This window comes from Staphylococcus sp. FSL K6-0223 (assembly GCF_038008285.1).
In genome coordinates this window covers 1153429-1211099 of the sequence record NZ_JBBOYX010000002.1, presented here as the reverse complement: position 1 = coordinate 1211099, position 57671 = coordinate 1153429, and the positions used below count along the sequence as shown (strand labels likewise).

Annotated in this window: 51 protein-coding genes, 2 rRNA genes, 1 riboswitch and 1 other annotated feature (2 of these 55 only partly in view); of the genes, 42 read left to right on the top strand and 11 right to left on the bottom strand. The window is 35.0% G+C overall.

Translation table 11 applies throughout. The features are described from left to right. A 23S ribosomal RNA gene (locus MHI13_RS16785) occupies positions 1–1060 on the top strand (it extends 1862 nt beyond the left edge of the window). Positions 1061–1129: 69 nt separating this feature from the next. Next, a 5S ribosomal RNA gene (gene rrf / locus MHI13_RS16780) occupies positions 1130–1244 on the top strand. 831 nt (positions 1245–2075) lie between these two features. Here the strand turns inward: rrf and pdxR are convergent. Next, entirely contained in the window at positions 2076–3455 is a 1380-nt protein-coding gene (pdxR, locus tag MHI13_RS16775; protein WP_064210388.1) for a MocR-like pyridoxine biosynthesis transcription factor PdxR, read from the bottom strand. A gap of 95 nt (positions 3456–3550) precedes the next feature. Here pdxR and pdxS point away from each other — a divergent pair, with 95 nt between their 5' ends. Next, positions 3551–4438 carry a pyridoxal 5'-phosphate synthase lyase subunit PdxS gene (pdxS, locus tag MHI13_RS16770; protein WP_002433503.1) on the top strand — a complete coding sequence of 296 codons (888 nt, stop codon included), beginning with the start codon at positions 3551–3553 and terminating at the stop codon, positions 4436–4438. A 3-nt stretch (positions 4439–4441) separates the two neighbouring features. Beyond that, positions 4442–5002, top strand: a complete 561-nt coding sequence (gene pdxT / locus MHI13_RS16765; RefSeq protein ID WP_002433196.1) for a pyridoxal 5'-phosphate synthase glutaminase subunit PdxT — start codon at positions 4442–4444, stop codon at positions 5000–5002. Positions 5003–5135: 133 nt separating this feature from the next. Here the strand turns inward: pdxT and MHI13_RS16760 are convergent, their stop codons facing one another. Beyond that, the gene (locus tag MHI13_RS16760) at positions 5136–6347 is read right to left on the bottom strand and encodes a NupC/NupG family nucleoside CNT transporter (protein ID WP_002433146.1); all 1212 of its coding nucleotides are present in this window, start codon (positions 6345–6347) and stop codon (positions 5136–5138) included. A 154-nt stretch (positions 6348–6501) separates the two neighbouring features. Here MHI13_RS16760 and MHI13_RS16755 point away from each other — a divergent pair, with 154 nt between their 5' ends. The 28 genes from MHI13_RS16755 to tuf all read left to right on the top strand — a co-directional run bounded on the left by MHI13_RS16755 (position 6502) and on the right by tuf (position 37732). Further along, positions 6502–6963 (top strand): CtsR family transcriptional regulator, encoded by a 462-nt coding sequence (locus tag MHI13_RS16755; RefSeq protein WP_002433457.1) that lies wholly within the window; start codon positions 6502–6504, stop codon positions 6961–6963. A gap of 19 nt (positions 6964–6982) precedes the next feature. Next, positions 6983–7546 carry a UvrB/UvrC motif-containing protein gene (locus MHI13_RS16750; RefSeq protein ID WP_002433344.1) on the top strand — a complete coding sequence of 188 codons (564 nt, stop codon included), beginning with the start codon at positions 6983–6985 and terminating at the stop codon, positions 7544–7546. After that, positions 7539–8543: a protein arginine kinase gene (locus MHI13_RS16745; protein ID WP_002433454.1), complete on the top strand. Its 1005-nt coding sequence runs from the start codon at positions 7539–7541 to the stop codon at positions 8541–8543. The genes MHI13_RS16750 and MHI13_RS16745 overlap by 8 nt, the downstream gene beginning before the upstream one ends. 14 nt (positions 8544–8557) lie before the next feature. Next, the gene (locus MHI13_RS16740; RefSeq protein ID WP_002433302.1) at positions 8558–11011 is read left to right on the top strand and encodes an ATP-dependent Clp protease ATP-binding subunit; all 2454 of its coding nucleotides are present in this window, start codon (positions 8558–8560) and stop codon (positions 11009–11011) included. A gap of 342 nt (positions 11012–11353) precedes the next feature. Continuing rightward, positions 11354–12721, top strand: a complete 1368-nt coding sequence (gene radA, locus MHI13_RS16735) for a DNA repair protein RadA (RefSeq protein ID WP_002433170.1) — start codon at positions 11354–11356, stop codon at positions 12719–12721. 157 nt (positions 12722–12878) lie between these two features. Further along, positions 12879–13943, top strand: a complete 1065-nt coding sequence (locus MHI13_RS16730) for a PIN/TRAM domain-containing protein (protein ID WP_422785084.1) — start codon at positions 12879–12881, stop codon at positions 13941–13943. Between the two features lie 409 nt (positions 13944–14352). Further along, on the top strand, positions 14353–15807 hold the full coding sequence (gene gltX, locus MHI13_RS16725) for a glutamate--tRNA ligase (protein ID WP_002433261.1): 1455 nt from the start codon (positions 14353–14355) through the stop codon (positions 15805–15807). 421 nt (positions 15808–16228) lie between these two features. Then, positions 16229–16858: a serine O-acetyltransferase gene (cysE, locus tag MHI13_RS16720; protein WP_171002259.1), complete on the top strand. Its 630-nt coding sequence runs from the start codon at positions 16229–16231 to the stop codon at positions 16856–16858. Beyond that, positions 16842–18242, top strand: a complete 1401-nt coding sequence (cysS, locus tag MHI13_RS16715; RefSeq protein WP_002433303.1) for a cysteine--tRNA ligase — start codon at positions 16842–16844, stop codon at positions 18240–18242. Before cysE ends, cysS begins: the two co-directional genes overlap by 17 nt. A gap of 3 nt (positions 18243–18245) precedes the next feature. Next, on the top strand, positions 18246–18632 hold the full coding sequence (locus tag MHI13_RS16710) for a Mini-ribonuclease 3 (RefSeq protein WP_002433421.1): 387 nt from the start codon (positions 18246–18248) through the stop codon (positions 18630–18632). Between the two features lie 7 nt (positions 18633–18639). Continuing rightward, complete coding sequence (rlmB, locus tag MHI13_RS16705; protein ID WP_002452475.1) at positions 18640–19389, top strand: 23S rRNA (guanosine(2251)-2'-O)-methyltransferase RlmB; 750 nt, start codon at positions 18640–18642, stop codon at positions 19387–19389. Further along, the gene (locus MHI13_RS16700) at positions 19386–19913 is read left to right on the top strand and encodes an NYN domain-containing protein (protein ID WP_002433453.1); all 528 of its coding nucleotides are present in this window, start codon (positions 19386–19388) and stop codon (positions 19911–19913) included. Before rlmB ends, MHI13_RS16700 begins: the two co-directional genes overlap by 4 nt. 74 nt (positions 19914–19987) lie before the next feature. After that, the gene (locus MHI13_RS16695; protein WP_002432990.1) at positions 19988–20560 is read left to right on the top strand and encodes a sigma-70 family RNA polymerase sigma factor; all 573 of its coding nucleotides are present in this window, start codon (positions 19988–19990) and stop codon (positions 20558–20560) included. Positions 20561–20677: 117 nt separating this feature from the next. Then, entirely contained in the window at positions 20678–20821 is a 144-nt protein-coding gene (gene rpmG, locus MHI13_RS16690; RefSeq protein ID WP_002452476.1) for a 50S ribosomal protein L33, read from the top strand. A gap of 56 nt (positions 20822–20877) precedes the next feature. Then, positions 20878–21060 carry a preprotein translocase subunit SecE gene (secE, locus tag MHI13_RS16685; RefSeq protein ID WP_002433350.1) on the top strand — a complete coding sequence of 61 codons (183 nt, stop codon included), beginning with the start codon at positions 20878–20880 and terminating at the stop codon, positions 21058–21060. 10 nt (positions 21061–21070) lie between these two features. After that, positions 21071–21619, top strand: coding sequence for a transcription termination/antitermination protein NusG (gene nusG, locus MHI13_RS16680; RefSeq protein ID WP_002432993.1), 549 nt, complete (start codon positions 21071–21073; stop codon positions 21617–21619). Positions 21620–21812: 193 nt separating this feature from the next. Beyond that, complete coding sequence (rplK, locus tag MHI13_RS16675) at positions 21813–22235, top strand: 50S ribosomal protein L11 (RefSeq protein ID WP_002433084.1); 423 nt, start codon at positions 21813–21815, stop codon at positions 22233–22235. A gap of 221 nt (positions 22236–22456) precedes the next feature. Continuing rightward, positions 22457–23152 (top strand): 50S ribosomal protein L1, encoded by a 696-nt coding sequence (rplA, locus tag MHI13_RS16670; RefSeq protein WP_002452478.1) that lies wholly within the window; start codon positions 22457–22459, stop codon positions 23150–23152. Positions 23153–23246: 94 nt separating this feature from the next. Further along, positions 23247–23393: a sequence feature (ribosomal protein L10 leader region), on the top strand. 39 nt (positions 23394–23432) lie between these two features. After that, entirely contained in the window at positions 23433–23933 is a 501-nt protein-coding gene (gene rplJ / locus MHI13_RS16665; RefSeq protein ID WP_002433246.1) for a 50S ribosomal protein L10, read from the top strand. A gap of 39 nt (positions 23934–23972) precedes the next feature. Beyond that, on the top strand, positions 23973–24341 hold the full coding sequence (gene rplL, locus MHI13_RS16660; protein WP_002433406.1) for a 50S ribosomal protein L7/L12: 369 nt from the start codon (positions 23973–23975) through the stop codon (positions 24339–24341). 206 nt (positions 24342–24547) lie between these two features. Then, on the top strand, positions 24548–25156 hold the full coding sequence (locus MHI13_RS16655; protein ID WP_064210390.1) for a class I SAM-dependent methyltransferase: 609 nt from the start codon (positions 24548–24550) through the stop codon (positions 25154–25156). 215 nt (positions 25157–25371) lie between these two features. After that, entirely contained in the window at positions 25372–28923 is a 3552-nt protein-coding gene (gene rpoB / locus MHI13_RS16650; RefSeq protein ID WP_340761593.1) for a DNA-directed RNA polymerase subunit beta, read from the top strand. A gap of 162 nt (positions 28924–29085) precedes the next feature. Next, positions 29086–32682: a DNA-directed RNA polymerase subunit beta' gene (gene rpoC, locus MHI13_RS16645; RefSeq protein ID WP_161799215.1), complete on the top strand. Its 3597-nt coding sequence runs from the start codon at positions 29086–29088 to the stop codon at positions 32680–32682. Between the two features lie 142 nt (positions 32683–32824). Further along, entirely contained in the window at positions 32825–33085 is a 261-nt protein-coding gene (locus MHI13_RS16640; RefSeq protein ID WP_002433271.1) for a ribosomal L7Ae/L30e/S12e/Gadd45 family protein, read from the top strand. A 90-nt stretch (positions 33086–33175) separates the two neighbouring features. Beyond that, complete coding sequence (rpsL, locus tag MHI13_RS16635) at positions 33176–33589, top strand: 30S ribosomal protein S12 (protein ID WP_002433334.1); 414 nt, start codon at positions 33176–33178, stop codon at positions 33587–33589. A 70-nt stretch (positions 33590–33659) separates the two neighbouring features. Continuing rightward, entirely contained in the window at positions 33660–34130 is a 471-nt protein-coding gene (gene rpsG / locus MHI13_RS16630; protein ID WP_001137495.1) for a 30S ribosomal protein S7, read from the top strand. A gap of 117 nt (positions 34131–34247) precedes the next feature. Continuing rightward, positions 34248–36329, top strand: coding sequence for an elongation factor G (fusA, locus tag MHI13_RS16625; protein WP_064210391.1), 2082 nt, complete (start codon positions 34248–34250; stop codon positions 36327–36329). Positions 36330–36547: 218 nt separating this feature from the next. Beyond that, entirely contained in the window at positions 36548–37732 is a 1185-nt protein-coding gene (tuf, locus tag MHI13_RS16620; RefSeq protein ID WP_340761589.1) for an elongation factor Tu, read from the top strand. Positions 37733–37946: 214 nt separating this feature from the next. On the opposite strand, the gene MHI13_RS16615 is transcribed toward tuf, so the two are convergent. Further along, a complete protein-coding gene (locus MHI13_RS16615) occupies positions 37947–39113 on the bottom strand; it encodes a M20 family metallopeptidase (protein WP_002452482.1) in 1167 nt (388 codons plus the stop codon). Positions 39114–39298: 185 nt separating this feature from the next. Here MHI13_RS16615 and MHI13_RS16610 point away from each other — a divergent pair, with 185 nt between their 5' ends. The 3 genes from MHI13_RS16610 (at position 39299) to MHI13_RS16600 (ending at position 42731) form a co-directional block, all read left to right on the top strand. Continuing rightward, a complete protein-coding gene (locus MHI13_RS16610) occupies positions 39299–40486 on the top strand; it encodes a glycine C-acetyltransferase (protein ID WP_002433177.1) in 1188 nt (395 codons plus the stop codon). Between the two features lie 133 nt (positions 40487–40619). After that, complete coding sequence (locus MHI13_RS16605) at positions 40620–41126, top strand: GNAT family N-acetyltransferase (protein ID WP_002432968.1); 507 nt, start codon at positions 40620–40622, stop codon at positions 41124–41126. Between the two features lie 648 nt (positions 41127–41774). Next, positions 41775–42731: an ornithine cyclodeaminase family protein gene (locus MHI13_RS16600; protein ID WP_002433307.1), complete on the top strand. Its 957-nt coding sequence runs from the start codon at positions 41775–41777 to the stop codon at positions 42729–42731. A gap of 52 nt (positions 42732–42783) precedes the next feature. Here the strand turns inward: MHI13_RS16600 and MHI13_RS16595 are convergent, their stop codons facing one another. Together MHI13_RS16595 and MHI13_RS16590 are read right to left on the bottom strand one after the other, a co-directional pair. Further along, positions 42784–42999 carry a hypothetical protein gene (locus tag MHI13_RS16595; protein WP_002433257.1) on the bottom strand — a complete coding sequence of 72 codons (216 nt, stop codon included), beginning with the start codon at positions 42997–42999 and terminating at the stop codon, positions 42784–42786. 425 nt (positions 43000–43424) lie between these two features. Then, on the bottom strand, positions 43425–45125 hold the full coding sequence (locus MHI13_RS16590) for a 5'-nucleotidase C-terminal domain-containing protein (protein WP_002433392.1): 1701 nt from the start codon (positions 45123–45125) through the stop codon (positions 43425–43427). Between the two features lie 312 nt (positions 45126–45437). Here MHI13_RS16590 and MHI13_RS16585 point away from each other — a divergent pair, with 312 nt between their 5' ends. The 3 genes from MHI13_RS16585 to MHI13_RS16575 all read left to right on the top strand — a co-directional run bounded on the left by MHI13_RS16585 (position 45438) and on the right by MHI13_RS16575 (position 48615). Continuing rightward, entirely contained in the window at positions 45438–46397 is a 960-nt protein-coding gene (locus tag MHI13_RS16585; protein WP_064210393.1) for an NAD-dependent epimerase/dehydratase family protein, read from the top strand. Between the two features lie 282 nt (positions 46398–46679). Beyond that, positions 46680–47756: a branched-chain amino acid aminotransferase gene (locus MHI13_RS16580; protein ID WP_064210394.1), complete on the top strand. Its 1077-nt coding sequence runs from the start codon at positions 46680–46682 to the stop codon at positions 47754–47756. Positions 47757–47913: 157 nt separating this feature from the next. Then, on the top strand, positions 47914–48615 hold the full coding sequence (locus MHI13_RS16575; protein ID WP_002433489.1) for an HAD family hydrolase: 702 nt from the start codon (positions 47914–47916) through the stop codon (positions 48613–48615). A gap of 143 nt (positions 48616–48758) precedes the next feature. Here the strand turns inward: MHI13_RS16575 and MHI13_RS16570 are convergent, their stop codons facing one another. From MHI13_RS16570 to MHI13_RS16560, 3 genes are all read right to left on the bottom strand, one after another. Next, positions 48759–49511, bottom strand: coding sequence for a 3-oxoacyl-ACP reductase (locus MHI13_RS16570; RefSeq protein WP_340761585.1), 753 nt, complete (start codon positions 49509–49511; stop codon positions 48759–48761). Between the two features lie 94 nt (positions 49512–49605). Then, positions 49606–49705, bottom strand: a riboswitch (TPP riboswitch). Positions 49706–49782: 77 nt separating this feature from the next. After that, the gene (locus tag MHI13_RS16565; protein WP_002433233.1) at positions 49783–50448 is read right to left on the bottom strand and encodes a deoxynucleoside kinase; all 666 of its coding nucleotides are present in this window, start codon (positions 50446–50448) and stop codon (positions 49783–49785) included. Then, a complete protein-coding gene (locus MHI13_RS16560) occupies positions 50441–51058 on the bottom strand; it encodes a deoxynucleoside kinase (protein ID WP_002433144.1) in 618 nt (205 codons plus the stop codon). Before MHI13_RS16560 ends, MHI13_RS16565 begins: the two co-directional genes overlap by 8 nt. Positions 51059–51124: 66 nt before the next feature. Here MHI13_RS16560 and tadA point away from each other — a divergent pair, with 66 nt between their 5' ends. The 3 genes from tadA (at position 51125) to MHI13_RS16545 (ending at position 53196) form a co-directional block, all read left to right on the top strand. Then, entirely contained in the window at positions 51125–51631 is a 507-nt protein-coding gene (gene tadA, locus MHI13_RS16555) for a tRNA adenosine(34) deaminase TadA (protein WP_002433480.1), read from the top strand. Positions 51632–51737: 106 nt separating this feature from the next. After that, complete coding sequence (locus tag MHI13_RS16550; protein WP_064210396.1) at positions 51738–52613, top strand: HAD family hydrolase; 876 nt, start codon at positions 51738–51740, stop codon at positions 52611–52613. Between the two features lie 16 nt (positions 52614–52629). Continuing rightward, the gene (locus tag MHI13_RS16545; protein WP_002433329.1) at positions 52630–53196 is read left to right on the top strand and encodes an NADPH-dependent FMN reductase; all 567 of its coding nucleotides are present in this window, start codon (positions 52630–52632) and stop codon (positions 53194–53196) included. A gap of 104 nt (positions 53197–53300) precedes the next feature. On the opposite strand, the gene MHI13_RS16540 is transcribed toward MHI13_RS16545, so the two are convergent. Continuing rightward, positions 53301–54806: a glycosyltransferase family 4 protein gene (locus MHI13_RS16540; protein WP_002433473.1), complete on the bottom strand. Its 1506-nt coding sequence runs from the start codon at positions 54804–54806 to the stop codon at positions 53301–53303. A 262-nt stretch (positions 54807–55068) separates the two neighbouring features. On the opposite strand from MHI13_RS16540, the gene MHI13_RS16535 reads away from it, so the two are divergent. Beyond that, positions 55069–56367 (top strand): MFS transporter, encoded by a 1299-nt coding sequence (locus MHI13_RS16535; RefSeq protein ID WP_340761581.1) that lies wholly within the window; start codon positions 55069–55071, stop codon positions 56365–56367. Between the two features lie 120 nt (positions 56368–56487). Here MHI13_RS16535 and folE2 read toward each other — a convergent pair whose 3' ends face one another. Continuing rightward, a complete protein-coding gene (gene folE2, locus MHI13_RS16530) occupies positions 56488–57366 on the bottom strand; it encodes a GTP cyclohydrolase FolE2 (RefSeq protein WP_002433461.1) in 879 nt (292 codons plus the stop codon). A 13-nt stretch (positions 57367–57379) separates the two neighbouring features. Beyond that, positions 57380–57671, bottom strand: partial view of a bacillithiol biosynthesis deacetylase BshB2 gene (gene bshB2 / locus MHI13_RS16525; protein WP_002433272.1) — the 3' end only. The gene runs 374 nt beyond the window's last position; only the last 292 of its 666 coding nucleotides appear in the window; its start codon lies off the right edge, out of view; it ends in the stop codon at positions 57380–57382.

Genomic DNA, 57671 nt, shown 5'->3' with positions numbered 1-57671 from the left:
CCGGTGCTGGAAGGTTAAGAGGAGTGGTTAGCTTCTGCGAAGCTACGAATCGAAGCCCCAGTAAACGGCGGCCGTAACTATAACGGTCCTAAGGTAGCGAAATTCCTTGTCGGGTAAGTTCCGACCCGCACGAAAGGCGTAACGATTTGGGCACTGTCTCAACGAGAGACTCGGTGAAATCATAGTACCTGTGAAGATGCAGGTTACCCGCGACAGGACGGAAAGACCCCGTGGAGCTTTACTGTAGCCTGATATTGAAATTCGGCACAGCTTGTACAGGATAGGTAGGAGCCTTTGAAACGTGAGCGCTAGCTTACGTGGAGGCGTTGGTGGGATACTACCCTAGCTGTGTTGGCTTTCTAACCCGCACCACTTATCGTGGTGGGAGACAGTGTCAGGCGGGCAGTTTGACTGGGGCGGTCGCCTCCTAAAAGGTAACGGAGGCGCTCAAAGGTTCCCTCAGAATGGTTGGAAATCATTCATAGAGTGTAAAGGCATAAGGGAGCTTGACTGCGAGACCTACAAGTCGAGCAGGGTCGAAAGACGGACTTAGTGATCCGGTGGTTCCGCATGGAAGGGCCATCGCTCAACGGATAAAAGCTACCCCGGGGATAACAGGCTTATCTCCCCCAAGAGTTCACATCGACGGGGAGGTTTGGCACCTCGATGTCGGCTCATCGCATCCTGGGGCTGTAGTCGGTCCCAAGGGTTGGGCTGTTCGCCCATTAAAGCGGTACGCGAGCTGGGTTCAGAACGTCGTGAGACAGTTCGGTCCCTATCCGTCGTGGGCGTAGGAAATTTGAGAGGAGCTGTCCTTAGTACGAGAGGACCGGGATGGACATACCTCTGGTGTACCAGTTGTCGTGCCAACGGCATAGCTGGGTAGCTATGTATGGACGGGATAAGTGCTGAAAGCATCTAAGCATGAAGCCCCCCTCAAGATGAGATTTCCCAACTTCGGTTATAAGATCCCTCGAAGATGACGAGGTTAATAGGTTCGAGGTGGAAGCGTGGCGACACGTGGAGCTGACGAATACTAATCGATCGAAGACTTAATCAATATTAAAATGTTTTGCGACGCAAAATCGTTACTTACTATCTAGTTTTGAATGTATAACACATTCATTTGTCTGGTGACAATGGCAAGGAGGTCACACCTGTTCCCATGCCGAACACAGAAGTTAAGCTCCTTAGCGCCGATGGTAGTCGGACTTACGTTCCGCTAGAGTAGGACGTTGCCAGGCAAAACGAGACCGTAAGGTCTCTTTTTTTATGCGAAAAATAAAAGGTGAGAAATTACCAAGAGCCATAGCTATAGAGGAGAACTATTCTCTGCGAAGAGAAAGCGTTTGAAGCTGATGAATTAAGGAAAGAACGCCACGAGTTTAGTCGAGCTAAACGAGTCAGAGAGAGACGCAAATGAAGAAAGATGCGAGCGCTTGTCTCGAAGTAGAGGAAGCACCTTAGCGCCGAAGGTAGCCGACTTACGTTCTAAAGTAAAATAAGTATTTTTAATACTTAATTTTACTTACTTAATGGCCAAAGCCATTAAGAACCAATTGCCAGGCAAATAAATCGTATGGATGCGATGAGCCGAATCGAGACCGCAAGGTCTCTTTTTTTATGCAAAAAAATAAAGATGAGAAATTACCAAGAGCCATAGCTATAGAGGAGAACTATTCTCTGCGAAAAGAAAGCGTTTGAAGCTGATGAATTAAGGAAAGAACGCCACGAGTTTAGTCGAGCTAAACGAGTCAGAGAGAGACGCAAATGAAGAAAGATGCGAGCGCTTGTTCTCGAAGCAGAGGAAGTACCTTAGCGCCGAAGGTAGCCGACTTACGTTCTAAAGTAAAATAAGTATTTTTAATACTTAATTTTACTTACTTAATGGCCAGCCATTAAGAACCAATTGCCAGGCAAATAAATCGTATGGACGCGATGAGCCGAATCGAGACCGCAAGGTCTCTTTTTTTATGCGAAAAAATAAAGATGAGAAATTAATAAGAGGAAGTTAATTAAAATACGATAGCCAATTAGCTATCGCATAAGTAACACTAACTTTTAAAAAAGAAGTGTTACTTTATAATTAACGAGTTGATGAGAGCTTTAACATAATCTGCAAGTTCACGTTGTTTAATTCCACCGAATCCTAAAATAAATTTAGGATACTCTGATGGAATATCATCATAGTTATATATTTCGAGTTTTAATTTGTTATTCTTAGCCCTGTCTAAGCATTGCTGTGTAGTGAGACCATTCAGAACTGTTAAATTAAAATGCATCCCAGTAAGTGCTCCTTCAATTTGCAATTGGTCTTTATATTTTTTGAGATGGTGCAATATATAATTTAATTTGTCTCTATAAATTTTCCTCATTTTATTTAAATGTCTTTCAAAGCTACCACTTGCCATAAATTGTGCAACCATATGTTGAATGTGCACAGGTACAGTATTACCTTCTTTTAATTTTCTTTGTTTATATTTTGATAATATTTCTTTTGGTAAAACAATATATGCAATTCTACAGCTAGGATAGAGTGATTTTGAAAATGTACTTATATAAACAACTTTTCCTTTAGTATCTAAACTTTGTAGTGCTGGTATAGGTTTACCAAAGTACCTGAACTCTGAATCATAATCATCTTCTATAATGTAATGTTGTTCATCTTGTTGTGCCCATTGAATAAGTTGGGTTCTCTTTTTTAAATTGGTGACATGACCAGTAGGAAATTGATGTGAAGGTGTAATATATAAAATATTATATTTTGATTCTAAGATAGGGCGAACTTGTATACCATTTTTTTCAACAGGAACTTGTAAATAGTTCATATTCTTTTTGTCTAAGACATGTTTGATCGGAGGATAACTCGGTTTCTCGATGATAAACTTTTCTTGATTAAGTAAATTAGTAATCATATCGAGGAGTTGGCTAGTAGAAGAACCAATGACTATTTGATTAGGGTGACATGTTACGCCTCTACTATTAAATAAATAATGTGCAATTTGTTGACGTAATACGAACTCTCCTTGAATTTCGCCTCTTTGTAATAGTGATAAGTGATCTTCTTCAAAGACGTCTTTTGCGTATTTTCTAAATATATGCATAGGAAAATTTTCAGAGTCGATTTCAGCTAAGTTGAAGGCGAATTTGAATTGCGAGTTTTCATTACTTTCATTATGAATCTCTAAATGATCATTATTAGGATAAGTTTCTCTATTGATAACTGGCAATGATTCAATATCTGATACATAGTATCCAGATCTCGGCTTAGAGTATATAAATCCTTCATCTAATAACAGTTGATAAGCGTGTTCAATAGTTGTATGACTCATTGACAAATGTTCGCTTAATTGTCTTTTCGAAGGAAACTTATCATTGGAATGGTATTGACCTTCGATAATTTGATTTTTTAACTTTTCATAAAGAGATAAGTAAAGTGGTTGTGATGATTTCATAAATCTGACCCCTATTATTATGGATAAATTGAACCTTTTTAAATATCAGTTTATCTCTTAAAATGAATTTAATCAATAAGTAAAGGGGTAATAACATGTCAAAAATCGTAGGCTCAGAAAGAGTAAAAAGAGGAATGGCTGAAATGCAAAAAGGTGGCGTTATTATGGACGTCGTAAATGCAGAACAAGCTAAAATTGCTGAAGAAGCTGGTGCTGTTGCAGTAATGGCTTTAGAACGCGTTCCATCAGACATCCGAGCAGCAGGTGGCGTGGCACGTATGGCTAATCCTAAAATTGTAGAGGAAGTAATGAATGCTGTGTCTATACCTGTTATGGCTAAAGCCCGTATAGGACATATTACTGAAGCTAGAGTATTAGAATCAATGGGTGTTGATTACATCGATGAATCTGAAGTATTAACTCCAGCTGATGAAGAGTATCACTTAAGAAAAGATCAATTTACAGTGCCTTTCGTTTGTGGTTGCCGTAATTTAGGTGAAGCTGCACGACGTATTGGAGAAGGTGCTGCAATGTTACGTACGAAAGGTGAACCTGGAACAGGCAATATCGTAGAAGCTGTACGTCACATGAGACGCGTTAATGCTGAAGTTAGTCGTCTAACAGTAATGAATGATGATGAAATTATGACTTTCGCTAAAGATTTGGGAGCACCTTTTGAAGTATTAAAACAAATTAAAGATAATGGACGTTTACCAGTAGTAAACTTTGCAGCAGGTGGCGTAGCAACACCTCAAGATGCTGCTTTAATGATGGAATTAGGTGCTGATGGTGTATTTGTTGGTTCTGGTATTTTTAAATCAGAAGATCCTGAAAAATTTGCTAAAGCAATTGTTCAAGCAACGACTCATTATCAAGATTATGAATTAATTGGAAAATTGGCTAGTGAACTTGGTACAGCGATGAAAGGTTTAGATATCAACCAAATTTCTTTAGAAGAACGTATGCAAGAGCGTGGATGGTAATTTATGAAAATAGGTGTATTAGCATTACAAGGTGCAGTTCGTGAACACATTCGTCACATAGAATTAAGTGGTCATGAAGGTGTCGCAGTAAAAAGAGTTGAACAACTTGAAGATATTGATGGTTTGATTTTGCCAGGTGGTGAATCTACAACACTAAGAAGATTAATGGACTTATATGGCTTTAAGGAAGCGTTACAGCAATCTGATTTACCAATGTTTGGCACATGTGCGGGATTAATCGTACTTGCAAAAGATGTCGAAGGTGAATCTGGCTATTTGAAAAAGTTGGATATTACAGTCGAACGTAATTCATTTGGTCGTCAAGTTGATAGTTTTGAATCAGAACTTAATATAAAAGGTGTTGCTGAAGATATTGAAGGTGTATTTATACGCGCACCACATATTGCTCAAGTTGAGAAAGGTGTAGACATTCTTAGCCGAGTAGGAGATAAGATTGTTGCGGTTAAACAAGGTAAATATCTTGGTGTCTCTTTCCATCCTGAACTCACCGACGATTATCGTGTAACTGAATACTTCATTAACCATATGATAAAGAAGAATTAATTAATCTTTTGATAAACGGTCATCTTAAAGGTGGCCGTTTTTAATTTTTCGGAAAATGAATTTCAAAAGCAAATGTAAACTCATAAAATAAAAAAACGCAAGAGCAACTTTCCTAAGTTACTCTCGCGATTGATTAAATAAAGAATCCTGCAATTGCTGCAGAAATAAATGATACTAATGTTGCACCGAACAATAGTTTTAATCCAAATCGTGCTACAATATCACCTTTTTTATCATTTAGTGATTTAATCGCACCTGAAATAATACCTATTGAACTGAAGTTAGCAAATGATACTAAAAATACTGAAGTGACACCTTTAGCATGCTCAGATAAACCATGTGTTTTACCGAGTGCTTGCATAGCAACGAACTCATTTGATAATAATTTTGTCGCCATAATTGAACCTGACTGCACAGCATCATGCCAAGGAACACCAGTTAGGAATGCGAATGGTGCAAAGACAAAACCGATTAACGTTTGGAAATTCCAATCCAATGTTCCACCTGAAAATAGACTAAAGATTCCGCTTACTACACCATTAAGTAAAGCAATAAGAGCAATATAACCGATTAACATTGCACCGACAATCACTGCTACTTTGAAACCATCTAAAATATATTCACCAAGCATTTCGAAGAATGATTGATTTTTAGTTTCACTTTCATCGACTAATAATTTATCATCTTCTTCATTCACTTTGTACGGATTAATAATAGACGCGATGATGAAACCACCAAATAAGTTAAGTACCACAGCTGTTACAACATATTTAGGTTCTATTAATGTGAAGTATGCTCCAATAATTGAAGCAGATACTGTCGACATTGCAGATGCAGTTAATGTATACAAACGTTGTTTAGGTATGTATGGCAATTGTTGTTTTAATGAGATAAATACCTCTGATTGTCCTAAAATTGCTGCTGCTACAGCATTGTAAGATTCTAAACGTCCCATGCCATTAATTTTAGAAATTAAGAAACCTAAAATGTTAATTATAAGCGGTAAAATTCTTGTATATTGTAAAATACCGATAAGCGCTGAGATAAACACGATAGGTAACAATACGTTAAAGAAGAATGGAGGGTTTTTTGGATCTAATTTAAAACCACCGAATACGAAATTGACACCCTCAGCAGCTTGCTTTAATAAATAACTGAAACCATACGAAATACCACCAATAACTGTGATACCTATATTTGTTTTTAATAAAATAAATGCAAATATCAATTGAATTACTAAGAGTAATCCGACATATTTCCAACGGATATTTTTTCTATCTGAACTAAATAAAAATGCGAGTGCTAAAAAGAATATAATTCCTATAATCCCAATCAAAATATGCATGTTTTTCATTCCTTTAAATTTTTCTATTCTCTATCATACAATAAAATGAACGCGCTAACATCATAAAATTTAAATTTTAAAAATCAAATTGGTTGAAAAAGGTCAAAGGTGGTCATATAATAAAGTCAAAGAAGGTCAAAAAGAGGTGATATCCATGCATAACATGTCTGACATCATAGAACAATACATTAAACATTTATTCGAGGAAACAAATGAAGATGTGGTCGAAATACAACGCGCTAATATTGCACAACGCTTCGATTGTGTTCCTTCTCAATTAAATTATGTTATTAAAACACGCTTCACAAATGAACATGGTTATGAAATAGAAAGTAAACGGGGTGGCGGAGGCTACATCCGAATCACTAAAATTGAAAATAAAGATGCATCAGGTTATATTAATCACTTACTTCAATTGATAGGGCCTTCTATTTCTCAACAACAAGCGTATTATGTCATAGATGGTTTACTAGATAAAGGTCTAATTAACCAAAGAGAAGCTAAAATGATCCAAGCAGTTATAGATAGAGAGACATTAAAAATGGATGTGGTCGCAAGAGATATTATACGCGCTAATATTTTAAAACGATTGCTTCCAGTTATAAACTATTATTAATGAAGTGAGGTGTCTGAACGTGCTTTGTGAAAACTGTCATTTAAATGAAGCAGAAGTAAAATTAACAGTTAAAAGTAAAGACGGTACTCACGAAAAATGGGTATGCTCAATATGTGCTCAAGGTGATAATCCATGGCAACAATCTCATGAGGATACTTCTTACCATGTGCATCAGGATGATATAGAGGAAGCTTTTGTAGTTAAACAGATTTTACAACATCTTGCTACGAAACATGGTATTAATTTTCAAGAAATGGCGTTCAAAGAGGAAAAGCAATGCCCAACATGTCAAATGACTTTAAAAGATATTGCGCACGTTGGTAAATTCGGTTGCGCGAATTGTTACGCAACTTTTAAAGAAGACATTATCGATATTGTTAGACGTGTACAGGGAGGCCAATTTGAACATGTAGGTAAAACGCCTCAATCTTCATATAAGAAACTTGCAATTAAAAAGCAAATCGAAGAAAAAACAAAATATCTAAACAAATTAATTGAAGAACAAAATTTCGAGGAAGCAGCTGTTGTACGTGATGAAATTAAAGCATTAAAAGATGAGAGTGAGGTGTCTCGTAATGAGTGACATTCATACTAATATAAGTGAATGGATGAAGATGACAGAAGAGGCACCTGTAGTTATTTCTTCTCGTATTAGATTAGCAAGAAATCTAGAAAATCACGTCCATCCTTTGATGTTTCCTTCTGAACAAGAGGGTTTTCGAGTTATCAACGAAGTTCAAGATGCGCTTCCAAACTTAAAGTTACAACGTTTAGACACTATGGATCAACAAAGTAAAATGAAATTAGTTGCGAAACATCTTGTCAGTCCAGAACTTATCAAACAGCCAGCATCCGCGGTGCTGTTAAATGAAGATGAATCTTTAAGTGTAATGATTAACGAAGAAGATCATATTCGTATTCAAGCGTTAGGAACAGATTTATCGTTGCGTGAATTATATCAAAGGGCTTCAAATATTGATGATGAGTTGGATAGTGATTTAGATATAAGTTATGACGAACACTTAGGTTATTTAACAACGTGTCCAACTAATATAGGCACTGGAATGCGCGCAAGTGTCATGCTACATTTACCAGGACTTTCTATTATGAAGAGAATGAATCGTATCGCTCAAACGATTAATCGTTTTGGATTTACGATTCGAGGTATTTATGGTGAAGGTTCACAAGTATATGGACATATTTATCAAGTTTCAAACCAACTTACTTTAGGGAAAACTGAATCCGACATCATTGATAACTTAACTGAAGTAGTTAATCAAATTATCAATGAGGAAAAACAAATCAGAGAAAGACTTGATAAACATAATCCTGTAGAGACACTTGATAGAGTTTATCGCTCACTAGGGATTTTACAAAATAGTAGAATCATATCAATGGAAGAAGCATCATTTCGCTTGAGTGAAGTTAAGCTCGGCATTGATTTAAACTATATTTCGCTTGAAGATTTTAAATTTAATGAATTAATGGTAGCTATTCAATCGCCATTTTTAATAGATGAAGATGATGATAAAACAGTAAATGAAAAAAGAGCTGATTTATTAAGGAAACATATAAAATAGGAGGTATTTTATATATGCTATTTGGTAGATTAACAGAACGTGCACAACGCGTACTAGCGCACGCACAAGAAGAAGCAATTCGCTTGAACCATTCAAATATTGGAACGGAACATCTTTTATTAGGTTTAATGAAAGAACCTGAAGGTATCGCTGCCAAAGTGTTAGAAAGCTTTAATATCACTGAAGATAAAGTTATTGAAGAAGTTGAAAAGTTAATTGGCCATGGTCAAGAACAAATGGGCACTTTACATTACACACCTAGAGCTAAAAAAGTTATTGAGCTTTCAATGGATGAAGCGAGAAAACTACATCATAACTTTGTGGGAACAGAACATATTCTTCTAGGCTTAATCCGTGAAAATGAAGGTGTCGCAGCACGTGTCTTTGCCAATTTAGATTTAAATATTACAAAAGCACGCGCGCAAGTAGTAAAAGCTTTAGGTAGTCCAGAAATGAGTAATAAAAATGCTCAAGCAAATAAATCAAATAACACTCCAACATTAGATAGTTTAGCTAGAGACTTAACAGTTATTGCTAAAGATGGCACTTTAGATCCTGTAGTTGGAAGAGATAAAGAAATTACTCGTGTGATTGAAGTGCTCAGCCGTCGTACTAAAAATAACCCAGTACTTATCGGTGAGCCTGGTGTGGGTAAAACTGCTATAGCTGAAGGTTTAGCACAAGCAATCGTTAATAATGAAGTCCCAGAAACTCTAAAAGATAAACGAGTGATGTCACTTGATATGGGAACTGTCGTTGCTGGTACAAAATACCGCGGTGAATTTGAAGAACGCTTGAAAAAAGTAATGGAAGAAATTCATCAAGCAGGTAACGTCATTTTATTTATAGATGAGTTACACACATTAGTTGGTGCTGGAGGTGCGGAAGGTGCAATTGACGCTTCTAATATTCTTAAACCAGCATTAGCTAGAGGAGAGTTACAATGTATTGGTGCTACAACATTAGATGAATATCGTAAAAATATTGAGAAAGACGCTGCGTTAGAACGTCGTTTCCAACCTGTTCAAGTTGATGAACCAACAGTTGAAGATACGATTGAAATCTTAAAAGGATTACGTGATCGTTATGAAGCTCATCATAGAATTAATATATCTGATGAGGCTTTAGAAGCTGCGGCAAAATTAAGTAATCGTTATGTATCAGATCGTTTCTTACCAGACAAAGCGATTGACCTTATTGATGAAGCAAGTTCTAAGGTTAGATTGAAAAGTCATACAACTCCTAACAATCTAAAAGAGATTGAACAAGAAATTGAAAATGTAAAAAATGAAAAAGATGCTGCCGTTCACGCACAAGAATTTGAAAATGCAGCAAACTTAAGAGACAAACAATCTAAGCTTGAAAAACAATATGAAGAAGCTAAGAACGAATGGAAAAACTCTCAAGGTGGTGTAAGTACAGCTTTATCTGAAGAAGATATTGCTGAAGTTATCGCAGGATGGACAGGTATTCCATTAACTAAAATTAATGAAACTGAATCAGATCGCTTACTCAACCTTGAAGATACACTTCATAACCGAGTTATCGGTCAAAATGACGCTGTTAATTCAATTAGTAAAGCTGTAAGACGTGCTCGCGCTGGATTAAAAGATCCTAAACGTCCAATCGGTAGCTTTATCTTCTTAGGTCCTACAGGTGTAGGTAAAACAGAATTAGCTCGTGCATTAGCTGAATCTATGTTTGGTGAAGATGATGCTATGATTCGTGTTGATATGAGTGAATTTATGGAGAAACATGCTGTGAGTCGTTTAGTTGGAGCACCTCCAGGCTACGTAGGTCATGATGATGGTGGTCAATTAACTGAAAAAGTTAGACGCAAACCTTACTCAGTTATTTTATTTGATGAAATTGAAAAAGCCCATCCTGACGTATTTAATATCTTGCTACAAGTATTAGATGATGGTCATCTAACTGATACTAAAGGTCGTACTGTAGATTTCCGTAACACAGTCATTATTATGACATCAAATGTTGGTGCGCAAGAATTACAAGACCAACGATTTGCAGGATTTGGCGGTGCTTCAGAGGGTAATGACTACGAAACAATTCGCAAAACAATGATGAAAGAACTCAAAAATTCATTCCGTCCTGAATTCTTAAACCGTGTGGATGATATCATCGTATTCCATAAACTATCTAAAGAAGAATTGAAAGAAATTGTTACTATGATGGTTAAGAAACTTACTGATCGATTATCTGAACAAAACATCAATATTTCTGTAACTGATAAAGCTAAAGAAAAAATCGCAGAAGAAGGTTACGATCCAGAATACGGTGCTAGACCATTAATTAGAGCCATCCAAAAAACTGTAGAAGATAATCTTAGTGAATTAATTTTAGATGGTAATCAAATTGAAGGTAAAGAAGTCACAATCGATCATGATGGCGATGAATTCAAATATGACATCCATGAAAAGTCAGATGATAAAGAAACCACTGAAGCTTAATTGATTATTGCTAATATATTGAATAACTAAAGTAATGTTTGCTATTTGCATCATTAATAAATGACATCTCTCGCTGTTTGAGGGATGTCATTTTTTTACATATTTTTCAATTTGTTTAAAACTGATGATGGGATATTCATTTTCCGGAAAATAAATGACAATACACTAGCGATTATACAAAATTGCAGAAATTAAAATAGACAAAAATAAAATTATTTATAAAAAATCATAGTTTAATAACCACATAAAAATAGACTATATCATAATCATTTACATTTAATTTGTCATAATCAAAATGTCAGTTTAAAATAGATTTGTTCATAATAATTTGGAGGTGCAGAAGTGGCCAAGAAAAAAGTAATATTTGAGTGTATGGCATGTGGCTATCAATCTCCTAAATGGATGGGGAAATGTCCAAACTGTGGTGCATGGAACCAGATGGAAGAAATTGTAGAGAAAGCTGCAAACCCTAAACATGGAGTGAAATCTAAAGAAGCGGCAGGAAAAGTTCAAAAATTGGATAATGTTAAACATGAATCTACCCCTAGAATTCTAACGGATTCTAAAGAATTTAACAGAGTCCTTGGTGGAGGGATTGTCAGTGGATCACTCGTACTTATAGGTGGCGATCCTGGTATAGGGAAGTCTACGTTGCTTCTTCAAATATGTGCGGCATTATCTCAAAATAAGAATGTCTTATATATTACAGGTGAGGAATCTATCAATCAGACTAAACTACGTGCCGACCGCTTAGAAGAAGATTCTAGTCAACTCAATGTATTAGCAGAGACTGATTTAGAAGTCATTCATCAAACAGTTAAGGATGAACGCCCAGATTTACTTGTAGTAGATTCAATTCAAACTATTTATCATCCTGAAATCAGTTCTGCACCGGGTTCTGTATCTCAAGTAAGAGAAAGTACTCAAAGTCTAATGAATATCGCAAAGCAAATGGATATCGCAACGTTCATCGTCGGTCATGTTACGAAAGAAGGACAAATTGCCGGTCCAAGATTACTTGAACATATGGTGGATACCGTGCTTTACTTTGAAGGTGATGAACATCATGCTTATCGAATTTTACGTGCGGTTAAAAACCGTTTTGGCTCCACGAATGAGATGGGTATTTTCGAAATGAAGCAAAGTGGTTTGAAAGGTGTCTTAAATCCGTCTGAAATGTTCTTAGAAGAACGTTCTACAAACGTGCCAGGTTCAACAATTGTACCGACTATGGAAGGTACAAGACCACTATTAATAGAGGTCCAAGCGTTAGTCACACCGACCACTTTCAACAATCCAAGACGTATGGCTACGGGCATAGATCATAATCGATTAAGTTTGCTTATGGCAGTTTTAGAGAAGAAGGAGAATTATTTACTTCAACAACAAGATGCTTATATCAAAGTTGCTGGTGGTGTGAAATTAACAGAACCAGCCGTTGACTTAAGTATTATTGTTGCGACAGCTTCAAGCTTTAAGGATAAAGCGGTAGACGGTTTAGATTGCTTTGTTGGAGAGGTTGGTCTAACAGGTGAAGTTCGACGTGTGTCACGCATTGAACAACGCGTGCAAGAGGCGGCTAAACTTGGATTCAAACGAGCGATTATACCTCAAACTAATATTGGTGGGTGGACTTTCCCGGAAGGTATTCAAGTCATAGGAGTGTCTTCTGTGCATGAGGCTTTAAAATATGCGCTTCATTCTTCATAATCCTCCCTCATAGTAGGTAGTGAGTTTTAAGATTTAAACGCATATAGTTTTTTAATTTAGTTTTCACAAATTTCATTATAATTATGTTAAATAAGTTATTTACATACAATGAATAGACAGCCATGAGAGGAGGATAAGATTGAATATCATTAGATTAATGGTGTTAATTATTTATATCATTATCGGTGCTGCACTAGGGATTATCATTATCCCAGAAGTAGTATCTGATTTAGGGATTAACACTTACCCAATTATCACTAATCATTACATAGATGGATTAATAGGAATCATATTGTTCTTCATTATATTTGGATTTTTCTTAAAAAAGGTCACATACGCTTTTAAAGAACTAGAACAAATTATAATGCGCCGCAGTGCGGTTGAAATCTTGTTCGCAACAATTGGTTTGATTATTGGATTATTTATTTCTGTGATGGTTTCTTTCATCTTAGAACTAATAGGAAATTCAATGCTCAATCATTTTATCCCAATTATAATAACAATTATTTTATGTTATCTCGGATTCCAATTTGGTTTAAAGAAACGTGATGAGATGTTAATGTTTTTGCCTGAAAATATGGCACGCTCAATGTCCTACAACACACGTAAAGCAATCCCTAAAATCATCGATACAAGCGCAATTATTGATGGGCGTATATTAGATATTATTCGTTGTGGATTTATTGATGGAGATATTCTTATCCCTCAAGGTGTTATAAATGAATTACAAGTCGTAGCTGATGCGAATGATAGTGTTAAAAGAGAAAAGGGTCAGCGTGGATTAGACATTCTTAATCAACTTTATGATTTAGACTATCCTACTCGAGTCATAAATCCAACGAAATCTCATAATGATATTGATACTTTACTAATCAAATTAGCACAACATTACCACGCTCACGTTATTACAACGGATTTTAATTTAAATAAAGTGTGTCATGTCCAAGGCATTATGGCACTTAATGTTAATGATTTATCTGAAGCTATTAAGCCTAACGTACATCAAGGTGACCACCTCAATATCCTTTTAACTAAAATGGGGAAAGAGCCTGGTCAAGGCGTTGGGTATTTAGATGATGGCACAATGGTCGTTGTTGATAACGCTAAGAAATTAGTGGGCCAACATGTTAACTTAGAAGTCATCAGTTTACTACAAACTTCATCTGGTAGAATCGTTTTTGCGAAACATGTCGATGACAATAGTTCTGATTTTGAAAATTAATTCTAAAAAGAGGTTTCATGTGAAACTACATATTTTATAATTAAGTATGTATTTTACATGAAACCTTTTCTCATATAAAAAACTATTAACTATGAAAGACTGTTAAAACAATAGACTTATCAAAGGCGTGTTTAAGTGCTACAATATTATTGAATGTTATGTAAGAATGAATAATCAATGTTTCACGAAAGTTATTCACAAAGTAATGGTTAAACACATCATAAACTTTTGAATAACTTTTTTTAAAATTGAATTAAACTACTGAAAACATGAAAGCTTACATGCTTAATGGTTTGAAACATGACTTGAAAATATTAAATGCGATTGCTTCATAAAATGAGTTATCATAGGGCATTTATTTTCAATCAGTTAATCAACCACATAAATAATAATCGTAGGAGTGAATATAATGAGTGAACGCATCAGAGTAAGATATGCGCCAAGTCCAACAGGCTACTTGCATATTGGTAATGCTAGAACAGCATTATTTAACTATTTATTTGCGAAACATTATGATGGAGATTTTGTAGTTCGTATAGAAGATACGGACAGTAAACGTAACTTAGAAGATGGTGAATCTTCACAATTTGATAACTTAAAATGGTTAGGTTTAGACTGGGATGAATCTATCGATAAAGATAAAGGTTTTGGTCCATATCGTCAGTCTGAACGTGCTGATATTTATAATCCACTTATTCAACAATTACTTGATGAAGATAGAGCATACAAGTGTTACATGACTGAGGAAGAATTAGAAGAAGAACGTGAAGCGCAAATTGCTCGCGGAGAAATGCCTCGTTATGGCGGACAACACGCACATTTATCAGAAGAACAACGCAAACAGTTCGAAGCTGAAGGACGTAAACCATCTATTCGCTTCCGCGTGCCTAAAGATAAAACTTATAGTTTCAAAGATATGGTAAAAGGTGAAATTTCTTTTGATTCAAATAATATGGGTGATTGGGTCATTGTTAAGAAAGATGGCGTTCCAACGTATAACTTTGCAGTTGCTGTAGACGATCATTATATGAAAATTTCAGATGTTATTCGTGGTGATGACCATGTTTCTAACACACCTAAACAATTGATGATATATGAAGCGTTCGGTTGGGAACCACCACGCTTTGGTCATATGTCATTAATCGTTAATGAAGAACGTAAAAAGTTAAGTAAACGTGACGGTCAAATTTTACAATTTATTGAGCAATACCGTGATTTAGGTTACTTACCAGAAGCACTATTTAACTTTATTACTTTATTAGGTTGGTCACCTGAAGGTGAAGAAGAAATCTTTTCTAAAGAAGAATTTATTAAAATCTTCGATGAAAAACGTTTATCTAAATCACCAGCTATGTTCGACAGACAAAAGTTAGCTTGGGTAAATAACCAATATATGAAAACGAAAGACACTGATACAGTATTTGAATTAGCATTACCGCATTTAATCAAAGCAAATCTTATCCCAGAAAATCCTTCTGAAGAAGATAAAGAATGGGGTAGAAAACTTGTTGCTTTATATCAAAAAGAAATGAGTTACGCAGGTGAAATTGTTCCATTATCAGAAATGTTCTTCCACGAAATGCCAGAACTTGGTGAAGAGGAGCAAGAAGTTATAAATGGTGAACAAGTTCCTGAGTTAATGAATCATTTATACGGTAAATTAGAAGCTTTAGAACCATTTGAAGCAGCAGAAATTAAGAAAACAATTAAAGAAGTTCAAAAAGAGACAGGTATTAAAGGTAAACAATTGTTCATGCCAATTCGTGTAGCCGTTACAGGTCAAATGCATGGACCAGAATTACCAAATACGATTGAAGTTTTAGGTAAAGAAAAAGTATTATCACGATTACAAAAGTATGTATAGTAAATTAATAACGAAGTTTAGCTTTATCTAGTGCAGTATGATTAAAAAACGTGTGTTTCGACTTGAAATTTCACAATTAACGACCTATTATTATAACTATAAAAATGAATCAAAGGATTAGTAATTAATTATTACATGACTCAGAGAGTGTGCGGTCGCTGTGAGCACATCATTAATATTAATGAATGCACCTTTGTTGAACTAAGATGAATAATACAAATGAGAGTAACGCTAACATTTTAAAGTTTCGTTACTAAATGAAGAGTGGAACCGTGCTAAGAGCGCCTCTAACATCAGTTGTTAGAGGTGCTTTTTTAATAAAATTAATTTTAAAATTGTGCATGACGGTCGAAAATTATTTCATGTAAAGAACAGATATCTTAATGATTGAACCAAGGGGGAGAAGATCTTGTTAAGAAGAATGAGAGACGATATAAAAATGGTGTTTGAACAGGATCCAGCAGCACGCTCAACTTTAGAAGTAGTTACTACCTATGCAGGATTACATGCGGTATGGAGTCATTTGATAGCCCATAAATTATATAATAAGAAACGTTATACAGCAGCGAGAGTCATCTCACAAGTGTCACGCTTTTTTACGGGTATAGAAATTCATCCCGGAGCAAAAATTGGTAAACGATTATTTATTGATCACGGTATGGGTGTTGTAATTGGTGAGACATGTACAATTGGGGATAACGTCACGATTTACCAAGGTGTTACTTTAGGTGGTACAGGTAAAGAAAAAGGTAAGCGTCACCCGGACATTGGAGATAATGTTTTAATTGCAGCTGGTTCTAAGGTGTTGGGGAATATTCAAATTGAATCAAATGTAAATATTGGTGCGAATTCAGTTGTACTACAATCTGTACCAAGCTATACCACTGTTGTAGGTATACCGGGTCATATCGTTAAACAAGAAGGTAAGCGTATCGGTAAAACATTTGACCATCGCAACTTACCTGATCCACTTTTCGAACAAATCAAACATTTAGAACGACAACTTGAAAAAGCTAAGAATGGAGAGATTCAAGATGATTACATTATATAATACGTTAACACGTCGGAAAGAAACATTTGAGCCGATAGAACCAGGCAAGGTAAAAATGTATGTTTGTGGTCCGACCGTTTACAATTATATACACATCGGAAATGCAAGACCTGCTATTAACTATGATGTTGTTAGAAGATATTTTGAATACAAAGGTTATGAAGTGATTTACGTTTCCAATTTCACTGATGTGGATGATAAATTAATTAATCGCTCTAAAGAACTAAATGAAAGTGTTCCTGAAATTGCAGAAAAGTACATCAAAGCATTCTATGAAGACGTAGGTGCATTGAACGTTAAGAAAGCAACATCCAATCCGCGTGTGATGAACCATATGCAAGAAATTATAGATTTCATTAAAGAATTAGTAGATGAAGGGTATGCTTATGAGAGTGATGGAGATGTGTACTTTAGAACGCGTCAATTTGATGGATATGGTAAATTAAGTCATCAATCTCTAGATGACCTCAAAGTAGGCGCGCGTATTGAAGCGGGAGAACAAAAAGAAGATGCGCTCGATTTTACTTTATGGAAAAAAGCGAAACCTGGCGAAATCAGTTGGGATAGTCCATTTGGTAAAGGTCGTCCAGGCTGGCATATCGAATGCTCAGTTATGGCTTATCATGAATTAGGAGCGACAATCGATATTCATGCAGGAGGATCAGATTTACAATTCCCTCACCATGAAAATGAAATTGCCCAGTCAGAAGCACACAATCATGCACCATTTGCGAATTACTGGATGCACAATGGATTCATAAATATAGATAACGAAAAAATGAGTAAATCATTAGGTAACTTCATTTTAGTACACGACATTATTAAAGAAATAGATCCAGATGTACTACGTTTCTTTATGATTAGTGTCCATTACCGTAGCCCGATTAATTATAATTTAGAACTAGTAGGAGCTGCGAGAAGCGGTTTAGAACGTATACGCAATAGTTATAAATTGATTGAAGAACGTGAAGCCATTGCTACAGATTTAGAAGAACATTCTGAATACATTGATCAAATAGAAACGATTCTCCGACAATTTGAGGCGGTTATGGATGATGACTTTAATACAGCTAATGCTGTCACTGCTTGGTATGATTTAGCCAAACTTGCGAATAAATATGTTCTAGAGAACACAACGTCTACGAAGGTACTTCATAGATTTAAAGAAGTATATCAAATCTTTAGTGATGTTCTTGGCGTCCCACTTAAAGGTAAAAATGAAAATGAGTTACTAGATGAGGATATTGAAAAGCTTATAGAAGAACGTAATGAAGCTCGTAAAAATAAAGATTTCGCACGTGCTGATGAAATTCGAGACATGTTGAAAGAACGTAACATTATTTTAGAAGATACGCCACAAGGTGTCAGATTTAAGCGTGGCTAAATAATGAATGTTAAATTATTAAATCCATTGACGCTTGCTTATATGGGCGATGCCGTATTAGATCAACATGTACGAGAATATATTGTTCTTAAATTACAAAGTAAACCGAATCGTCTACACCAGGTATCAAAACAATATGTTTCTGCTAAAAGCCAAGCTCAGACATTAGAGTATTTAATATCTAATGATTGGTTTACTGAAGAAGAGTTAAATGTTTTGAGAAGGGGACGTAATGCTAAAAGCTATACCAAAGCTAAAAATACTGATGTTCAAACATATCGAAAAAGTTCAGCCTTGGAAGCAGTTATAGGTTTTTTATATTTAGATCATCAACATGCGCGTTTAGAAGAATTACTTCAAACTATTGTTGAAATAGTAAATGAAAGGTAGTGAGAACGTGGAGGATACTGTCATAGTAGGAAGACATGCAGTTAAAGAAGCGATTGTTTCGGGGCATGCTATAAATAAGATTTTGATTCAAGATGGTATAAAAAAACAACAGATTAATGAAATTTTAAAAAATGCAAAAGCTCAAAAATTGATAGTTCAAACCGTGCCAAAATCTAAATTAGATTTTTTATCAAATGCACCTCATCAAGGGGTTGCTGCATTAGTCGCTCCATATGAATATGAAGATTTTGATGAATTTTTACAAAGCCAGAAGAATAAAGATGGCTTTTCTACAATATTAATTTTAGATGGTCTAGAAGATCCGCATAATCTTGGTTCTATATTAAGAACTGCTGATGCAACAGGAGTAGACGGGGTCATTATTCCTAAAAGACGTTCAGTAGCGCTCACGCAGACTGTTGCAAAAGCTTCAACTGGAGCTATTCAACATGTTCCAGTTATACGCGTTACGAACCTTTCTAAGACAATCGATGAATTAAAAGAAAATGGTTTTTGGGTCGCAGGTACCGAAGCAAGTAATGCTACGGATTATCGTGACTTACAGGCGGATATGTCTTTAGCTATCGTGATCGGAAGCGAAGGACAAGGAATGAGTCGCTTAGTGAGTGATAAATGTGATTTTTACATTAAAATACCTATGGTTGGACATGTTAATAGTCTCAATGCTTCTGTAGCAGCAAGCTTGATGATGTATGAAGTATTTCGTAAAAGAGATGAGACTGGAGAGATGTCATGAAGGAAAGATATCTAATTATCGATGGCTATAATATGATAGGTCAATCTTCAGCATTAAGTGCGATTGCTAAAGAGAGTTTAGAAGAAGCAAGAGAGCAACTTTTGGATGCCATAGCAAACTATAATGCACTTATTGCTGATGAAATTGTGTGTGTATTTGATGCATATGAACAATCCGGAATTGAAAGAGAATACGTATACCATGGCGTTAGAACGGTGTTTACTAAAGAGAAAGAAACAGCAGATAGTTTTATCGAACGTTATGTATATGAGTTATATGATAAACATACAACGCATATCACCGTTGTTACGAGTGATATGAGCGAGCAACATGCCATTTTTGGATCTGGGGCATACCGCATATCTTCGAGGGAGATGTGGCGAGATTTAAAAGAAAATGAAATCACAGTGAGCAAATCAATTGATGATTTTAGTGAAAAGAAACCCAGAACTCGAATTCAGTTATCAAATGAGATACTAGAAGAATTTGAAAAAATCAGACGTGGAAACCATCGAAATGATTAATACAGTGGTATTGATAAATTTAATCTAAGTCATATAAACTAACCTAACAATAAAGGAAGGTTAGGTATACGTGATTGAATCAAAGACATCAAGATGAATTAACACAGTATCATTTCAACATCGAAACTGAAGATATCGAGCGTATATTTGAAACGCTACTTAGAGAGTTGAGACCACTCATTTTTAGAAAAATTGGATACATAACATCGAATCAATTTGATATTGAGGATATGTATCAAGAGATTATCATAAAAATGTATCGAGCACTTCAACATTATGACTTTAGTAGAGCAATTCCATTCAAAAGATATTTGTACTTTCTCATTCGCTCTGTTAAGTATGACTACTTAAGAAAGAGTAGAGCTGAACGTCATCGACACGTGATGCTTATCAACGAGTACGTTGTAGATTATCATTGTTCATTAGCACTTGATGAAGTTGAGAGGTCATTTTTAAGAGAAGAATTATCAAAAGAAATTATGAGCCAAGCATTTACATTAAGCGGATTGGAAAGAGACGTCTTAAAACTAATTATTAAAGAATATAAACCGAGAGAAATTGCACAAGCATTAGAGATTAAAGATAAAGACGTTTACAATGCCATACAACGTTGTAAAATGAAAATGAAACGACAATTAAGGAAATGAAATTGTCTGTATTATTCCCTAGTAATTAGGTGATTATAGCAAAGAATGTATGTTTGACATTTATTACGACATTTATGTATAGTATATTGGTATTATAATGAGTAAAGGTGAATAATCGTGAAGAAAGTACCTTTAAATTGTGAGGTTTGTGGCAATAGAAATTACAACGTCCCTAAAAAGGAAGGTTCGGCAACGAGATTAACACTGAAAAAGTATTGTCCGAAGTGTAATTCGCATACAGTTCATAAAGAATCGAAATAGATTATTAAGCTGAATGAGACTTTAAAGTTGAGGCTTAAAATGTGGAGGTCTAACTAATGGCTAAAAAAGAGAACTTCTTTAAAGGCGTTAAATCAGAAATGGAAAAGACAAGTTGGCCGACAAAAGAAGAACTATTCAAATACACTGTAATCGTTGTATCTACAGTTATATTCTTCTTAGTCTTTTTCTATGCCTTAGACGTAGGTATTAATGCATTGAAACAATTATTATTAGGTTAGGAGTGGAGACATGTCTGAAGAAGTGGGCGCAAAGCGTTGGTATGCAGTGCATACCTATTCTGGATATGAAAACAAAGTTAAAAAGAATTTAGAAAAAAGAGTAGAATCTATGAATATGACAGAGCAAATTTTTAGAGTTGTCATACCAGAAGAGGAAGAAACACAAGTTAAAGATGGTAAAGCTAAGAAACTTGTTAAAAAAACATTCCCAGGTTACGTGCTAGTTGAGCTTGTAATGACGGATCAGTCATGGTATGTCGTTCGTAACACACCAGGTGTTACAGGATTCGTAGGTTCTGCAGGTGCGGGTTCTAAACCTAATCCTCTACTTCCTGAAGAAGTGCGCTTCATTCTTAAGCAAATGGGTCTTAAAGAGAAAACTATTGATGTTGAACTTGATGTTGGTGAACAAGTTCGTATCAAATCAGGACCTTTTGCTAATCAAGTAGGCGAAGTTCAAGAAATCGAAGCGGATAAATTTAAATTGACTGTACTTGTAGATATGTTTGGTCGAGAAACACCGGTCGAAGTTGAATTCGATCAAATTGAGAAACTTTAATTTAAACGTCTATCAAAAATTAATATAAAACTTCAACTAAAAGATGAAATTTTACTATTGATTTTTTAATAGAGCGAGTGTTAAAATAATGTGGTCGCGCTTTTAGAGCGTTCATTTCGTCACGAAATGTTTAAGAGTGGGAGGGCAAAACTGAGCCCTGTGACCACATCACGATATCAAGGAGGTGCACATCGTGGCTAAAAAAGTAGAAAAAGTAGTTAAATTACAAATTCCTGCAGGTAAAGCGAACCCAGCACCACCAGTTGGTCCAGCATTAGGTCAAGCAGGTGTGAACATCATGGGATTCTGTAAAGAATTCAATGCACGTACACAAGAACAAGCAGGTTTAATCATTCCGGTAGAAATCAGTGTATATGAAGATCGTTCATTTACATTCATTACTAAAACTCCACCGGCTCCAGTACTACTTAAAAAAGCAGCTGGCGTTGAAAAAGGTTCAGGTGAACCTAATAAAACAAAAGTTGCATCAGTAACTAAAGATCAAGTACGCGAAATTGCTCAAACTAAAATGCAAGACTTAAACGCTGCAGACGAAGAAGCAGCTATGCGTATTATCGAAGGTACTGCACGTAGCATGGGTATCACTGTAGAATAATTAAGCGTATTAACGAATTTAATTTTAAAAATGAACTTAATTTAGACGATAAAAGCAGGTAACAGAGAAGGTAAACAATTGATATTGTCTATGAGTAAGAGGACGGGACATAAATTATATTTCTGGACCACTCTCTTTCCACTGTTATCTGCTCTTAACTTGCGATAGGCAAGTAAATGTGGGAGGAAATTCCGCTAAAACCACTAAAGGAGGAACAATAAATGGCTAAAAAAGGTAAAAAGTATCAAGAAGCAGCTAGCAAAGTTGATCGTACTCAACACTATAGTGTTGAAGAAGCAATTAAATTAGCTAAAGAAACTAGCATTGCTAACTTTGACGCGTCTGTTGAAGTAGCTTTCCGTTTAGGAATTGATACACGTAAAAATGACCAACAAATCCGTGGTGCAGTTGTTTTACCTAACGGTACTGGTAAATCTCAACGTGTATTAGTTTTCGCTAAAGGCGATAAAATCACTGAAGCTGAAGAAGCAGGTGCAGATTATGTAGGAGAATCAGACTACGTACAAAAAATCCAACAAGGTTGGTTTGATTTCGACGTAGTTGTTGCTACTCCAGACATGATGGGCGAAGTTGGTAAATTAGGTCGTGTATTAGGACCTAAAGGTTTAATGCCTAACCCTAAAACAGGTACAGTAACAATGGATGTTAAAAAAGCTGTAGAAGAAATTAAAGCTGGTAAAGTTGAATATCGTGCTGAAAAAGCAGGTATCGTACATGCTTCAATCGGTAAAGTTTCATTCGACGATGAAAAATTAGTTGAAAACTTTAAAGCTTTACAAGACGTTTTAGCAAAAGCTAAACCATCTTCTGCTAAAGGTACTTACTTCAAATCTGTTGCTGTAACTACAACAATGGGTCCTGGAGTTAAAGTTGATACTTCATCTTTCAAACTATAAATTTTAAATAATGCAACATGATTACAGACTGAAGGAAGCAATCTTTCAGTCTGTAAATTTTTTGTTGACTTATTACAACAAAGCAGTTATATTATTAATTGTGATTATTTTACCTAAGACAGTAGGAGTTATTTATAACTTAAAACTCATCCTACCGAGGCTAAAATTGACTTGAACGTGATGATTAATGATCTTTCAAGCACTTTTTGCCGTGGGTAGAAAGTGCTTTTTTTATTGCTATTAAAAAAAGCACCGAAAAAATTTAAATGGAGGTGTCTGAATGTCTGCTATCATTGAAGCAAAAAAACAACAAGTAGATACTATTGCTGAACAACTTAAAAATTCAGTATCAACAGTTATCGTTGACTACCGTGGTTTAACAGTAGCAGAAGTTACTGAATTACGTTCACAATTACGTGAAGCAGGTGTTGAGTACAAAGTTTACAAAAACACTATGGTTCGTCGTGCAGCTGAACAAGCAGGTATCGAAGGCTTAGATGAATTCTTAACAGGTCCTACAGCTATCGCAACTTCAACTGAAGATGTTGTAGCTCCAGCGAAAGTTATCGCAGGATTTGCTAAAGAACACGAAGCTTTAGAAGTTAAAACAGGCGTTATGGAAGGTAGCGTAATCTCAGCTGAAGAAGTTAAAACTGTTGGTTCATTACCTTCACACGATGGTCTTGTATCAATGCTTTTATCAGTATTACAAGCTCCAGTACGCAACTTCGCTTATGCAGTTAAAGCCGTTGGTGAACAAAAAGAAGAAAGCGCTGAATAATCGCGCATAAAAAATTAAATTAAATGGAGGAATTTTAAAATGGCTAATCAAGAACAAATCATTGAAGCAATTAAAGAAATGTCAGTATTAGAATTAAACGATTTAGTAAAAGCAATTGAAGAAGAATTTGGTGTAACTGCAGCAGCTCCAGTAGCAGCAGCAGGTGCAGCTGGTGGCGGCGACGCAGCAGCTGAAAAAACTGAATTTGATGTTGAATTAACTTCAGCTGGATCTTCAAAAATCAAAGTTGTTAAAGCAGTTAAAGAAGCAACTGGCTTAGGATTAAAAGATGCTAAAGAATTAGTAGACGGAGCTCCTAAAGTAATTAAAGAAGCTATGCCTAAAGAAGATGCAGAAAAACTTAAAGAACAATTAGAAGAAGTTGGAGCTACTGTAGAATTAAAATAGTTTCTACTCTCTAATTAAATAGTTAGGTTGAAGAGATTTGTTCGACCAACTTTATAAGTTTTGTCGAGTCAAATACAACCTGAATTCTTTGAGAAATTAAAACCCCGTTATTGCGATAACGGGGTTTTTAATTACCTTGTAATTATATTTAGTATTATAGATTAACTAGCTTAAGCATACGAATAAATTTTAATTGAGGTGTGGACATGAGTCACTACTATGATGAAAATCCTGAAGTGAAAAGCAATCACAAGAAAATAAGTTATCATTTTGATAAGGTGCATTTAGAGTTCACGACTGACACCGGTGTGTTCTCAAAAGATAGAGTGGATTATGGTTCGGATTTGTTAATTAAAACATTTTTAAAGGAACATCCGCCTGGACCTAGTAAATATATTGCCGATGTTGGTTGCGGATATGGGCCTATCGGATTAACTATTGCTAAAGTTTCGCCACACCATCAATTATATATGTTAGATGTAAATAATAGAGCATTGGCTCTTACTGGAATGAATAAAACTAAAAATCAAATTGAAAATGCTGAAATAATAGAAAGTGACTGCTTGTCAGGTGTAAGCGATCAACAATTTGATTACATTCTGACAAATCCACCTATTAGAGCTGGTAAAGATGTAGTGCATAGAATTTTTGAAGAGGCTTATTGCAAATTAAAAGATCAAGGTGCACTCTATGTTGTGATACAAAAGAAACAAGGTATGCCATCTGCAAAGAAGAAAATGCAAGAATGCTTTAACCATGTAGAAGTCGTTAATAAGAGTAAAGGATATTATATTTTGAAAAGTTTAAAAGGTTGATTTCAAAATCGTATTCTGATATAGTTATAAAATGTAAAAATTTATGTTCAATAAGTGTGTACTTTTACGTAAAAGGATAAATAAATTAAGTATAAATATAAATCGAAAATGGTGTCATCATAAGTGTTGCCGTTTTCTTTTTGTCTTTTATATTCTTTATTGTGTCCTATTTCAATGTATAAGTAAAACACACAATTTTTGAGGGGTGAATCTGTTTGGCAGGTCAAGTTGTCCAATATGGAAGACATCGTAAACGTAGAAATTACGCGAGAATTTCAGAAGTATTAGAATTACCAAACTTAATAGAAATTCAAACAAAATCTTACGATTGGTTCCTTAAAGAAGGTTTATTAGAGATGTTCAGAGACATTTCTCCAATTGAAGATTTCACAGGTAACCTATCTTTAGAATTTGTAGATTATAGATTAGGTGAACCAAAATACGATTTAGAAGAATCAAAAAATCGTGACGCTACTTATGCTGCACCTCTTCGTGTCAAAGTACGTCTTATTATTAAAGAAACAGGCGAAGTTAAAGAACAAGAAGTCTTCATGGGTGATTTCCCATTAATGACAGACACTGGTACATTTGTAATCAATGGTGCTGAACGTGTTATCGTATCTCAATTGGTACGTTCACCATCCGTTTACTTCAATGAAAAGATTGATAAAAATGGACGTGAAAACTACGATGCAACTATTATTCCTAACCGTGGTGCTTGGTTAGAATATGAAACTGACGCAAAAGATGTAGTGTACGTTCGTATCGATAGAACTCGTAAATTACCATTAACTGTATTATTACGTGCACTTGGTTTTTCAAGTGATCAAGAAATCATTGATTTACTAGGAGAAAGTGAATATTTACGTAATACATTAGAAAAAGATGGTACTGAAAACACAGAACAAGCTTTATTAGAAATTTATGAACGTTTACGTCCTGGCGAACCACCAACAGTAGAAAATGCTAAAAGCTTATTATACTCACGTTTCTTTGACCCTAAACGTTATGATTTAGCAAGCGTAGGTCGTTATAAAGCTAATAAGAAATTACACTTAAAACATCGTTTATTCAATCAAAAATTAGCAGAGCCTATTGTTAACAGTGAAACAGGCGAAATTGTAGCTGAAGAAGGCACAGTACTAGATCGTCGTAAGATTGATGAAATTATGGAAGTTCTAGAAACAAACGCTAATAGCGAAGTCTTTGAACTTGAAGGTAGCGTTATTGACGAACCAGTTGAAATTCAATCAATCAAAGTATACGTACCTAATGACGAGGAAGGTCGTACAACTACTGTTATCGGTAATGCATTACCAGACTCAGAAGTTAAATGTATAACTCCAGCTGATATCATAGCTTCAATGAGTTACTTCTTTAACTTATTAAATGGCATTGGTTATACAGATGATATCGACCACTTAGGTAATCGTCGTTTACGCTCAGTTGGTGAATTATTACAAAACCAATTCCGTATCGGTTTATCAAGAATGGAACGTGTCGTGCGTGAAAGAATGTCAATCCAAGACACTGATTCAATTACACCACAACAATTAATCAATATTCGTCCAGTTATTGCATCAATTAAAGAATTCTTTGGTAGTTCTCAATTATCACAATTCATGGACCAAGCTAACCCATTAGCTGAGTTGACTCACAAACGTCGTCTATCAGCATTAGGGCCTGGTGGTTTAACTCGTGAACGTGCTCAAATGGAAGTACGTGACGTTCATTACTCACACTATGGTCGTATGTGTCCAATTGAAACACCAGAGGGTCCAAATATTGGTTTAATTAACTCATTATCAAGTTATGCGCGAGTAAATGAATTTGGTTTCATTGAGACACCGTATCGTAAAGTTGATTTAGATACGAACTCTATTACAGATCAAATCGATTACTTAACTGCTGATGAAGAAGATAGCTACGTAGTTGCCCAAGCCAACTCACGTTTAGACGAAAATGGTCGTTTCTTAGATGACGAGGTTGTTTGTCGTTTCCGTGGTAATAACACAGTTATGGCGAAAGAAAAAATGGATTACATGGATGTATCACCTAAACAAGTTGTATCAGCAGCTACAGCATGTATTCCATTCTTAGAAAACGATGACTCTAACCGTGCATTAATGGGTGCGAACATGCAACGTCAAGCGGTACCATTGATGAACACTGAAGCACCATTTGTTGGTACTGGTATGGAACATGTGGCTGCACGTGACTCTGGTGCTGCAATCACTGCTAAACACAGAGGTCGTGTTGAGCACGTTGAATCTAGTGAAATTTTAGTGCGTCGTTTAGTTGAGGAAAATGGCACTGAACACGAAGGTGAATTAGACCGTTATCCATTAGCTAAATTCAAACGTTCTAACACAGGTACTTGTTATAACCAACGTCCAATTGTTTCAGTTGGTGACGTGGTTGAATATAATGAAATCCTTGCCGATGGTCCTTCAATGGAATTAGGTGAAATGGCATTAGGACGAAATGTAGTTGTTGGTTTCATGACTTGGGACGGTTACAACTACGAGGATGCTGTAATTATGAGTGAACGTTTAGTTAAAGATGACGTTTACACTTCTATTCACATTGAGGAATATGAATCAGAAGCTCGTGATACTAAATTAGGACCTGAAGAAATCACTCGAGATATCCCTAACGTATCTGAAAGTGCACTTAAAAACCTAGATGATAGAGGTATCGTCTATGTAGGTGCTGAAGTTAAGGATGGCGACATTTTAGTTGGTAAAGTGACGCCTAAAGGTGTAACTGAGTTAACAGCTGAAGAAAGATTATTACATGCAATTTTCGGCGAAAAAGCTCGTGAAGTTCGCGATACTTCATTACGTGTGCCACACGGTGCAGGTGGTATTGTACTAGATGTTAAAGTGTTTAATCGTGAAGAAGGAGACGACACATTATCTCCAGGTGTAAACCAATTAGTAAGAGTTTATATCGTTCAAAAACGTAAAATTCATGTTGGGGACAAAATGTGTGGTCGTCACGGTAACAAAGGTGTTATTTCTAAAATTGTTCCTGAAGAAGATATGCCTTACTTACCAGATGGACGCCCAATTGATATCATGTTAAACCCACTTGGTGTACCATCACGTATGAACATCGGACAAGTCCTTGAGTTGCACTTAGGTATGGCTGCTAAGAACCTAGGCATCCACGTTGCATCTCCAGTATTTGATGGTGCTAACGATGAGGATGTATGGTCTACTATCGAAGAAGCAGGGATGGCTCGCGATGGTAAAACTGTATTATATGATGGACGTACAGGTGAACCATTCGATAACCGTATTTCTGTAGGTGTTATGTATATGCTTAAACTTGCTCACATGGTTGATGACAAGTTACACGCACGTTCAACTGGTCCATACTCACTTGTTACACAACAACCACTTGGTGGTAAAGCACAATTCGGTGGTCAACGTTTCGGTGAGATGGAGGTATGGGCACTTGAAGCTTATGGTGCTGCATATACTTTACAAGAAATCTTAACTTATAAATCTGACGATACTGTAGGTCGTGTAAAAACTTACGAATCTATCGTTAAAGGTGAAAACATCTCTAGACCAAGTGTTCCTGAATCATTCAGAGTATTGATGAAAGAACTACAAAGTTTAGGATTAGATGTTAAAGTGATGGATGAGCAAAACAACGAAATTGAAATGGTGGACGTTGATGATGAAGATGCAACAGAACGCAAAGTAGATTTACAACAAAAAGATGCTCCTGAATCACAAAAGGAAACAACTGATTAAAAAGCACTTAAGATAAAAGGATTCTTAAAGAGGTAATGAAATGTGAATCATTTCAACCTCTTTAAAGTATTCGATTTCAATGAAGATAAATCAATCAAATAGCACAGCTAATCTAAATTGAAGGAGGTAGGCTCCTTGATTGATGTAAATAATTTCCATTATATGAAAATAGGATTAGCTTCACCTGAAAAAATTCGTTCATGGTCTTATGGTGAAGTTAAGAAACCTGAAACAATTAACTATCGTACTTTAAAACCAGAAAAAGATGGTCTTTTCTGTGAGAGAATTTTTGGACCTACGAAAGACTGGGAATGTAGTTGTGGTAAGTACAAACGTGTACGCTACAAAGGTATGGTATGTGACAGATGTGGCGTTGAAGTAACTAAATCAAAAGTGCGTCGTGAAAGAATGGGACACATTGAATTAGCAGCACCTGTATCACATATTTGGTATTTCAAAGGAATTCCAAGTCGTATGGGTCTATTGCTAGACATGTCTCCAAGAGCATTAGAAGAAGTCATCTACTTCGCTTCTTATGTTGTAGTAGATCCAGGCCCTACTGGATTAGAAAAGAAAACATTATTGTCTGAAGCAGAGTTCAGAGAATATTATGATAAATATCCTAATCAATTCGTAGCTAAAATGGGTGCTGAAGGTATTAAAGACCTATTAGAAGAAATTGATTTAGATGAAGAACTAAAACTGTTAAGAGATGAGTTAGAGTCTGCTACTGGTCAAAGACTAACTCGTGCAATTAAACGTTTAGAAGTGGTTGAATCATTCAGAAATTCAGGAAACAATCCTTCATGGATGATTTTAGATGTACTTCCAATCATCCCACCTGAAATTCGTCCAATGGTTCAATTAGACGGTGGACGTTTTGCTACAAGTGATTTAAACGACTTATATCGTCGTGTAATCAACCGTAACAATCGTTTGAAACGTTTATTAGACTTAGGTGCACCTGGCATCATCGTTCAAAACGAAAAACGTATGTTACAAGAAGCAGTAGACGCTTTAATTGATAACGGACGTCGTGGTCGTCCAGTTACTGGACCAGGTAACCGTCCATTAAAATCACTTTCACACATGTTAAAAGGTAAACAAGGTCGTTTCCGTCAAAACTTACTTGGTAAACGTGTTGACTATTCAGGTCGTTCGGTTATCGCCGTTGGGCCAAGCTTAAAAATGTATCAATGTGGATTGCCTAAAGAAATGGCACTTGAACTATTTAAACCATTCGTTATGAAGGAATTAGTTCAACGTGAAATTGCTACAAATATCAAAAATGCGAAAAGTAAGATCGAACGCATGGATGATGAAGTTTGGGATGTATTAGAAGATGTTATCACTGAACACCCAGTATTACTTAACCGTGCACCAACGCTTCATAGACTTGGTATCCAAGCATTTGAACCAACATTAGTTGAGGGTCGTGCAATCCGTCTTCACCCACTTGTAACAACAGCTTACAATGCGGACTTTGACGGTGACCAAATGGCGGTTCACGTACCATTATCAAAAGAAGCACAAGCTGAGGCACGTATGTTAATGCTTGCGGCACAAAACATCCTTAACCCGAAAGATGGTAAACCAGTTGTTACACCATCTCAAGATATGGTATTAGGTAACTACTATTTAACATTAGAACGTAAAGATGCTGTTAATACTGGTGCGATTTTCAATGACACTAATGAAGTATTAAAAGCTTATGCGAACGGTCATGTACACTTACACACTCGTATTGGCGTGCATGCAAGCTCATTCAACAACCCAACGTTCACAGATGCTCAAAATAGTAAAATCTTAGTTACTTCAGTAGGTAAAATTATTTTCAATGAAATCATTCCTGATTCATTTGCATATATTAATGAACCTAGTCAAGCAAATTTAGAAGATACTACGCCAGATAAATACTTCATAGATCCGACTCAATTAGGTGAGGGTGGCTTAAAAGAATACTTTGAAAATGAAGAACTTATTGAGCCATTCAATAAGAAATTCTTAGGAAACATCATTGCAGAAGTATTCAATAGATTTAGTATTACTGACACATCTATGATGTTAGATAGAATGAAAGACTTAGGTTTCAAATTCTCATCTAAAGCTGGTATTACTGTTGGTGTATCTGACATCGTGGTACTTCCAGACAAACAAGATATCTTAGATGAACATGAAAAATTAGTTGAACGTGTAACTAAACAATATAATCGTGGTTTAATCACTGAAGATGAACGTTATAACGCTGTTGTTGAAATTTGGACTGACGCAAAAGATCAAATTCAAGGCGAATTAATGCAATCTCTTGAGAAAACAAACCCTATTTTCATGATGAGTGATTCTGGTGCCCGTGGTAACGCATCTAACTTCACGCAATTAGCAGGTATGCGTGGATTAATGGCTGCACCATCAGGTAAAATTATCGAATTGCCAATCACATCATCATTCCGTGAAGGTTTAACAGTATTAGAATACTTCATCTCAACTCACGGTGCTCGTAAAGGTCTTGCCGATACAGCTCTTAAAACAGCTGACTCTGGTTACCTTACTCGTCGTCTTGTTGACGTTGCGCAAGATGTTATCGTACGTGAAGAAGACTGTGGCACTGACCGTGGTTTATTAGTTTCTGATATCAAAGAAGGTACAGAAATGATTGAACCATTTATTGAACGTATCGAAGGTCGTTATTCTAAAGAAACAATTCGTCATCCTGAAACTGATGAAGTAATCATTCGTCCAGACGAATTAATTACTGCAGATATCGCTAAGAAAATTACTGATGCTGGTATTGAACAAATGTACATCCGCTCAGCGTTTACTTGTAACACTCGTCACGGTGTTTGTGAAAAATGTTACGGTAAAAACCTTGCTACAGGTGAAAAAGTTGAAGTCGGTGAAGCAGTTGGTACGATTGCCGCTCAATCAATCGGTGAGCCAGGTACACAGCTTACAATGCGTACATTCCACACTGGTGGGGTAGCAGGAAGCGATATCACTCAAGGTCTTCCACGTATCCAAGAAATCTTCGAGGCACGTAACCCTAAAGGACAAGCTGTTATTACTGAAATCGAAGGTGTAGTAGAAGACATTAAACTAGCTAAAGATCGCCAACAAGAAATTGTTGTTAAAGGTGCTAACGAAACTAGATCATATCTAGCTTCAGGTACTTCAAGACTTAAAGTTGAAGTTGGTCAATCAGTGGCACGTGGTGAAGTTCTTACTGAAGGTTCAATTGAGCCTAAAAACTACTTAGCAGTAGCAGGACTTAATGCGACTGAAAGTTACCTATTAAAAGAAGTTCAAAAAGTTTACCGTATGCAAGGTGTTGAAATCGACGATAAACACGTTGAAGTTATGGTTAGACAAATGTTACGTAAAGTTCGTATCATTGAAGCTGGTGACACTAAATTATTACCAGGTTCTCTTGTGGACATTCACAGCTTTACTGATGCTAACAGAGAAGCCTTTAAACACCGTAAACGTCCAGCAACTGCTAAACCAGTATTGCTTGGTATTACAAAAGCTTCTCTTGAAACTGAAAGCTTCTTATCAGCTGCGTCATTCCAAGAAACAACACGCGTTCTTACAGATGCAGCAATTAAAGGTAAACGCGATGACTTACTTGGACTTAAAGAAAACGTTATTATCGGTAAGCTAATCCCAGCAGGTACTGGTATGAGACGTTACAGTGATGTTCAATATGATAAAACATCAGCTCCTGTAGCAGATGTAACTGAAGATGTTGAGATTACTGAATAAATTTTAACTTGAGAGTGAGGAGTTAATACCTCACTCTCTTATATATTTATTTTTAAAAGCTTAGAGTTATTGTTGACTATGTGTATTAAAAAATGTTAATATATTAAAGGTTGATGCAAGCAGAACTTTGGAGGATATGTACATGTCTAATGAAAAAGTTGCACGCTTTAACAAACAACACTATGTAGTTGGTCTTAAAGAAACGCTTAAAGCGTTAAAGAAAGATCAAGTTGCATCATTGATTATCGCTAAAGACGTTGAAGTTCATTTATTAACTCGCGTGTTAAGCTATATCAATCAAGAAAATATACCAGTGACATTTTTTTCTAGCCAGCGGGCTTTAGGAGAATATGTAGGTATCAATGTTAATGCAACTATTGTTGCGTTATTGAATGAGAATTAGTAAGTATGATGCTTACTAAATTTTATTTAACCTTAAAATGAACCACCTGGATGTGTGGGATTAAAAAATGAAGAGAGGAGGACACATTCAATGCCAACTATTAACCAATTAGTACGTAAACCAAGAAAAAGCAAAACTAAGAAATCAGATTCACCAGCTTTAAACAGAGGTTTCAATAGTAAAAAGAAACAATTTACTAACTTAAACTCACCTCAAAAACGTGGTGTTTGTACTCGTGTAGGTACTATGACACCTAAAAAACCTAACTCAGCGTTACGTAAATATGCACGTGTGCGTTTATCAAATAACATTGAAATCAACGCATACATCCCTGGTATCGGACACAACTTACAAGAACACAGTGTAGTACTTGTACGTGGTGGACGTGTTAAAGACTTACCTGGTGTGCGTTATCATATTGTACGTGGTGCACTTGATACTTCAGGTGTTGATGGACGTAGACAAGGTCGTTCATTATACGGAACTAAAAAACCTAAAAATTAAGTTTAAGATTACGTAAATTTTAAATACATTTTTAAAGATTATACTATAATAGGAAGGGAGGATTTACATTATGCCTCGTAAAGGATCAGTACCAAAAAGAGACGTATTACCGGATCCAATTCATAACTCTAAGTTAGTTACTAAATTAATTAACAAAATTATGTTAGACGGTAAACGCGGAACAGCTCAAAGAATTCTTTATTCTGCATTCGACTTAGTTGAACAACGTAGTGGTCGTGATGCATTAGAAGTATTCGAAGAAGCAATCAATAACATTATGCCAGTATTAGAAGTTAAAGCTCGTCGTGTGGGTGGTTCTAACTACCAAGTACCAGTTGAGGTACGCCCAGAACGTCGTACTACTTTAGGATTACGTTGGTTAGTAAACTACGCTCGTCTTCGTGGTGAGAAAACTATGGAAGATCGTTTAGCTAACGAAATCTTAGACGCTGCAAATAATACAGGTGGTGCAGTCAAAAAACGTGAGGACACTCACAAAATGGCTGAAGCAAACAAAGCATTTGCTCACTACCGTTGGTAAGATAAAAGCTTTTACCCTGAGTGTGTTCCGTTATAAGGTTTACCAATAATGGCTCATGCTTAGGGCATCGCCATATCTATAGTACTTATTCAGTAAATACTGGAAGGAGAAAAACACATGGCAAGAGACTTTTCTTTGAAAAATACTCGTAACATCGGTATCATGGCTCACATTGATGCTGGTAAGACTACTACGACTGAACGTATTCTTTATTACACAGGTCGTATCCACAAAATTGGTGAAACACACGAAGGTGCTTCACAAATGGACTGGATGGAACAAGAACAAGACCGTGGTATCACAATCACATCTGCTGCAACAACAGCACAATGGGATGGCCACCGTGTCAACATTATCGATACACCTGGACACGTAGACTTCACTGTTGAAGTTGAACGTTCATTACGTGTACTTGACGGTGCGGTTACTGTACTTGATGCTCAATCAGGTGTAGAACCTCAAACTGAAACAGTTTGGCGTCAAGCAACTACTTATGGCGTACCACGTATCGTATTCGTAAACAAAATGGATAAATTAGGTGCTAACTTCGAATATTCAGTAAGCACTTTACATGATCGTTTACAAGCAAATGCTGCACCTATCCAATTACCAATTGGTGCCGAAGATGAATTCGAAGCAATCATTGACTTAGTTGAAATGAAATGCTTTAGATATACAAATGATTTAGGTACAGAAATCGATGAAATTGAAATTCCTGGCGATCACAAAGAAAGAGCTGAAGAAGCTCGTGCTCAATTAATCGAAGCTGTTGCTGAAAGCAACGACGAATTAATGGAGAAATATCTTGGTGACGAAGAAATTTCTATCGATGAATTAAAAGCTGCTATCCGTAAAGCAACTACTGACGTAGAATTTTACCCAGTACTTTGTGGTACAGCATTCAAAAACAAAGGTGTTCAATTAATGCTTAATGCAGTAATTGACTACTTACCTTCACCATTAGACGTTAAACCAATCATTGGTCACCGTGCTAATAACCCTGAAGAAGAAGTTGTTGCTAAACCAGACGATTCAGCTGAATTCGCTGCATTAGCGTTCAAAGTTATGACTGACCCTTATGTTGGTAAATTAACATTCTTCCGTGTGTACTCAGGTACATTAACTTCAGGTTCATACGTGAAGAACTCTACTAAAGATAAACGTGAACGTGTAGGTCGTTTATTACAAATGCACGCAAACTCACGTCAAGAAATCGATACTGTTTACTCAGGCGATATCGCTGCTGCGGTAGGTCTTAAAGAAACAGGTACTGGTGATACTTTATGTGGTGAGAAAAACGACATTATCTTGGAATCAATGGAATTCCCAGAGCCAGTTATCCACTTATCTGTTGAACCAAAATCTAAAGCTGACCAAGATAAAATGACTCAAGCTTTAGTTAAATTACAAGAAGAAGACCCAACATTCCATGCACATACTGATGAAGAAACTGGACAAGTTATCATCGGTGGTATGGGTGAATTACACTTAGACATCTTAGTTGACCGTATGAAGAAAGAATTTAACGTTGAATGTAATGTAGGTGCTCCTATGGTTTCATACCGTGAAACATTCAAGCAATCTGCACAAGTTCAAGGTAAATTCTCTCGTCAATCTGGTGGTCGTGGTCAATACGGTGATGTTCATATCGAATTCACACCTAACGAAACAGGTGGAGGTTTCGAATTCGAAAACTCTATCGTTGGTGGTGTAGTTCCACGTGAATACATTCCATCAGTTGAACAAGGTCTTAAAGATGCTATGGAAAATGGTGTCTTAGCTGGTTATCCATTAATCGATGTTAAAGCAAAATTATTTGATGGTTCTTACCACGATGTCGATTCATCTGAAATGGCCTTCAAAATTGCTGCATCATTAGCGCTTAAAGAAGCTGCTAAAAAATGTGATCCAGTTATCTTAGAACCAATGATGAAAGTAACTATCGAAATGCCTGAAGAATACATGGGCGATATCATGGGTGACGTAACTGCTCGTCGTGGACGTGTAGATGGTATGGAACCTCGTGGTAATGCACAAGTTGTAAATGCCTTTGTACCACTTTCAGAAATGTTTGGTTACGCAACTTCATTACGTTCTAACACTCAAGGTCGCGGTACTTACACTATGTACTTTGACCACTATGCAGAAGTTCCTAAATCAATCGCTGATGAAATCATCAAGAAAAATAAAGGTGAGTAATTTAACTTGTTAAGACTAGCCATGCTAGGTTAAAATACAGGTTGAGCTTATTGTTAAGCTATCACTTTTATGATTTGATTTTTAAGGGTAAATGCATTATAAAAGAATTATAAATTCTTTTAGGCTTAACTCAATCAATTATCTTCTCATGATGGTGAGAAACTATCATGAGAGATAAATTTGAAATAACTTTTACTAAGAATAGGAGAGATTTAATAATGGCAAAAGAAAAATTTGATCGCTCAAAAGAACATGCCAATATTGGTACTATCGGTCACGTTGACCATGGTAAAACAACTTTAACAGCTGCTATCGCAACTGTATTAGCTAAAAATGGTGACACTGTTGCACAATCATACGACATGATTGACAACGCTCCAGAAGAAAAAGAACGTGGTATTACAATCAATACTGCACACATCGAGTATCAAACTGACAAACGTCACTATGCTCACGTTGACTGCCCAGGACACGCTGACTATGTTAAAAACATGATCACTGGTGCTGCTCAAATGGACGGCGGTATCTTAGTAGTATCTGCTGCTGACGGTCCAATGCCACAAACTCGTGAACACATCTTATTATCACGTAACGTTGGTGTACCAGCATTAGTTGTATTCTTAAACAAAGTTGACATGGTAGACGACGAAGAATTATTAGAATTAGTTGAAATGGAAGTTCGTGACTTATTAAGCGAATATGACTTCCCAGGTGATGATGTACCTGTAATCGCTGGTTCAGCATTAAAAGCTTTAGAAGGCGATGCTCAATACGAAGAAAAAATCTTAGAATTAATGCAAGCAGTTGATGATTACATTCCAACTCCAGAACGTGATTCTGACAAACCATTCATGATGCCAGTTGAGGACGTATTCTCAATCACTGGTCGTGGTACTGTTGCTACAGGCCGTGTTGAACGTGGTCAAATCAAAGTTGGTGAAGAAGTTGAAATTATTGGTATCAAAGAAACTTCTAAAACAACTGTTACTGGTGTAGAAATGTTCCGTAAATTATTAGACTACGCTGAAGCTGGTGACAACATCGGTGCTTTATTACGTGGTGTTGCTCGTGAAGACGTACAACGTGGTCAAGTATTAGCTGCTCCTGGTTCAATCACACCACACACTAAATTCAAAGCGGAAGTTTACGTTTTATCTAAAGACGAAGGTGGACGTCACACTCCATTCTTCAGTAACTACCGCCCACAATTCTATTTCCGTACTACTGACGTAACTGGTGTTGTTAACTTACCAGAAGGTACTGAAATGGTTATGCCTGGCGACAACGTTGAAATGACAGTTGAATTAATCGCTCCTATCGCTATTGAAGACGGTACTCGTTTCTCAATCCGTGAAGGTGGACGTACTGTTGGATCAGGCGTTGTAACTGAAATCTTCGAATAATATTTATTATTCATTATTTCAAAGAGACTCCCAGTTTGGGAGTCTTTTTTTATTCCAATTTTTACATATAATTCCTATTTTTTTATTCAGAAAAGCTCGTTTAGCTGAGAGTAAGTTAACTCAGTATTAAATTTTCATTTTCCTCACAAAAAAAGCATGTTCTATCTTACTTATTTAAAAGTAAGGTAGAACACGCTCTATATATTATAAATCGTTAAAATACATGTTCAATTTCTAGTATTTTAAGAAATTCGCTTGCAGCATATTTAAAAGATGATTCATCTATATCAAAGTATGGATTATGATGTGGCGCGGTTATACCTTTATCCTCATTACCACAACCTGTTAAGAAAAAGGCACCTGGACGTACTTTAAGATAATGTGAAAAATCTTCGCCAATCATCATCAAATCTGATTCATTAAATCTTAAATGTAAATCATTCGCTGCTTGTTTAACAACCTCATAAGATTGCGGATGATTGTGTACAGGTAAATAGCCTTTAATATAATTCATGTCATAAGTAATATCATTAGCAACAGCTAAGCCCTGTAATAGTTTATCCATTTTATTCTTAATATGGTTTTGTAACTCGGTGTCAAATGTACGAACAGTTCCTTTACAAAAGGCAGTATCCGGAATAACACTATCTGTTGATCCAGCTTGTACCATCCCAAATGTCACTACAGCTTCTTTAACTGGGTCTATCGTCCTAGAGACAATCTTTTGTGCACTTAAAATAAATTCAGCCATAATGACTATAGGATCAATGGTTTCATGGGGTTTAGCCCCATGTCCACCGCTACCTTTGATCGTGATACTAAACTCATCAGGTGATGCCATAATCGCACCAGGTCTAGAGTAGATAGTACCTGAAGGGTAACCACTCCATAAATGTGTACCATAGATTTTATCAACATCTTGAAGACAACCATCATCAATCATTTCCTGAGAGCCACCAGGCATAATTTCTTCCCCATATTGGAAGATGAATACAACGTTTCCTTTTAATAAATGGCGGTGTTCATTTACTATTTCAGCAACTCCAAGTAATATTGCCGTGTGACCATCATGACCACATGCATGCATACAGCCCTCGTTTTTAGAACGGTATGGGACGTCGTTTAATTCTTGAACAGGTAGGGCATCAAAGTCTGCACGAAATGCTATAGTTGGGCCGTTTTCACTACCTTTAAATGTAGCTTTGATACCATTACGGCCAACTGGAGTAACAATATCACATGACAACTGGCTTAATTGATTCACGATAAAGTCATGCGTACGCTTTTCTTCAAAAGAGAGTTCGGGATATTGATGCAAATATCGTCGTAGTTGTACCATTCTTTTCTCTTTTTTGCTAGCCAATTGGAACCAATCAAACACATTTATCACTTCTTCCTTCTTATTATCGTAATTAGTATATCATTATTGATTAAGCTAAAGTAGGCTTTCATATTAATTATTTTTCAATAAAACAATGTGATAACACCTATAAATGATAAGGCTTTCATGATTTTGAAAATTAAGGTATGATTAAAGAAAATAGACAACACAAGGGGGATTTAATTGTGGTTCAATCACTAAATGAGTTTTTAGATGAAAATATACAATATTTAAAAGACAATGGCTTATATAACGAAATTGACTCAATTGAGGGAGCAAATGGTCCTGAAATCAAAATTAATGGTAAAAACTACGTCAATTTATCATCAAATAACTACTTAGGACTTGCTACAAATGAAGATTTAAAAGAAGCAGCTAAAAAAGCAATTGATTCACATGGAGTGGGTGCAGGTGCAGTACGCTCAATTAATGGTACATTGGACTTACATGATGAGTTAGAAGATACACTTGCACAGTTTAAAGGTACTGAAGCAGCTATTGCATATCAATCAGGATTTAATTGTAATATGGCTGCTATATCAGCTGTTATGAATAAAAATGATGCTATTTTATCTGACGAATTAAACCATGCCTCTATTATTGATGGTTGTCGCTTATCTAAAGCTAAAATTATTCGAGTAAATCATTCAGATATGGAGGATTTACGTACAAAAGCTAAAGAAGCTGTTGAGTCTGGACAATACAATAAAGTAATGTATATTACTGATGGTGTATTTAGTATGGATGGGGATGTTGCTAAGCTACCAGAAATTGTAAAAATTGCTGAAGAATTTGGTTTATTAACTTATGTTGATGACGCTCATGGTTCAGGTGTTATGGGTAAAGGTGCAGGTACAGTTAAACATTTCGGTTTACAAGATAAAATTGACTTCCAAATTGGCACATTATCTAAAGCCATTGGTGTTGTAGGTGGTTATGTAGCAGGCTCTAAACAATTAATTGATTGGTTAAAAGCACAATCAAGACCGTTCTTATTCTCGACTTCATTAGCACCTGGAGATACTAAGGCTATTACTGAAGCTGTTAAAAAATTAATGGCATCTACAGAATTACATGATCAATTATGGGATAACGCACAATATTTAAAAGATGGACTCTCTAAATTAGGTTTTAATACTGGGGAATCTGAAACACCAATTACTCCAGTCATTATTGGAGATGAAAAAGATACGCAAGAGTTTAGTAAACGTCTTAAAGAAGAAGGAATCTATGTTAAGTCAATAGTATTCCCAACAGTTCCTAGAGGTACCGGTCGTGTAAGAAATATGCCTACAGCTGCTCATACTAAAGATATGTTAGATAAAGCCCTTGCTGCTTATGAGAAGGTTGGAAAAGAATTAAATATTATATAGATTGTTATTCTTAAGGCACTTGTCTCTTAGAGAGTGAGTGCCTTTAATTTTTCTGATTTAAAATACTTTAATATAGTGGTTTATTCATTTTACAATAATAGTGAAATGAATGGATGAGAAGAGGTATAACGGAGTGGAAGAATTAAGACAACTTACGTATAAAGATGAAGAAACATTCAACGTTTATATTCAAGAATGGTATGACAATAATGAAAAAGTTGTACCAGGAAATACGAATTTAAAAGAATATCAGTCCTTCAAAGATATGGTTGATTATCTTAATCAAGAAAGACCAAGTAAAGATTGGGTTCCCACCACAACATTATTTTATTTTGTTGATGGAAATATTGTGGGCGCGGTGGATATTAGACACGAACTCAATCATCGATTAAGAAACATTGGGGGCCATATTGGGTATGGCGTAGCTCGATCATATAGAGGTAAAGGATATGCCTCAACCTTATTAGGACAAGCCCTTGACTACTTAAAAATACGAAATGTTGAAACAATTCTTATGACTACAAATCCATTCAATTACGCATCTCAAAATGTCATAAAAAAATATGGTGGTTATGAAATCGAACCCTATATTAAAAAGAATGGGAAAGTTGTTAATCGATATCAAATTTTGAATAAATAAAAATCACCCTTCAAAAGAAGGGTGATAGTTGTCAAAAGTTAATTAAATAGTTTTGCTAAAAAGAAGCAAAATCGCAAGGTAATGTGTTAATGCACATTGCCTTTTATTTATAAATAATAGAATAGCACGGAATTTACATTGTCACAACAAAAATTTAATAAATCCGACATTTTAGCTTCATTTATCGGATTACTTATTATTTTAATCAGAGTGTATTATTATATGAGTGAAAGTAACAATGTAAATTATAATTCAAATTTGAAACGATAGAAAAAAATATATTTAAATAATCGGGTGGTATTAATGAAGTATGTAATATATGGAATAAACCTATTTAATTATATTATTTTAATCACTTGGATTAGCCTATCTTTAAATCGTATAAGTGAAGTAGGACCAGATATAGTCTCATTTTTTGCTTTATTTAGCATTTTTTTACTTATTATTTCATTGATATTTAGTTTTATATCAAGAACTCAAGATGATATTAAGGATACACTCAATATGAGTATTTTTATCAATTTATTTAATTTAGTGATACTCACATCGATACTTTTAGCAATACTATTTTAATCATTCAATTATGTTAGATATTAAAATCTAAGGGAATGTTATTTAAAAGCGTCATGGTATAAAGGAGAGTTTAAAATGCGATATTTAGATGAACAAACTCAATCAGAGTTATTAAATATGAATGAAGTTATTGAAGAGGTTGGACAAGCGCTAAAAGCATTTTCAGAAGGTAAAACTGAAACCCCATTACGACATGTGTTGCCATTTAATAAACACAATCGATACTTAGTGATGCCAGCATTATCAGATGAATTAAAAATTGTCGGATTAAAAACCGTTTCATTTGCTCCTGATAATCCTAAAAAAGGTAAAGCAACAATTACAGGCTCAGTAATACTAAGCGATTATGAAACGGGGGAAACGCTAGCAGTACTAGATGGTGGTTATTTAACTAAAATTAGAACAGGCGCGATTTCTGGTGTGGCTACAAAATATTTATCTCGTGAAGATGCTAAAGTATTAACTGTCATTGGTGCCGGAGTACAAGCTGAAGGTCTCATAGAAGCTGTCATGGCTGTGAGAAATATTGAGGAAGTTCACTTTTCAAGTAGAACTAAGGAAAAAGCTGAAAAGCTTGCTGAAGCAACTCAACAAAAATATGGAGTTAAAGCCAAAACGTATGATCAAGCAGATGAAGCAATGGAGGCTGCGGATATTATAGTTACCGCTACAAATGCTTCAGAACCAGTATATTCACACACGCTACACCCAGGCGTCCATCTTAATGCAGTAGGTTCATTCAAACCTGATATGCAAGAATTACCGTCAGAGTCTATGATGATCGCTAATAAGATTGTTGTTGAATCGACCGAAGCGGCAATGGAAGAGACAGGCGATTTAAAAGTACCTCAGGAAGAGGGTATATTAAATGACAATATGCTATATGGTGAGTTAGGTGATATTGTCTCAGGTAAGAAAGCAGGACGTGAGGACGAAAAAGAGGTAACTTTATTTAAATCAGTGGGTCTAGCCATTGTTGATATTGTAGTAGCTCAGTATTTCTATAAAAAAGCACTTGAAAGTGATAATTAATCATATTATTAATCCCGCTAAAATTAACTAGCGGGATTTTATATGAGTTCTATCATGGTCGATGTCTATAATTATATATAACCTGTTTAACACAAAGTGTAGCTAAAATTAGAAAAACGAGTAGGCTAAATGTACTTAGCATCTCAGGCACTAACTCATGTTTAGTTACAAGTACATAAATATTTTGAAAGATAAATGCTAAAAAGATTAATAAGCTAGATAGCAACCCTACTTGTCGTTGTTTATACGTTTTCAAACCACCATTCATTACGATCACCTACATTATATTTAACTTAAATTAATGATAACGTTTGCATTTATGAATTGCAAACGTAATTGAAGTAGTAGGAGGGCACTGTAACCTCACACAAACGGCAGACTGCTATAAGTGGATGGAGAATTATTTCCCAAGAAATATGACTGTCGCCTTTATATGCCATCTTGTGGATTAATAGTCTCAGTATTTGAACCCCTTTCCGGGACTTACTCTAATCATGTTGATTATCTGCAATAAGCGTGTGTATCTTTTAATTTGGACTAAATTAAAAAGCAACTTTGTCTTATTTAATATTTTCCGTAAGTAGATAATCTTTATGCGTTTGATTAACTATATATGTTTCTTAATAAAATAGAGTTTAATCATAAAAAAGTGACTCTGAGAATGACTATTTTATCTCAGAGTCTCTTGTATATTTAGGCTGACTTTTTGTGAGTATGATTGCTTGATTGTTTACCATTGTCTGATTTATGTGTTGATTTTTTCACTGAAGCTAATTTTCCATTAATGATTCTTTCAGGATTATTAGTATTATATTTATTTAAATTGTGCTTTTGAATATAATTTCCTACGACTTCATCAAGCGAAATACCTTCCTCACGTTGTCCTCCAAACATATCGTAGCCATCACCTTTGTTAGCGGTAAAATCATTGGTAGCAACATAATATGTTTTATTAGGATTTAATTTTTCAAATTTTCCGGTCTCACGATTACGAACTTGAATATCTCGAACTCTTGAGCCAGATTTTTGATTCATATCATAATAAACACGTATTGATTTCGAAACTTGTAAGAAACCGCCATTTGGTGATAGTTGTTTCTTACCATCTTTTGTTTCAGTAGGAGAACCTAGACTATGTTCAAATGCTTTCTTCACATTCGTACCTTTAACTTTAATCTGTGAAATTAAATTACCGAAAGGCAGCACTGTAATAATATCGTTTTGAGTGACTTTTCCTTTAGAGATGGAAGCGCGAATACCACCGCCATTAGTCACTGCGAAATCTGGCTTATGTTTAAAGTTTTTCGCTGCGTAATCCTCCATCGCATCTGTAATTAGATTTCCTAAATTCGTTTCTTGAGTACGAGCTATATTTTTATCGCCTTTAAATTCAACTTTATTATTAGGAATAATCACTTTAGATGTTTCTTTTTTAAATTCATTATTCGCTTTATTTACTTGTTTTTCTATTGAGGGATCAGCTTTTATTTTATTTGTATCTTTGACGTTAATCAGACTCGCTTTTAAATCTGACACTTTATGATGATTAAAAAGAAAACTAATTTTGCCTACATTTTCCAAAGCAGTACCTGTTTGAGCTAAGATACCATGATTATACTTTTTGCCATGTTTTATAACAGAATGTGAGTGACCATCTAAAACTATGATTGGTTTTTTTATTGAGTTATCTTTGGATAATTGTTCAATTAGATAATCTCCACGCCATTCTTTTTTAGTATTTTTATCGATGCCAAGATGAGATAAAACAACATATACATCTGCTTTACCATCCATTTCTTTAATAGCACCTTTCGCACTGCTCAACGGATCTTTAAATTCTACATCTTTCACAGCATCAGGAGAGGTTTTAATTTTAGTTTCGGGAGTTGTAACACCTACTAAACCGTATCGCACACCATTACGTTTAATTATAGTTGAAGGTTTGAAAATGCGCTTCCCGTTTTTATAAATATTTGATGAGATCATTGGAAAATGAAGCTGTTTTTGTAATTTTAATAATTGGTTATAGCCAAAATCAAATTCATGATTACCAATTGTCATAGCGTCATAGCCTACTTTATTCATTGCTTTAGCCATTTCTTCACCTTTTGAATGGTTAGAAACTGGCAATCCTTGAAAGGCATCCCCAGAGTCTAAAACTAAATCTGGTTTTTCTTTATTTTTGAGACCTTTTAATTTAGGCATGCCAATAACACGTCCTTTTTCTTCTACGAAGCGACCATGAATATCATTAGTATGTAATATTGTGTGTTCAGTTTTACTTTGATTGTCATTTGAGTGCGTGTGTTGTTCTGAAGCATTAACGAGGTTAAAGTTTAGTATCGTACCAAGTGTTATAAATAAAGTGATAATAGTGATGATGATTTTTTTCATATAGTTCCTCCTTTTGAAAAATTATATACATTGCAATATTAGCATATAAAAAGAATAAATAATTCTTTTATTTAAAATATTTACTTCGAATTTAAATTTAATTAATAAAACTTCATAGTCTAATGACCAAATAGCAATACAACTAACGTGCTCATACAAAAATCATAAATTAAAAACTACTTATTAAACCCTATAATGTGTTTACTGCATATACAAGAAAGCGCTTTTATTATATAATATTGATGTAAATTAAGAATATGTACATACTAGAAGGACAACGCACTTATGAAATAAACAAGGGGAGATTTTGTAATGAAAAAGATAATGATTACAGGGGCACTTGGCCAAATTGGAACCGAGTTAGTAGTGAAATGTCGAGAAATTTACGGTACAGAAAATGTATTAGCTACAGATATTAGAGAACCTGAAGCAAATTCACCAGTTCAAAATGGTCCATTTGAAATTTTAGATGTTAAAGACAGAGAGCGTATGTATAAGCTTATCGAAGATTTTGGGGCAGACACTTTAATGCATATGGCAGCATTATTATCCGCAACTGCTGAGAAGAATCCATTATTCGCTTGGGATTTAAATATGGGAGGATTAATGAACGCTCTTGAAGCTGCACGTACGTATGAACTACAATTCTTTACACCAAGCTCTATTGGAGCTTTTGGCGCGTCAACGCCTAAAGTAAATACACCACAAGTAACAATCCAACAACCTACTACAATGTACGGTGTTAATAAAGTTGCGGGCGAATTACTGTGTCAGTATTATTATGTTAAGTTTGGCGTAGATACTCGCAGCGTAAGATTTCCAGGACTTATTTCACATGTGAAGGAGCCAGGTGGCGGCACGACTGACTACGCTGTTGAAATTTATTTTAAAGCAGTAAGAGAAGGTCGTTATACAAGCTATATCGATAAGAACACATATATGGATATGATGTATATGGATGATGCCATCGACGCTATTATAAAATTAATGGAAGCAGATGGTGCCAAATTAGAAACGCGTAATGGTTATAATTTAAGTGCAATGAGTATAGAACCTGAAATGGTTAAAAAAGCCATTCAAGAGTACTACCCTAATTTCGAACTAGACTATGATGTTGATCCAGAACGTCAAAATATTGCTTCAACATGGCCTGATAGTATCGATACGAGCTGTTCACGTGGTGAGTGGGGATTTAATCCAAAATATGATTTAGCCTCAATGACTAAGTTGATGCTCGCAACAATTGAAGAAAAAGAAAAGGTTGCTAAATAGAAAATCCTATATAATTAATAACGCAGTTTAGCTAAAACTTACTCCTTTTAAAATTAAAACTTTTAAAAGGAGTTTTTTATATTTTAAATCCAATGTATCTATAACATACGTAAATAACTAAACTTGTAAGTTTAATATGGTAATGTTTAACTAATAAAGAGTACATATTTACATTTGTATATTTATTTTGAATATTTAGAAAACTCATTGAATAGTATAAATGCGATTGATATAATTTAGAGTAACTATTCAATTCGGAGAAATTACTAGGAGGCTATATTCATGTCAGAAAAGGTAAAATTTGAACAACGAGATACATTGAAAGAAAAACCAGACACATCGAAATTAGGATTCGGTCAATATTTTTCAGACTATATGCTAAGTTTGGATTATGATGCGGATAAAGGTTGGCATGATATGAAGATTGTACCTTATGCACCATTTGAAATTTCACCAGCAGCACAAGGTTTACATTATGGTCAAGCGGTATTTGAAGGGCTTAAAGCATATAAACACAACGGTGAAGTGGTATTATTCCGACCAGACCAAAACTTTAAACGTATTAATAATTCTTTAGCGCGTTTAGAAATGCCAGAAGTTGACGAAGAAGCATTATTAGAGGGATTAAAACAACTTATTGATGTTGAACGTGACTGGGTACCAGAGGGTGAAGGGCAATCATTATATATTCGTCCATTCGTATTTGCTACGGAAGGTATTCTAGGTGTACGTGCATCTCAACAATATAAGTTATTAATCATTTTATCGCCTTCAGGTGCGTATTATGGAGGAGACACGTTAAAAACTACTAAAATTTATGTTGAAGACGAATATGTTCGTGCCGTACGTGGAGGAGTAGGATTTGCGAAAGTTGCCGGTAACTATGCTGCTAGTCTACTTGCACAAACTAATGCTAAAAAATTAGGTTATGATCAAGTATTATGGCTAGATGGTGTGGAACAAAAATATGTCGAAGAAGTTGGAAGTATGAATATCTTCTTCGTTGAAAATGGAAAAATAGTCACACCTGCATTAAATGGAAGTATCTTACCAGGTATTACTAGAAAATCAATTATTCAATTAGCTGAAGACTTAGGTTACGAAGTTGAAGAAAGAAAAGTTTCAATTGACGAATTATTCGACGCTTACGACAAAGGTGAACTTACAGAAGTATTTGGTGCAGGTACTGCAGCTGTTATTTCTCCAGTTGGTACGTTACGCTATGAAGACAGAGAAATTGTTATTAATAATAATGAGCCAGGTGAAATCACTCAAAAATTATATGACACATATACTGGTATTCAAAGCGGTAAATTAGAAGATAAATATGGTTGGAGAGTTGAAGTCCCTAACTATTAATGTGTTATACACTGAAAGAGCTTTCTCATTCGAGAAAGCTCTTTTTTGTGAAATAAAGAAACCATAATCCACTTTTCTATAATTATTGAAGTCTCTATATTACAATAATATGTAAATGAATGTACTACAAAAAATCATTTTCAGGAGAGAAGTAAAAATGGAATGGATATTATTTGATAAAGATGGCACGCTAATAGAATTTGATAAAAGTTGGGAAAAAATCGGTGTGCGCCTTGTTGATAAACTATTAGAAACATTTCCTGTGCACGACAAAGAAGTAGCACACCGTCAACTTGGAATTATTGACGATAAAATTGTTCCTGATTCAATTATGGGTTCAGGATCATTAGGAGATATGATTAAATCTTTTAATAAAGTTACTGGTGAAGATACATCTGATTGGGCAAGAAATACTAGCCAAGAACTTGTTGATACTCGTGTTCCTGAAAATAATTGGATTGAAGGTGTACAAGAGACTATTCAGGAGCTTAGAAACGAAGGTTATAAAATTGGTATTGTCACTAGTGATACCAAAAAAGGCGTAGATCAATTTCTAGAAGAAACGCAATCTAAAGAATTATTTGATTTAATTATTTCTACAGAAACTCATGCTGAAGAAAAACCCAATCCAAAAGTGTTGAATCCTTTATTTGATGCTTATGATGTTTCACCAGATCAAGTTGCTATCATTGGTGATACTACAAATGATATGAAAACTGCGGTAAACGCTAAATTAGGTTTAAGTATAGGAGTACTAACTGGTATCGCAAAAAGAGAGGAACTTCATGAAGCGGATGCGGATGTCATTATTGACAGTGCTAAAGATGTAAAACAAATTTTAGATCAATATAAAAAATAACAAAATTAATTAAAAAGCATGGATATTTGAGTGAGTTCAAGTAACCATGCTTTTATTATATTTGTCTTTAAAAAAAGAGGTTTCACTCTACATTTAATTTTAGATGTAAGTTTTAATCGATATTTTCTATTAAACATCATACATTAATTCATTGTTAACCCACCATCAACAGTGAAATTCTGACCAGTGATACCACTTGCTTCATCAGAAGCTAGATAAGCAACCATATTTGCTACATCTTGTGGCGTAGTCACTTTTTTGAGCGGTGTCGTTTGAGCGATTAAGTCGAATACCTCAGGCGTCGTTACTGCACTAGCATCAGTAGTTTTTAATAATCCCCCAGAAACCACATTGGCTGTTACACCATATTGACCTAGCTCTGCAGCGATATTACGAGTAAAACCTATTAAGGCAGCTTTAGCAGTCGTGTATTCATGATAGGGGACGACTGGATTTTGATATAGATTTGTTCCAATATTAATAATTCTGCCTTCCTGTTTTTCAATAAATTGAGGTATGACACTTTGTGTAACATTAAATGCAGCTTTTAAAGTGCCATCAAGTTGTTGTTGATAATCTTCCCAAGTTAAATCTTTGAAGTTCTTTTGTTGATTTGGATCAAATTTAAAATTGACTAGTGCATTATTAATAACAATGTCTATATTACCAAAATGTTCCTTTGCAACTTTGACCATTTGGTCAACTTCGGCACGTTCTGTCACATCAGCTTGAATAGCAATTGCTTTTTCATGACTAATATTCTCAATCAATTTTTCAGCTTTTTCTCTGCTATGTTTATAATTCACAACAACGTTATAACCTTTATTAATTAATGTTTGAGCAATTACCGCTCCTAGACCACGGCTACTTCCAGTAATAATTGCAGTTTTTGACATTTTTAATCCTCCTAAAAATTTTTAAAAAAAGAAGCACAACTTCCGTAAAAAAGTTGTGCTTCTTAGTCATCACATATTATGACAAATTAATATTAAGAGCGTCATCACACTTTCCTACGCTAGTTTAAACTAGATTCAGGTTCAAAGGGTTTGGATAGATTCCATCTCAGTTAAAAACACCCCTAGTGTAAATCATTAACTTGTAGTATTAACCTATATATAATTAGACCGGTTGTCAAAAAATAGAATATAAGCAAAGTTTCAATTCACTTTAAGGTCTTGTATCAACTTGGCGATGAGTCTGGATGATATGAGCTATTTTATCGATAATTGGGTCTAGTGAATCCAGATTTTCGTGGATATCATACTCATTAATATTGACGCGCACCACTGGACAAGCATTAAAATTATTAATCCAATCATCGTAACGTTTGAATAATTTTTTCCAATATTCAGGGTCTGTATTAATTTCCATATCACGACCACGTTGCTTAATACGATCAATCACTTCATCATAATCACATTCTAAATAAATTAACACATCTGGTTTAGGAAAATAAGGTGTCATTACCATAGCGTTAAATAATTCTGAATACGTGTGAAAATCTTCCGGGCTCATTGTACCTTGTTCTTCATGCATTTTCGCAAAAATATCAACATCTTCATAAATAGAACGGTCCTGTACGAAGCCACCACCATATTCAAACATACGCTTTTGTTCTTTAAAGCGTTCCGCTAAAAAGTATATTTGTAGATGAAAACTCCAACGCTCAAAATCATGATAGAATTTATCTAAATAAGGATTATGATCAACATTTTCAAAAGAAGTTTTAAAATTTAATTTATCAGCAAGCGCCTGTGTTAATGTTGACTTTCCGACGCCCACAGTACCTGCAATAGTGATAATTGCATTTTGAGGAATACCAAAATTATTCATCTATATTATCTCCAATCATTGGTTTTATTAATTCTAAAATTTCTTTATAGTCGTCACTATTGTTAACAAAATCTTTCTCAGTTGTGTCAATACGTATGACATTCGCGCCCTCATTTTTTAAGGATTCATAATAAGCTTTATAATCTTGTTTCAGCTTTAATAAATAATCATCCTCAATAGTATGTTCAAAATTACGATTACGTTTAGCTATTCTAGCTTTGAGAACATCTAAATCTGCATCTAAAAAGATAATCATATTAGGCATTTCAAGATCTTCAGTCAAAATATCATAAATGCGACTGAATTTATCGAACTCTTTCGAATCTAATGTGTTATTTGCAAATATTTTATTTTTATGTATGTGGTAATCACTTACAACGCCTTGTTCTAACGCCTCGATATCTTGAATTTGTTTATATCTGTTACATAAAAAGAACATTTCTGTTTGAAAGCTCCACTTTTCTATGTCGTCATAAAAGTCTGATAGAAAAGGATTTTCGTCAACAATTTCTTTCTCTTCGTAATAACCAAGCGTTTGACTTAGCATTCGTGCAAGTGAAGATTTACCAACACCTATAGGTCCTTCAATTGCAATAAATGGTTTATTCATATTCACTTCTCCAAATGTTAAAATAGACAATGAGTATTGTACCATAAGTGAGGTATTGCAACACATATGAGAACTGATAAAGATTACATGCGTTTAGCAATCAAAGAAGCTCAGAAAGCACAAGCTCTAGGGGAGGTGCCCATTGGAGCTGTCATTGTTAAAAATAATCAAGTCATTGCACACGCTCATAATTTAAGAGAATCCTTACAACTACCTACTGCACACGCTGAACACATTGCGATTGAACGTGCATCTAAGGTAGTGGGTAGTTGGCGTTTAGAAGAATGTACTCTTTATGTCACCCTTGAACCCTGCGTGATGTGTGCAGGAGCCATCGTGATGAGTCGAATACCACGAGTGGTTTATGGTGCTGTTGATCCTAAGGGAGGATGTACCGGCAGTTTGATGAACTTGTTAGAGCAGCCTCAATTCAACCACAGAGCTATTGTTGAGTCGGGTATTTTGGAAAATGAATGCAGCACACTTTTACGTGATTTCTTCAAAAATATTCGCCAACAAAAGAAGGCACTCAAACAAGCAAAGATACAAAATGACACAAATTTGTTAGAATAATTGTGTATGAAAAGAGTGACAATACATGCTAACCTTTTCAAAAATTAAATTTAAAAACCTAAATTAAAAATAAATACCTACAAACGGGAAGAAACGAGGTCAACGAATGATAAAGCTAATTGCAACAGATATGGATGGAACGCTCCTTAATGCTGCACACGAAATTTCTCAAGAGAACCAAGAAGCGATTAAATTTGCACAAGAACATGGTATCACTGTTGTTATCGCGACAGGGCGTGCATTTTACGAAGCGAATACACCAGTTGCTGAAACAGATTTAAAAGTACCATATATCTGCTTGAACGGAGCCGAAGTTCGCGATGAAGCGTTCAATATTATGAGTACATCTCATCTTAATCATTCTTTAGTGAGTAAGATAACGTCTACATTGAAAGAAAAAGACATATATTATCAAGTTTACACAAATAGAGGGATTTATACGGAGAATCCTCAAAGAGACTTAGAAATTTATATTGATATCGCTGAACGTGCTGGTCAAAAAGCAGATGTTGAGAAAATCGAGAACAGTATTCAAAAACGTATAGATAATGGAACTTTAAAAATTGTTGATAATTATGACAAAATTGAAGATATTCCTGGTGAATTAATCATGAAAATTTTAGCGTTCGATTCTGATTTAGGAAAAATTGATCTTGTAGGTCAAGAATTAGCTCAATCACCAAACCTTGCAGTTTCTTCATCTTCAAGAGGTAATTTAGAAATTACACATTCAGATGCGCAAAAAGGCATAGCTTTATCTACTATTGCGAAACAACTCGGCATTGAGTTAAAAGATGTCATGGCACTAGGGGATAACTTAAATGATGTCTCTATGCTTGAAAGAGTCGGTTATTCGGTCGCAATGGATAATGCTGCACCAGAAGTTAAGACAGTCGCTAAGTATGTGACTGATTCAAATGAAAACATCGGAGTCGGTAAAGCAATTAAGAAATTTTTAAAAGAAGAGAATCAATTAACATAATTAAGAGGTGTAAAAGATGAAAGGATTAATAATTGTAGGCAGTGCTAGAGTAGGTTCTCATACTAATGCTTTAGCTAAATACCTTATAGGTCAATTAGATGAACATGATGTTGATGTAGATATATTTGATTTAGCTGAGAAACCCATTCATCAATTAGACTTTTCTGGTACAACACAAGCTGCTGAAGATATTAAAAATAATGTTAAAGAGCTTCAGGATAAAGCAATGGAAGCGGATTTCTTTATTCTAGGAACGCCTAATTATCATGGCTCATTTTCTGGCATACTTAAGAACGCTCTTGATCATTTAAATATGGATTATTTCAAAATGAAACCGGTGGGTCTCATTGGAAATAGTGGAGGTATTGTAAGTTCAGAACCATTATCACATTTAAGAGTGATTATACGCAGTTTATTAGGTATTGCAGTTCCTACACAAATTGCTACACATGATTCAGATTACGCAAAATTAGACGATGGCACATTATACTTAGAGGATAGTGAATTCCAATTACGTGCAAAATTATTCGTAGATCAAATCGTTTCATTTGTAAATAACAGTCCTTATGAACATTTAAAATAAAACGTACAGTTATACAATATAATTTTAAATAAAAGTAGCAGTAAGAAGGTTCTTAATTAAAACCTACTTACTGCTATTATTTTTATGGGCTGATATTCTAAAATCTATGTATTGATATCATTTATTAATTGTTGCCATCTATTTATAATAGCATCCTTACTAAAATTTTTGGATGATTCAATACTATTTTGAGCATATTTTTGTTGTAATTCCGGTTCTTCCAGTAGAGCCTTCACAGTTTCATATAGTTGATCTTCATTGTTAAATTCTACTAAAGAGCCATTATAATCAGGAATAATTAATTCACCTGGTCCATATTTAATATTATAGCTAATAGAAGGAACACCATGCGATTGAGCTTCTAATAATGCTAATGAGAATCCTTCCATATTACTTGTAATTAAATTAACATATGCTGTTTTAAATTCTTCTGTTAAGTCATTAAGAAATCCTCTTAAAAATACATGATTTTCTACATGATAATCATTAATTAATGTTTTAAGTTTACTTTCTTCAGGCCCAAAACCATATAAATGTAATTCAATTTTGGGGAATAACCCTTTTAATTTACTAACCAGCTTAATTTGTTGTTCTAATTGCTTTTCAGGGGAGTATCTTGCTACAGAAATTAATTTTTGAGATGTATATCCTATATTATGTTGTGATGTACTTTCAGAGAAACCTACAGGTATCGCATAAACTGGAATACAGTCCTTAATTCTATGACGTACATCTTCGGCTTGTTGTACCGTTGAAACTACTATGGCTTTGTAGCGTTCTAAATGATCGAAGACGCCTTTATAGACATTTTTAATCCTTGAATGCATCAAATCATTAATATCTTTGACATGAGTACTATGCAAAACGGCTACAACCGGTATTGTATGAATTGTAGAATTAAAAACATGCGATGAAATTAAATTTCTGTCACTAAAGAAAAGATCACCACTGCAATAAATTTGTTCTATGAAAAATGCACTTAACTCAGTATCATTATTGAAGAAATACGTTCTCCCCTGATGATGTAATAGTATTTTCTTAGCTATATTAGGTTCATTTGAATCAATATCATAATATTTCTCTAATTTAACTTCTCTTTGAGGAGAATAGTAAAACTCCGATTGAATTTTTTGATCAGTTGATAAAATTCTAGTACAACTTAAGAATCCTCGAGTATCATACAGCTCTCTTTTGATTTTCCTACGAGATGTATCGAAATAATTAAGATAATCAAGTTTTTTATAAGTCTCATCTGTAAAATGGGCATACATTATAAAGTCGTTACCATCGTAAACGCGTACATCATTAGAATGTTCAACATACTTAATTGTGTATCCACAATCATGCTGCCAATCATGTAACCAATTTTTACTATTTATCGATTCAATATTTATAGTTACTTGCGTAGCTTCTTGAAAATAATCGTACATATTTATGTAATCTTCATGCATTAAATAATTTGATGCTGTATCAGTTAAGTAACGATTCCATGCTAATAGAATAACTTTTGATGGATATTTATTCTCTTTAAAAAGGTTTAAACGATTGATAATAGCTTTTTCAATACCTGTGATTTTTTGACCAATATTGTTTCCTACAAAATAAAACATTCGATACCTCATCTGTTTAAATTTATTTTACAAATATTATAACATAATAAAATCTTCAAATATTAAATAAACTAAAAATAAAAATTCAATAATATTAAAAACATTCCTATTCTACTTAGTCCGAAATTATTAACCTCCTTATCTATAGCACTTTTTTAACACCTTAACATTCTGAATATTTAAAATAATGTTAGCGCTTACACTAAACTTTATGATAAACTTACACGGTAGAGATGTTTAGAACAAAGGGGTGGGGATGACTATGAAACGTTATCGTTATTTTATCATTACCATGATTGTTATTATGACGATGATTAATTACATCGATCGTGGTGCAATCTCATATGCTCAAGAAGATATTATTAAAGAATTTGGTTTTGATACGATTGCTTGGGGATCTATACTAGGATACTTTGGCTATGGTTACATGTTTGGTTCATTGCTTGGTGGAATTACTGCCGATAAAAAGGGACCTAAATTTGTTTGGATATTGGCTGGGACGGCTTGGTCTTTAGTTGAAATTGCAATGGCTTTTGCAGGTGAACTTGGTATGGCAATATTTGGAGGTTCAGCCATTGCTGGATTTGGTTTACTTCGAGTGCTTTTCGGTATCTCAGAAGGTCCTATCTTTTCAACGATTAGTAAAACTAATGCGAACTGGGCGGCACCTAGAGAACGCGGTTTGTTATCAGCTCTTGGTTTAATTGGCGTACCTTTAGGAGCACTTATTACTGCACCTATCGTATCTGGTTTCTTAACTATAGCAAGTTGGCGTTTACTCTTTGTCATATTAGGTATACTTGGGTTAGTCTGGGTAATTATTTGGGCAAAGGTATTTACAGATTATCCCGAGGACAATAAAAAAGTTTCAGAAGAAGAATTAAATGATATTCGCTCTACAAATGAGAGTTTAAATGTTGAAAAAACAGTAGAAACAGAAGATTCAAGTGAAAAGTGGTATCATTTCTTTAAAAGTCCAATCCTCGTAGGAAACATGATTGGTTACTTTGGTTTCCAATATGTTAATTTCCTTATATTAACATGGACACCGAAATACTTGCAGGATGAATATCACTTTGAAATCCATTCACTTTGGTATTTGGGGATGATTCCTTGGATCGGCGCTTGTTTTACAGCATATTTTGGTGGTCAAATGTCTGACTGGCTTCGTAAAAAGACTGGTAACTTACGTATCGCACGTTCATACTTTGCGATTGCAGGCATGATTTGTGCAGCAATATGTTTCCTAATTATTCCATTCACACATAGTATCGTTGCAGTCATGATTTTAATGATGATAGGGAATGCGTTTATCTTCTTACCTAACGCAGTTTATTGGTCAGTGATTATTGATACAGCACCAAATAAAACTGGTACTTATGGTGGGATAACTCACTTCTTTGTTAATACAGCGACAGTGATCGCGCCTACACTTACAGGTATTTTAGTTGCTACTCACGGTTATTCAACAATGTTTATTTCAGCGGTTGTAGCTTCATTGATTAGTATTATTGCAATGTGTTTCGTTAGACCCGGGGAGAAGAATATGAGTAGACATTAACTTAATATTAATTTATTTTTGAAAATGTCTATGTAATACGCACACGATATATTAAAATTTTATATCGCATAAAAAAAGAGAGTTGCTTTAAAGAAGTGTGGAGCAACTCTCTTTTTTCTATCATTTTCTATATTTTAAACGAGCAAACGCATCGTGTTGGTGAATAGATTCTTCATTGCGACATTCAATATCAAAGCCATCAATCCAGTCGAATTCAACTAAATCAGCAGCAATGAGTCGAATTAAATCTTCTACGAAACGTGGGTTTTCATAAGCACGTTCTGTGACACGTTTTTCATCTGGACGTTTCAAGATAGGGTATAATATGGAACTCGCGTTAGCTTCCATAGCGTCTAAAATTTTATCTTTATAATCATCCACGACTTTAGCATCTTTATCTAAATAAGTTTTAACTGTAACGATTCCACGTTGGTTATGCGCTGAGTATTCACTGATTTCTTTAGAACAAGGACAAAGTGTTGTAACAGTAGCTTCAATCGTTAGTTCTTTACGTGTTACTTTCTCGCCATCAATTGCAAGTCCGTACGTGACGTCTGCGTTACCTACAGCTTTAATATTAGTCACTGGACTAAAGCGATCAAAGAACCATTTCCCTGAGACATCCACCCCAGCAGCATTTTGATTCATTTTTTCTTGAAGTGTGCGTAATACTTGATAAAGTGTATTAAATTCAAGCTCAATTCCATTATTATAATGCTTTTCAACACTCTCTAATATACGACTCATATTAATGCCTTTTTCATCTTTATTTAAACTTGTTGAAAAGCTAAATAATCCTGCAGTTTGATACTGATCAATCAATACAGGATACGTTAAATTTTTAATTCCTACTTCTTCTATTTCAAATAGGAAATTTTTATGAGTGCTTTGTAAATCAGTCATTTCATTTTTAGTTGTAGGTTTCGTACCTTCGATAGGATCTACAGAACCGAAGTGTTTCCAACGACCCTCTCGAGTAGATAAATCAAATTCTGTCATGTTTTACCTCCATTTAAGATTCGAAGTGATAAGTCCAAAATGGCTCAACCTTTAAGAAACTTTGTGCTTGTCCATCAATGTCAGGGCTCGCAATTTGTTTTAAGAATGGTCCTGTTTGAGAAGCATGCGCTTCAAAGGCTTTAAGTTTTAAATCACTATATTTAGAAATGTCATTTTGAATATCTGGTTGACCAAGTATTTCTGGTGCATCATTACTAAATGCTACAAGTGTGAGTCGTGGACGTTCTGATTCTGGCATACGTCCTACTGTACGTACAACAGCTTCTGCTGTAGCTTCATGGTCT

Coding starts and splice junctions, on each gene's coding strand:
- pdxR (WP_064210388.1), bottom strand. CDS start 3,455: ATGAAATCATCACAACCACTTTACTTATCTCTTTATGAAAAGTTAAAA.
- pdxS (WP_002433503.1), top strand. CDS start 3,551: ATGTCAAAAATCGTAGGCTCAGAAAGAGTAAAAAGAGGAATGGCTGAA.
- pdxT (WP_002433196.1), top strand. CDS start 4,442: ATGAAAATAGGTGTATTAGCATTACAAGGTGCAGTTCGTGAACACATT.
- MHI13_RS16760 (WP_002433146.1), bottom strand. CDS start 6,347: ATGCATATTTTGATTGGGATTATAGGAATTATATTCTTTTTAGCACTC.
- MHI13_RS16755 (WP_002433457.1), top strand. CDS start 6,502: ATGCATAACATGTCTGACATCATAGAACAATACATTAAACATTTATTC.
- MHI13_RS16745 (WP_002433454.1), top strand. CDS start 7,539: ATGAGTGACATTCATACTAATATAAGTGAATGGATGAAGATGACAGAA.
- MHI13_RS16740 (WP_002433302.1), top strand. CDS start 8,558: ATGCTATTTGGTAGATTAACAGAACGTGCACAACGCGTACTAGCGCAC.
- MHI13_RS16730 (WP_422785084.1), top strand. CDS start 12,879: ATGGTGTTAATTATTTATATCATTATCGGTGCTGCACTAGGGATTATC.
- gltX (WP_002433261.1), top strand. CDS start 14,353: ATGAGTGAACGCATCAGAGTAAGATATGCGCCAAGTCCAACAGGCTAC.
- cysE (WP_171002259.1), top strand. CDS start 16,229: ATGAGAGACGATATAAAAATGGTGTTTGAACAGGATCCAGCAGCACGC.
- cysS (WP_002433303.1), top strand. CDS start 16,842: ATGATTACATTATATAATACGTTAACACGTCGGAAAGAAACATTTGAG.
- MHI13_RS16710 (WP_002433421.1), top strand. CDS start 18,246: ATGAATGTTAAATTATTAAATCCATTGACGCTTGCTTATATGGGCGAT.
- MHI13_RS16700 (WP_002433453.1), top strand. CDS start 19,386: ATGAAGGAAAGATATCTAATTATCGATGGCTATAATATGATAGGTCAA.
- secE (WP_002433350.1), top strand. CDS start 20,878: ATGGCTAAAAAAGAGAACTTCTTTAAAGGCGTTAAATCAGAAATGGAA.
- nusG (WP_002432993.1), top strand. CDS start 21,071: ATGTCTGAAGAAGTGGGCGCAAAGCGTTGGTATGCAGTGCATACCTAT.
- rplA (WP_002452478.1), top strand. CDS start 22,457: ATGGCTAAAAAAGGTAAAAAGTATCAAGAAGCAGCTAGCAAAGTTGAT.
- rplJ (WP_002433246.1), top strand. CDS start 23,433: ATGTCTGCTATCATTGAAGCAAAAAAACAACAAGTAGATACTATTGCT.
- rplL (WP_002433406.1), top strand. CDS start 23,973: ATGGCTAATCAAGAACAAATCATTGAAGCAATTAAAGAAATGTCAGTA.
- MHI13_RS16655 (WP_064210390.1), top strand. CDS start 24,548: ATGAGTCACTACTATGATGAAAATCCTGAAGTGAAAAGCAATCACAAG.
- rpoC (WP_161799215.1), top strand. CDS start 29,086: ATGAAAATAGGATTAGCTTCACCTGAAAAAATTCGTTCATGGTCTTAT.
- MHI13_RS16640 (WP_002433271.1), top strand. CDS start 32,825: ATGTCTAATGAAAAAGTTGCACGCTTTAACAAACAACACTATGTAGTT.
- rpsL (WP_002433334.1), top strand. CDS start 33,176: ATGCCAACTATTAACCAATTAGTACGTAAACCAAGAAAAAGCAAAACT.
- rpsG (WP_001137495.1), top strand. CDS start 33,660: ATGCCTCGTAAAGGATCAGTACCAAAAAGAGACGTATTACCGGATCCA.
- fusA (WP_064210391.1), top strand. CDS start 34,248: ATGGCAAGAGACTTTTCTTTGAAAAATACTCGTAACATCGGTATCATG.
- tuf (WP_340761589.1), top strand. CDS start 36,548: ATGGCAAAAGAAAAATTTGATCGCTCAAAAGAACATGCCAATATTGGT.
- MHI13_RS16600 (WP_002433307.1), top strand. CDS start 41,775: ATGCGATATTTAGATGAACAAACTCAATCAGAGTTATTAAATATGAAT.
- MHI13_RS16595 (WP_002433257.1), bottom strand. CDS start 42,999: ATGAATGGTGGTTTGAAAACGTATAAACAACGACAAGTAGGGTTGCTA.
- MHI13_RS16590 (WP_002433392.1), bottom strand. CDS start 45,125: ATGAAAAAAATCATCATCACTATTATCACTTTATTTATAACACTTGGT.
- MHI13_RS16585 (WP_064210393.1), top strand. CDS start 45,438: ATGAAAAAGATAATGATTACAGGGGCACTTGGCCAAATTGGAACCGAG.
- MHI13_RS16580 (WP_064210394.1), top strand. CDS start 46,680: ATGTCAGAAAAGGTAAAATTTGAACAACGAGATACATTGAAAGAAAAA.
- MHI13_RS16575 (WP_002433489.1), top strand. CDS start 47,914: ATGGAATGGATATTATTTGATAAAGATGGCACGCTAATAGAATTTGAT.
- MHI13_RS16570 (WP_340761585.1), bottom strand. CDS start 49,511: ATGTCAAAAACTGCAATTATTACTGGAAGTAGCCGTGGTCTAGGAGCG.
- MHI13_RS16565 (WP_002433233.1), bottom strand. CDS start 50,448: ATGAATAATTTTGGTATTCCTCAAAATGCAATTATCACTATTGCAGGT.
- MHI13_RS16560 (WP_002433144.1), bottom strand. CDS start 51,058: ATGAATAAACCATTTATTGCAATTGAAGGACCTATAGGTGTTGGTAAA.
- tadA (WP_002433480.1), top strand. CDS start 51,125: ATGAGAACTGATAAAGATTACATGCGTTTAGCAATCAAAGAAGCTCAG.
- MHI13_RS16550 (WP_064210396.1), top strand. CDS start 51,738: ATGATAAAGCTAATTGCAACAGATATGGATGGAACGCTCCTTAATGCT.
- MHI13_RS16545 (WP_002433329.1), top strand. CDS start 52,630: ATGAAAGGATTAATAATTGTAGGCAGTGCTAGAGTAGGTTCTCATACT.
- MHI13_RS16540 (WP_002433473.1), bottom strand. CDS start 54,806: ATGTTTTATTTTGTAGGAAACAATATTGGTCAAAAAATCACAGGTATT.
- MHI13_RS16535 (WP_340761581.1), top strand. CDS start 55,069: ATGAAACGTTATCGTTATTTTATCATTACCATGATTGTTATTATGACG.
- folE2 (WP_002433461.1), bottom strand. CDS start 57,366: ATGACAGAATTTGATTTATCTACTCGAGAGGGTCGTTGGAAACACTTC.